The organism is Streptomyces sp. A0958 (assembly GCF_004795035.1).
Lineage (GTDB): Bacteria > Actinomycetota > Actinomycetes > Streptomycetales > Streptomycetaceae > Streptomyces.
Genome location: NZ_SSBK01000041.1, coordinates 1 through 53842, shown reverse-complemented (window position 1 = coordinate 53842; position 53842 = coordinate 1). Strand labels below are relative to the sequence as shown.

Below are 53842 nucleotides of genomic sequence, written 5' to 3'. Positions count from 1 at the left end.
CTGATCCACCTCGGCCTCACCCGAACCGACAACACCTGGCACCTCATCCCCGCCACCGCATAGCGAAAAGGGGCCGTCCGGCCTGCGGCCGGACAGCCCCCCAACAAGATTTTCAGCGGCCTTCTAGTCGACCCCGCCCGTATCCCGGCCTTCGCGCAAAGCCTTCCGGAGTCCGTCCGGCCCGCCTTGAGCACACCGGCTGCCGTTGAACAATTCCTCACTGGGAGGAAGGCGAGGGACGTCCTTGACGCGGACCAGTACGCGCTGCTGCGGGCCTGCCGAGTGCCCCCGGCCGACGACGAACGCCTCGCCGCTGCCCACGTCGACGCACAGTGGGCCGCACGCTGGGTCCTCGCCCGCGTCGCCAGCCTGGGCTGGACGCCTGAACTGTTCGCCAAATTCGATAACATGCGTTCCCGCCACTCTGACTCCCGCCAGTCACACAAGGGCGAACGGATCGGCAAGAAGTACCAGTGGATGGCCCTCCACGAGCTCGTGGAACGCCTGGCGAACCACCGGCACCCCCACCGGCAGACCGAGCACGACGCCGCCGAATACCCGGGAGCGGCACGACTGTCGCTGCTCGACATCGACCCTTCCCTTCCTCCGGCCCGACACCCCTTCTCCGACACCGACGACAACAGTCCAGACGAAGCCGACCACGCCACCTTCCCGACCGCCGACCCCGCACACCCGCTGGCACCACCTGTCCCCGACCTGCCCGACGACGAGCGCGTCGACGAATGGATCAGCCGTCCGGACAACCTGCCCGACCTCGACGAACTGGGCATCCGCACCGACAGCGACGGCAGGCAGTGGATCGTCCTTTACGAACAGGCCGTGGACGATCACGACGGTCGAGGATGGAACGTCACCCGTGGCCAGGCGGAGCATTGGCACCGCATCCACAGCTGGCTCGTACCCGCCCCCCAACTCACCAGCCTGCTCACATGGCTTGAAGGCCGAACACTCACAAACCGGCTGATGCCCGAAGGAGCCGATCGCCACAGCCTTCTGCTGGCCGACTTCCCCACCGTCCCCGGTCCCTGGACCGATCCGGAACCCGACTCCTGGCATGTGAGTACCTTTCAGTACGACGAAACCGATCACGGTGAGGACGACTCCCCTGTCCCAGGGGACGACGATCTCTCCTCCCCGGAGCCAGCCCCTGGACCACCGGCTTCGGAGGAGAGAGTCGCAATCCCCGCCATCTGGCGGGAGCGGAGGAAGAAACGCCAGGAAGAGCTGCTCCTGGAGCTCGCAGAGCTGTGGACGGACGGTCCGATCGAAGATGACGAGGACGACTGGCTGGAGCGCACCCTCGCCGCACAGCCGCAGGGCCGGATGGTCCTCGCCACAGACCCTGACGGGAAACCCGTCACCGCCATTCCGACCGACCAAACCTACAACTGGAGCGGCCAGAGCCTGGACTGCTCCCTCGACGCGTCCGTCTCCGCGACGCTGCCCAGTGACCCACTCCTGAGAGACAGCGGGCTGCGGCGCGACCCGGACCGCCCCTTCTGGTACGACACCGACGGCCAACTGCAGGTGCAGTACCTGACGTGGGACCGCCCGAGCGGCAGGGCCTACAGTCTCCTCGCGTCCAGGGAGTGGCTTGAGTACCACCTCGAGCGCGGCGGCCATTGCCTGGTCCAGGGCATGACCGGTGAACGGCAGCCTGTGACCGCCGAGCACCCGCGTGTCTGGAGAGAGTTCAGCCAGAGCGCCGGCCGCACGGCCGAAGGACAATGCAACCCTGGGACCATCGTTACCGAAGTCAAGAGAAGCTTCCGGTAGCAGGCCGTCGCCGGACTTGGCCCGGGCCCGGGCACGACCGCAGAGTACGACCGGCGCGGCGACCCGTGCGTCGAGCGGGTCCGGCTTTCCCGAACTCTGATGTGGGTGGCGGCAGGTGAGACCGCCACCCACATCTTGTCCTGATCGCCGAAGCGGCCCCCTGCCCCTGGTCAGGAGCAGGGGGCGTTCCTACTACGACGGACGCAGTTGTCACCGGGGATGCGATCGTGGCAGAGGGCCAGGACCTCCGCCCGAGCTTCTGGGCCGCGATGCTGAGCATGCTGATCCGTGGGGGCCTCTCGCTGGAGAACACCAGCAGAATGGCCACCGGAGGCGGCCCCACCGGCCTCACCGGAATAGGCGCACGCCGCCCTGCGGGACACGACCCGACCGCAACAGCCAGTCGCGGCTTCGATGAATCAGCCGCGTTCGATCGAGTCCGGGTTGATCACGATGAAGCCGTCTTCCGCCAGACAGTCGGAGGAGATCTCGATACCTCGGGCTCGTTCATCGGAAGATTCCCAGTAGGAGCCGGCAGCCTTGAATCGGTCGCCAACGGCCAGGCGCCCGTATCCGGGAACGCTCACGCCGATCGCAGCATCGGACCGCACGACCTTCGTTCCCTTAGGCCAGATCGGCGTGGCGACGAAATCCTCTTCGGCTCGCACGCCACGCACCGTGAGGCACTTTCCATCGTCACTGCTCACAAGGGTGCCCCCGATGGTCATCCCCGGGAGTACAGAGAGACTGTGGACAATGATCGGTGGCTCGGTGTCTGTCACCGAAACCTCGGGGGACGTCGGGCTCTTCCGCCCCTCCTTCTTGGAGTCGCCTCCGGCATCGGATCCACTGCACGCGGCGAGTGTGACGACCAACAGAGCCAGTGTGACGCCGATGGCGCTGCGGATCTGAGCCATGGTTCCTCCGGGAGAGTGTGAGTGGGCAGACCGGCAGTCCCGGTCTGCCCACGTACGTCGCCTATCGCTTATCGAGTCCACACGTCGTAGCTGCGGTTCTGGAAGAGGTAGGCGGGCGCGAAGACACAACGATTGTTGCCGTCACCATAGTTGGTGAGCCCGGTATGAATGCCATAGGCGGTTCCCCCGCTGTACCAGGGCCCACCGCTATCACCGCCCTTGCAGGTGGCGCCACTCATCACGACCATGTGCTGCAGACTTCCGATAGAGACGTTTCGGTACTTGACCGTGCCGCAACTTTTGCCAGAGGTACGGCCGTAGTGACAGATGGACGTGCCCGTCGACGGCATGGCCCCTCTCGCGTCGGCGTACCTGGTGGCATTCGTGTCGTGGTAGAAGGTGCGAGTCGCGGCCTTGCTCCCTGTGGAGTTGTAGCCGATGTCGCCCCATGAGCCCTGATGGCTCCAGATTTTCGAGACCGTTGTCGACCCACCCGCGGTGCTGTGGTTCGAATAGGTCTGACTGGAGACCTTGGTGCAGTGTCCAGCAGTTCCTGAGCGCTTTGTGTCGGACGTGAGGTACTTCAAATTGAAGCCTGTAGTACAGCCAACCGACAGCAGCCCACCACCGCGGATGTATCCGTCCTGCTGCTCGATACCTACCTGGTCGGAAATCACGATGTTGATCGGGAAGCGATCCGTCCCGAGAGCGTCCTCTACACGGGCCGCGAGTTCAGGTGTTGCGGCTGTGGCTACAGAGGAACGAGCGCTGAACTCCGAAGCGGGAAGCGGTTTGACCCAGGCCTCGATGGTTCCCAAGCGCACGTCGTAGGCCGTGATCGCGGTGTCGACGCCGGACTGAGCCAGCAGTGTGGAGTGAGACTCGTCCGCCGCAGCGGCGAGTTCGGCCTCCGAAAACCCTCGGTTACCGACAATTTCGACCGGTACGGGAAGGGACGAGGCAAGATCGATCGCTTCAGTGACGGGACAGCGGCCTCCGTGCCCGTGCTGTGGCGGCCGGTGCCCAGTGGCGTGCACGAACCTCGCGTAGTCCTCATTGGTCGTCGGGTAGACGTCGATGAGGTACGAGTCCAGCCACACCGAACGGTTGTCCGGGCCGGACAGGTAGATGCCCTCCTCAACGAGGGTCATCACCTCTGGCGTGGGTTCACGCCGACCAGCTCGGCGAACACCTTGCCCGTCTTTCGCATGGCCGTGCGCAGCAGCCGAGCCTCATGGCCGGCCCACCTGGTCACCCCCGTCATGGGCTTGCCCTACAGGTTCTCGCCAGGGATGGACAGGTACGTCTCTTGCAGCTGGCTCAGCACCCGGTGCTCGACGGGGAACTCAGCGTCATCAATCGCGGACAGGGGACGGACGCCGATGCTGGTGTTCGTGGCGAAGGCTGCGGCCATGCCCTTGGCCTGCGCCAGGGTGACGGTGGCGACGCGGTGCCCCGCGCGCTGCTGAAGCAGGGCCATGGTGACGCCGGGCAATACCGGAGCCTCCGGCCACACCACGGTGCCCTCCTGGTCGACGAACCCGATGTTCCAGGTGCCACCCTCGGAAACGAGTCCGTCTCTGCCGATGAACAAGGCGTCGCCGAAACCTGTCCGCTGCGCCGCCCCGCGGGCGTGCAGAGCGCCGAAGAGACCGGCGTGCTTCACCTCGGGAAGGTCACGTTCGTACACCACGCTCTTGGCCCGCAGCGGCTCCGGAGGCAGAGCGCCGGCACCGCGCACGGACACCAGGATGTGCGGCTCGTTGGCGTCCCCCGGGCGCCCCATCTCGACCTTGGGGTCGTAGATCGTGACGCGGACGATGCATGGGCGGCTCTGCCCTTCGAGGCCCTGGCGGACGCACTCGCGAACACGCTCGGGGTCCAAGTCCGCGCTCCACACGGTCTTGCAGTCCCGCACGAGGCGTTCCATGTGCAGCGCCAGGCCGCGGATGCTGCCGTCGGCGGCGACGCGCATGGACGTGAAGTGCCCGATGTTCGTCAAGGCCAGGGGGAGCATGTCGTTTACGGATACGGGCTTTCCATCGAGAGTCACCATGCGCCCAGCATGTCGGAGCGTCCGCACCCGCGGCACCTCAATTGAGGTTACTGACGGGTCAACGTCGTCTGAAAGTCATTCCGAGCCCTTGCCGCACGGTGTTCGCTGGCACCACGCGAACACGTCGAGCCGCCCTGGAGGCCCTCGACCATCTCGCGGGCGTAGGCGTGCACGATCTCGGGGTCCACGGAGTACCCCTCGTAGCAGCGGCCCCAGCGCAGGTCCCTGGGGGTGGCGACGGTCGGGGCGAATGTCCAGTCCATGCCGGTGGCCGCGATCTCGCGGGCGGCCGCGGCGCCGATCCGGCGGATGAGTCCGGGGTCGCGCGCCGCGCCGAGCCCGATGTTGTGCGGGAAGACGGTGGCCCCGTGCACGTTGTTGTGGCCGTGGACCGCGTCGCTCGCCCACATGAACGGGATGTGGAAGGGCCGGTCGCGGTAGGCGTCCCGGGCCGCCTCCCAGAAGGTGCCGACGGTCTCGGCCCACCGGGCGGGGCCGGACCTGCGGTCCCCGTCCGGCCATCGGCCGGCGCCGTTGAGCGCCGAGCCGATCCGGTAGGTCCGCACGTCGTCGGCGGTCAGCTCGACAGGTCGGGCTGGATCATCTGCCCGATCTTCTCCTCGCCCGTCATCCGGCCGAGGATCTCCCTCGCACGGTCTCCTCCAGCACCGGGTCGACCGCGAGTCCGACCGCAGCGACGGCCACTGCGCGAGGTACTCCAGCCGGTTCACACACTGCTCCTGATGTGCGGACGGGGTGGGGCGCGCGGAGTCCGGCCCCGGGGCCCGTGAGCCGGGGCCGGGCCGGGCGGGCGGCGCGCCGACGGGGCAGCGCAGTGCCTCGGCGCCGGCGGCCCGTGGTGCGCCGGCCGATTTGAGAGAGCCCTCTCCGGCGCGGAGCCCAAATCCAGACAGCTGCGTGACGCGTGACGCCCTGTCACTGCCCTTGCTCAGTACGCGGTTTGGGATTCCACGGCCACGGCTGGGGCGGCCGCCCGGCGGCGAGGGTGCCGTCGTCCGGCACCCTCGTCACCGTGCGTCATTTGACCGCCCCGGCCGTCAGGCCGGCGACCAGGTACCGCTGGAGCAGCAGGAATCCGGCGACCACGGGGATGCTCACGACGAGTGAGGCGGCCATGATCTGGTTCCAGTACACGTCGTTCTGTGTGGAGTAGCCCTGCAGCCCGACTGCGAGCGTGCGGGTGTTCTCCGTGGTCATGACGGAGGCGAACAGCACCTCACCCCAGGCCGTCATGAACGCGTAGACGGCGACCGCGACGATGCCCGGGGTCGCGGCCGGCACCACCACCCTGATCAGGGCCTTGAGCGGCCCGCACCCGTCCACCATGGCGGCCTCGTCCAGCTCCCTGGGCACGGACTCGAAGTAGCCGATGAGCATCCAGATGGAGAACGGCAGCGAGAACGTGAGATAGGTGAGGATCAGCCCGCCGCGCGAACCGAACAGCGCGATGCCGGTGGCGTCGCCGATGTTCACGTAGATGAGGAACAGCGGCAGCAGGAAGAGGATGCCGGGGAACATCTGCGTGGACAGCACCGTGACGGTGAAGACACGCTTGCCCCGGAAGGTGTAGCGGCTGACCGCGTAGGCCGCGAACACCGCGATGATCACGGACAGTACGGTCGCGGAGCCCGCCACGATCAGGGAGTTGACGAAGTACTTCCGCAGCGGCACCGTCTCCCAGATGTCGAAGTACGGCCGGATCGTCAGCCCGGTGGGGAGCCACTCGAACTTTCCGGACACGTCCTCCAGCGGTTTCAGGGAGCTGGAGACCATGACGTACACGGGCAGCAGGACGAAGCCCGCCAGCAGGGTCAGAAAGACCCGCCGGAACCAGACGAAGGAGCGCGGGGAGGCCATCGGCGAGCGCGAGGCACGGCCCCTGGGGACGGTGTGGCTAGCCACGTGAGGTCTTCCTCCCACGAGAGGTGAACAGCAGGTAGACCGCCGTCACCAGCAGCAGGAACAGCAGCAGCAGGACCGACATCGCCGCTCCGGTGCCGAAGTTCCAGGTCGCGAACGACGATTGGTAGATGTGCACGGAGATGAGGTCCGCGGACTCCGGGGCCGCCTTGCCGAACAGCACGAACGGTGTGTTGAAGTCGTTGAACGTCCACAGGAACAGCACGAGGACCAGCACCTGGTTGACCGGACGCAGCGACGGCAGGGTGATGCGGCGGATCTGCTGCCACATGCCGGCGCCGTCCAGCGCGGCCGCCTCGTAGAGCTCCTTGGGGATGTTCTGCAGGCCCGCCATCACGATCAGGAAGGCGAAGGGCCAGCCCTTCCAGACCGAGACGATCAGCAGGGTGTAGAAGGCATTGTCACCGATCAGCCAGAAGGGCAGCCCGTCGGTGAGGCCGAGCTGGTCGTGCAGGACGTGGTTCACCAGACCGTTGTCCCGCTGGAACATGAAGGCCCAGGTGATGACCGCCGCGTAGACGGGCAGGGCGTACGGCACGAGGAACAGCGTCCGCAGGAATCCCCGGCCGGCGAAGGCCTCCTGCATGAAGATGCTCGCCGCGACGCCCAGCAGCCAGCTGAGGGCGACCGCCAGCACGGTGAACAGACAGGTGACCCAGAACGAGTGCAGCAGCGCCTTGCCGACGGGTGCGTCGAAGTCGACGGCGATGCGGAAGTTCTCCAGGCCGCGCCAGGGCGCACCGGACCAGTCCCGCAGATAGAACTGCGTGAGCTCCTTGAACGCCATGATGAAGCCGAAGCCGATCGGCACCAGGTGGACGAGGAGTTCCAGCACGACTGCGGGGAGCAGGAGCAGGTAGGGCAGACCGAGACGGCGCAGGCGCCCCGGGCGGCGCTGCTTGCGCGGCGCCTCCCCGGGGGTGTCCTTGCGCACCGTCGGTTCCCCCTGCGCGAGGTTCACGGTGGTGGTCATGGACGCATCACTCACTGACTGGCCATCTGCTGCTCAGCCTTGGTGAGCTCGGCCTTGACGTCCGCCGTGGTGATCGCGGCACCGCCGGCGGCCTTGGCGAAGAGGGACTTGACCGCGGTGCCGACCGCCGTCTCGAACTGCGACTCGTTGGTGACCTGCGGCAGCGCGGCAGCGCTGGTGGCGAGGGTGTTCTTCAGCACCTCCAGCTCGGGCCGCTTGAACGCCTCGTCGTCCTGGGCGGCCTTGACCGGCGGGATCGAGCCGTACGTCTTGCAGAGGAGCCTCTGCTCCTCGTCGCTCGTCATGAACTTGACGAACTGGGTGGCGCCGTCGAGGTTCTTGCTGTTCTTGAAGACGGCGATGTTGATGCCGGCCACCATCGAGTTGAGCTGCTGGCCCTGGCCCGGCGTCCCGGACTGGACCGGCACCGGGGCGACGCCCCAGTCGGAGTCCTTCATGCCCTGGGACTTGAACGTGGTGGCCGCGGCCTGCCACAGCACCATGGCCGTCTTGCCCTTGGAGAAGTCGCTGAGCGACTGGTTCTGCGAGTACTCGGCGTTGCCGGGGGCGACGATCTTGTCCTTGGCCATCATGTCGACGTACTGCTTGACGGCCGCGACGACCTTGTCGTCGGTGAACTTCGGCTTGCCGGAGGAGTCGAAGAAGTCCGCACCGTGCTGCTTGGCCAGGACGAACACCTGGTGGATGTTGTTGGAGAGGTTCGAGCCCTCGGCGCCCAGGCCCCACTTGCCGTTCTTCGACAGCTTCTTGCCGATCTCGGCCATCTCGTCCCAGGTGGCCGGCGGCTTCTCGATGCCGGCCTCCTTGAACATCGCCTTGTTGTAGTAGAGGGCGTACGCCATGGAGTAGAGCGGCAGCGCGGCGGGGTCCTTGCCCTCGGCGCCGGCCGAACCGAGCGCCGACTCCACGAAGCGGTCACGGCCGCCGACCTTGGCGAAGTTCGCGTCGTCCCACGGCAGCAGCGCGCCGGTCGCCTGGAGCGAGGACGACCAGGTGTTGCCGATGTTCAGCACATCGGGGCCCTGGCCGGAGGTCGTGGCGGTGAGGATTCGGGTGAGCAGGTCCGACCAGGGGACGACTTCCAGCTTGACCTTGATACCGGTCTGCTTCTCGAACTTCTTCAGCTCGGGCGTGAGGATCTTCTTGTCGGCCTCGAGGCTCGGGCCCTGGTTGGAGGCCCAGTAGGTCAGGGTCTTCGGCGAGCTGGACCCACCGCCCGTGGACTCTCCGCCACCACACGCGGTCGCACCGGCGAGCAGGGAGACTACGGCCGCGCCGCTCGCGACTATACGGATTTTTCGCATGGCTCCAGGTGTCCCTTTCTGAGGAGCGTGCAAGCCGGACGTGCTGAGCCCCCGGCCCAACCCGGCGTGCGGCCCAACTGTCTCATGGCTTAATTTATGACGCGAGTTAAGCCTCAGGGAAAGGTCGCGTCAAGAGTCGGGGGCGGGGTAGCGTGCCTCGCGAGCGAGCGAAGGAGCAGCCCGGATGGCCCAGCAGAGCAGACGTACGGTGCGTGACCTGCGCAGGAACAGCCGTGCGGCCGTATTGCAACGTTTGTATTTCGATGGGCCGTTGAGTCGCCAGGAACTGAGCCCCGCGACCGGCCTCAGCTCGGGCTCCGTCAGCAACGTCGTCACCGAACTGGCCGCCGAGGGGCTGGTCGAGGAGGCCGGCAGCGTGGAGTCCGACGGCGGACGCCCCCGCATGCTGCTGCGGGTCAACCCGCACCGCGGCCATCTGATCGGCATCGACGTCGGCGAGACCCGGGTCCGCATCGAGGCCTTCGACTTCACGCTGTCCGAACTCGCCCGTACCGAACGCCCGCTGGCCGAGAACCTCTACGAGGTCGACATGATCGTGGAGCACATCCGCAACGGTGTCGACGAGGTGCTGGCCGCCGCCGGGCTCGGCACGGACGGCCTGATCGGCGTCGGCATCGGCGTCCCCGGCGTCGTGGAGCACGATCCGGTGCGGGGCGCGGTCGTGCACGGCCAGACCATCGGCTGGGACGCGGTCCCCCTGGAGACGCTGCTGCGCGAGTCCAGCGGACTGCCGGACTCCGTGCCGTACGTCATCGACAACGGGGCCAAGACGCTCGGCCAGGCCGAGATGTGGTTCGGGGCCGGCCGGGGCGCGCGCAGCGCCGTGGTGGTCCTGTTCGGCTCCGGCGTCAGCGCCTGCCTCTTCGCGGAGGACACCCCGCTGGGGCAGGCCCTCGAATGGGGCCATCTGACCGTGCACGTCGGCGGCCGGCGGTGCCGCTGCGGTTCACCGGGCTGCCTGGAGGCGTACGCGGGCGCGGAGGCGATCCTGCAGCGCTGGCAGGAGGCCGGCGGGCGCCCCCCGGAAGGCGTCGACGAGGAGACCCGGCTCACCGCGGTACTCGCCGCGGCCGGTCCGCACGACGGCGCCGGCCCCGATCCCGCCGCGCGCACGGTGGTGCGGGAGACCGCCGAGTACCTGGGCGCCGGGCTGGCCGGCCTCATCAACCTCCTCCAGCCCGAACGCATCCTGGTCGGCGGCTGGGCAGGGCTGCAGTTCGGGGCCCGCCACCTCGACGAGGTCCGGGCCCACGCCGCGGCCTACTCGCTGTCCCACCCGGCCGCCAAGGTCACCGTGGAGCTGAGCAGCCTGGGCCCCGACGCCGTCACCGTGGGCGCCGCGACCCTGCCGCTGGCGGACTTCCTGGCCCGGGGCGGACGTGGCTCGGTGCCGGCCCAGGAGGCCGCCGCACCGGCCTGGCGCGCCGCGCTGGAGGACCGGATTCTGAACCGGCCGGTGCGCGGGACGACCCCGGTCCGGGCGCCGGACGCGGGACCGGAGGCTGCGGACTGAACGCCGGAGCGGTGCCTCCGGCCTATGGGACCGCCCGCAGGGCCGACAGGGAGCGTGTGAAGTGAGCGAACAGCCCACGGGCGAACCGCAGGGTCGCCGCCTCGTCCATGCGGTGGGCCGCCGCCTTGATCAGGATGTGCACGTCCGGGCTGCCGATCACGGCGTGGACGGCGAGCTCGTGGCCGAGCACCCGGGGCACGCGCAGGGGCTCCTCTGCGGTGAACACCGGAACGTCACCCGCCGGAGGGCCCGGCCGCTCGCCCTTGGCGTACGCGACGTTGGTCGACACGCTCTGCCCGGAACGGTACGGGCCGGGGAAGTTGGCCGACCTGCGCACCGCGTCCCAGTCGTACATCCCGCTCCGGTAGGCCGCGAGCAGCTCCCCGTGGAAGCGGCGGTGCCACTCGGGCCGGCCGGAGTGCTCCGTGCCGCGCGCCACCCAGACCTCCCCGGCCAGACAGGCCAGCGCGGGGCGCAGCACGGGCCGGAAGCGGTTCGAGCAGATCGTCTTGAGCGTGACCTCCCGCAGCCCGAACAGCTCGCCCACGTATCCGCAGACCAGCGAGTTGACGAGGGAGGGCGCGCTGACCCCCAGCTCGGCAGCGGTCCGCGGCAGCGCCCGCGCGAGCCCGCCGCCGAGGGCGAAGGTGACCCGGTACTCCGTGTCGAGCCCGCCGGCAGGCCGGTCGACGGGAGCGGCTTCGGCGGGTGCGCCGGGCCAGACGAGGGCGCGCGGGGTCTCGTGGAAGCCGAGCCATCTGCGGGTGGACCGGACCCCGCGCGCGTCCGTCTCGAAGGCGCGGACCTGCCGCGGCTGGGCCGGCTCACCGCCGGTCCCATCGGCACCGTCGACTCCGTCGGGGCGGCTCCCGTCCAGGATCTCCGGGTCCGCGGCCGCCCGCAGGATCAGCGCGCCGAGCAGCCCGCTCGCCACACCGTCGAAGAAGGAATGGTGCACCGCGTAGTAGACGACGGCGCCGCCCGGGGCGTCGGCCACCAGGAAGAAGGCCGAGCCGGTGAAGGCGTCGAGGCGTTGCGGACACCGCGTCAGAACGTCCTGCGGCCGCGCGGCGACCGCGTAGTCGAAGCTGTGGGCGAAGAAGTGATCCAATTCCGTGATCTCCTGTCGGAAAACCCCGTCGGGAGCCTGCACGATCCGGCTGTGGACCGCCTCGCTGTACCGGCATATATGGGCGAAGAGATTACGCGCCTGCCGTTCGGTCAGCCGTCCCGGCAGGTGCACGCTTTCCCGGATCGCCACCCAGCTGTTCCCGGGGTACTCGATTTCGTCGAACAGGAAGTTCAACTGCGCCGAAGCCAGCGGGTACCGGCCCGGGAACACGCCGTCGGCAGCGGTCTCACTCATACGACCTCCTGGATCTGAAGACCTTGACATAACCTCCGGCATACGCCAGATTCTCTCTCAGAGAGCGCTCTCCCCGCACCGGCACCTTCTTCGGATTTCTGCCGAGGTCCTGCGGCCGTGCGGAACAGGGGAAGCACGGCAATGGGGGCTGCACCACTCATGCAGGACGGAATACCGCACAGACAAACAGCCGGTGAATCCCATTCGGACAGCACCTTGCTGACCGCTCCGGAAGAAGATCTGAGCCGTGATGCCTTAACCACGTCATGGCCCATGGATTCACTGGTGGATCTTCTCCCGACCGGCCCGGAAACCGTTCCGGAGCGAGACATTCCGTGGCGGGACGGTGCCGCCTTCGCCGCATTCATCACGCGTCGGCGCGGACAGCTCAACTGGACGCAGGAAGAACTCGCGGAACGGTCGGGCGTGAGCGTGCGCACGATACGCAACATCGAGACCGGCCGGGTCGGCAGTCCCCGGCGTTCCTCATCGACCATGCTGATGGCCGCCCTCGGCGAGCACGACGTGTGGCCACCGGGCCCCGGCTCCGTGGAGGCGTTGCGGGGGCACGATGTCGACACGCTCGTGCAGGCGCTGGGCTCGCGCCGTCTGGTGGTCGTCACCGGGCCCGGCGGGGTCGGCAAGAGCCGGCTGGCCCTGGAAGCGGCGTACCGGGCCGCGCCCCTGCCGGACAGCCGGGCCGTGGTCGACCTGGGCCATCTGCCGCCGGAGGACTCCCCCGACGCCCGGTCCTTCCAGGAGATCGTGGACGCCGTGGGCAGCCGGCTGCCCGATCCGGCGTACGGGTCCCGCCCGGAGCTGCTGCTCCTGGACAACGCGGAGCATCTGCCGGTCACCGTGACCCGGCTGAGCGCGCGGCTCCTGAACCGGCGCCCCCTGCTGCGCGTCGTCGTCACCACCCGGCGCCGGCTGACCATCGGCGGTGCCTGGACCTGGGAGGTCCAGCCGCTGCCGGCCGACGGGCCCGGAGGCGCCGCCGCCTTCTTCGTCGACCGGGTGCGCGAGGTCTGCCCCGGGCTCTCGCTCGACCCGGACGGGCCGGACGTACGGACCCTGTGCCGCATGCTCGACGGAATCCCCCGCTATCTCGAACTCGCCGCCGAGCGGCTGCGGTCGCTGCCGCTGGCCGCGCTCGTGGCCGACGGTGCGGAGCCGGCCGGGCTGACCGGCTCCGATCTCTCCCGGCCACCGCACCAGCGGGGCGTCCTGCCCAGCGTGCGGTGGAGCCTGGACCTGCTGAACCCGGCCCAGCGCGCCCTGCTGGACGATCTGGTGCGGCTGCCGTCCCGCTTCACGCTCCAGGACGTCCGGCGCGCCACGGCGCCTCTGAACGCACCTCCGGAACCCCATCTCCTGGACCTCCTGGGCCGGTTGGTGGACTGCTCGCTCGTCCAGGTGGTGCGTGACGGGGACCGCTACCAGTACGGGCTGCTGTCCACGGTCCGCGCGGTGCTCGCCGCGGAGAGGTGTCCGGCAGCGGCCCACTGACCTTCGGGTACGTATCCACATGTCATCCGGCCACCGGCTGCTCGCCGGTGGCCGCCCGGGTGAGGGCCGGGCGGTCGACCTTCCCGTTGGCGTTCAGCGGGAAGGCGGCCAGCCGCTCGATGCGACGGGGGATCAGCTCCCTCGGGAGGATCGATCCGAGTTCCTCGCGCAGGGCGGCGGGGTTCGCGGCAGCGCCCGTGACATAGGCGCGCAGGACTCCGCCGGCCACCAGCGTGACCGCCTCATCCACCCCGGCGCACCGTCGCAGCGCCTGGTCGATCTCGCGCAGCTCCATGCGGACCCCACCCACGTTGACCTGGTGGTCCAGCCGTCCGATATAGGCCAGTTGGCCGTCGGGGAGCGTACGGACCAGGTCTCCGGTGCGGTACCAGCGCTCGCCCCCGTGGCTCAGGTAGCGTCCGCGGTCGTCCGCCGGGTCCAGATAGCCGGTGACCATCTGCGGCCCGCTCACGCACAGTTCGCCCGTGCCGGCCGCCTCCCCGCCGTCCCGGTGCAGATGCACCCGCAGACCGGGGTGCGGGCGGCCGATGGGCACCACGTCGTTCACGCAGAGCGCGGGTGACAAAGCCGGGTCCCAGCGGTGCAGGGTGCACGAGATGGTCAGCTCGGTGGGCCCGTAGAGGTTGTGCACGGCCGAGCCGTCCGCCGCCGCCTGCCAGGACGCGGCGTCCTCGCGCAGCAACGCCTCCCCGCAGAAGAGGCTGTGCCGCAGCGTGGGCATCGCACCGGCGGTCAGCGCGCCCGACCGGCGCAGCAGCGGCACCACGGCGGGGACGGAGAACCAGACGGTGATCCGGTGCCTGGTCAGGAACGCGGGCAGCCGAGTGTAGGCGCCCGGCGGAACGACGACGAGCGACGCCCCGCACCCCCAGGCGGCGAACATGTCGAACACCGCGAGATCGAAGGTCAGGTTGAAGGTCTGCGAGAACACGTCGTCCGTGCCGAAGCCGAAGTGGTCCTGCACGCACCGCAGATAGTGCAGGACGTTGCCGTGCGACACCGGGACGCCCTTGGGCACGCCCGTCGATCCGGAGGTGAACATGATGTACGCCGGGTCCTCGGGCCGCACGGGCACCGGCCGCGTCAGCGGCTCACCGGTCTCACGGCCGACGACCGTCACCCCGTCGAGGGCGTCGCCGAGTGCGGGCAGGCAGGCCTCCCCCGCGTCGTCCACCACCAGGACCGTCACCCGGGCCGCCTCGATCATGGCGCGGGTGCGTTCGGCGGGGTAGTCGGGGTTCAGGGGCACCACGGCGGCGCCCGCGTAGAGGCCGGCGAGGAAGCCCGCGTAGGCGCGCTCCCCCCGGTGGGCGAGCACACCGACCCGGTCGGCGCCGGGGCTGCGGGCGAGGAGCGTGCCGGCCAGCGTCCGTGCGGCGAGGTCGAGTGCGCGGTAGGTGTGCTCGCGGCCGCCCGCCTTCAGCGCCGTGCCGTCGGGCGAGAGGCCCAGGCCCTGGAGGAACCGGCCGAGCAGACCGGGTTCGGGCGCGGGGGAGTTGGGTGTCATCGGTCCGCTCCGGGGGTCGGTTCGGGGTGCGCCTGCTGGGGAGCCCCTTCGTGCGGGGCGGCGCCTTCGTACGCGGCCGGGGCGGCGGGGGCCGCGGCGTGCGGGGTGAAGGCCATCGCCGCCAGTGCGCCGTCGGGGTCGGCGGCCAGCACCAGCGCGGGGCCGGCCGCGCCGTCCGGGTGTCCTGGGCGCCCGCGCTCCACCAAGGGGCTGAGCTGCAGGACGCTGTGGGCGCTGTAGCAGTCGCCCAGGGTGCCCCGGTCGTGGCCGGGCTCCGTGCCGAACAGCGCGGTGAGCGCCTCGTGCTGGGCCTCGTCCACCGCCGGGTCCCCGGTCGCCCTGACCAGGACGGTCCGCACCGCGTGCGGGTCCAGGCCCGCGCGGTCCAGGGCCGCCCGGACGACGGCGGTCACCGCGGCGGGCCGGCGGGGGTCGGCCGCCCGGACCACGACGCCGCCCAGGGTCCCGAGCACCGTGCGGCCCTCGGCGGCTGCGACCTCCGGCCGCTCCACGACGAACATCGCGGCGCCCTCCCCCTGCGGACCGGTCCGCCGCGCCACGTGCGCCCACCAGGCGGCGGGAACGCTCAACTCCTCGGCGGCGCCCACCAGCACGGTGTCCGTGTGCCCCTGCCGCAGGGTCATCTCCGCGTGCCGGAACGCCTGCAGCCCGGCCAGCGGGCCGCCGGCGACGGTGGAGTTGGCGCCCCGCAGTCCCGTACGGATGGCGAGGGCCCCGGCCATGGTGTTGAGCACCGACTGCGGGAAGTGCGCGGCCTTCACCAGGTAGGGCCGCTCACGGTCGAAGGAGTCCGTGCCGTAGGTGACGACGCCCGCGAAGCTGCCCACGGTCGTGCCGACGGCGATCCCGGTGCGGTCGCGGTTGGCGTCGGTGACGGTGAGGCCCGCATCGGCCATCGCCGTCTCGCAGGCGTGCATCGCCATCAGGGTGCCGCGGTCGTTGTAGCGCGCGGCCTTGCGGCCGAGGACCGCCTGCGGGTCGAACCCGGACACCCGGTGCACGGCACCGTCCGGCACCGGACCGGCCACCGGACCGGCGGGCGGGTCGGCCGGCGGGCCGGCGGGTTCGGGGCGCATCGTCCCCACCCCGGTGATCACCATGCCGTTCATCAGAGCCTCCCCAGCATCGTGATCGCGTTGTTGCCGCCGAAGGCGAAGCCGTTGTTCTGGGCGATCCGCACGTCCTTGTCGATCCCCGGGCCCGGCACGGGGTCGATGCCGCCGAGTTCCGGATCGGCGGTACGGTGGTGCGCGGTGGGCGGCAGGAAGCCCTCGTGGATGCTGAGCGCGCAGGCGACGGCCCCGAATCCGCTGGCCGCCCCCATCGCGTGGCCGAGCATCGACTTGATCGAACTCATCGGCGGCGGGCGCTCCCCGAAGACCGCGCGCACCGCCTGGCTCTCCACCAGGTCGTTGGTCCGGGTCCCGGTGCCGTGCGCACAGATGTAGTCGACCTCGTCCGCGTCGACTCCCGCCCGTGCGTGTGCGGTGCGGATGCAGCGCGCGATGCTGTCGGCGTCGGGCGCGACCGGGTGGGCCGCGTCGCAGGTCATGCCGTAACCCAGCAGCTCGGCGTAGACCCGGGCGCCGCGGGCCCGCGCCGAGTCCAGGGTCTCCAGGACGAGCGCGACGCCCCCTTCGGCCGGCAGCATGCCGTCCCGGTGCAGGTCGAAGGGGCGGCACTCCTCGGCGGCGAGGGCGCCCAGCCGGTGGAAGCCGGCATGGGTGAACCGGGTGACCGAGTCCGCGCCGCCGGAGACGACCACCTCGGCCTCGCCCGCCGTCAGCAGGTCGTAGGCGTACCCCAGGGCGTAGTTGCCGGCCGAGCAGGCCGTGCCCAGGGTGAGGACCTCCCCGGTCGCGCCGATCTCCTGCGCGGCGGCCAGGGCCAGTTTCGAGGCGGGCAGCCGGGCGGCCGCCGCGGCGTCGGGCGGGCCGTAGCCACCGGTGTGCCACGCCTCGATCATGTCGACCATGACGCGCAGTTCACCGGAGGTGGTGCCCATGACGACGGCCGTCTCGTCGCCCCGGACCCGGATCCCGGCGTCCTCGACCGCGAGGCGCGCGGCGGACGCGGCGAAGAGCGCGGAGCGCCCCCAGGCGCCGGTGTCGAGCCGGCTCAGGAGGTCGTCGGGGCGGAAGTCCTTGACCTCACCGCCGTTGGTGTGTTCGAAGCCGGTGGTGTCGAAGCTGGTGACGGGCCCGGTGCCCGAGACGCCCGCTCGCAGTGCCTTGCCGAACGCGGCGATGCCGGTGCCGATGTTGGACACCGGACCCATGCCGGTGATGACGACGCGTGGTGACATCGTTCACCAGCCCGCGTTCCGGGCGACGACCTCGTACGTCGCCTTGAGGGTGACCATCTCCACGATCTCGGCCTCGGGGATCGTGACGCCGTACCGCTTCTCCAGATGGGTCAGCAGCTCGATCGCGAGCAGCGAGTCGGCGTCCAGGTCGTTGACGAAGGACCCGGCGGCCTCGACCTCGTCCGGTTCGGCCGAGAACAGGTCGGCGATGATGTCGCGGATCTCGGCCGTGCGCCGCGCGGTGAGGTCGCTGTTCGTTTCCGGCATGGTGTCGCTCCTTGGTTCGATGAGGTGTGCGGTGGGTGGCGCCGTACGGCGTCCGGGGGCTGCCGGTCCGTTCAGACGGTCAGTCCGCCGTCGACCCGCAGCACCGTTCCGGTGATGTAGGAGGCCCGGTCCGACACCAGGAAGGAGACGGAGTCGGCCACCTGCTCGGGCAAGCCGAAGCCGCCGAGCGCGACGGCGTCCGCCGCCTGCTTCCTGACCCGCGGCGGCAGGTCCGCGACCATGTCGGACTCGATGTATCCGGGGGCCACGACGTTGGCCCGCACCCCGTAGCGGCCGGCCTCCTTGGCGAGGCTGCCGCACAGGCCGTGCAGTCCGGCCTTGGACGCCGCGTAGTTGGCCTGGCCGGCGGTGCCGCCGATGCCGGCCACGGAGGAGATCAGGACGAGCGAGCCCGCCCGGCGGCGGAACATGCCCATCAGCACGGACCGGCTCAGGTGGAACGCCCCGTCGAGGTTGGTGCGCACGACGTCGGACCAGTCCTCGTCGCTCATCAGCGCGGCCGCCCGGTCGCGGTGGATGCCCGCGCAGGAGACCGCGGCGTGCACCGGCCCCAGCCAGTCCTGGGCCAGTGCGGTGAACTCCCGTACGGCGTCGGGGTCGGCGACGTCCACCGCCCGGTGCACCGCTTTGCGGCCCTGTTCCTCGACGAGGGCGGCCGTCCGCGCGGCCGCTTCGTGGTCCCCCCGGTAGCAGAAGGCGATGTCGAAGCCGTCCTGCGCGAGCCGTACGGCGATGGCGCGCCCGATCCCCCGTGAGCCGCCGCTGACCAGCGCGGTCCGCGGGCCGCCGGTGTGCTGCTCGGTCATGTCTCTCTCCTCCGGTTGTGCGAGCGCCCGAACGCCCCGTGGGCCACGGCGACACAGACCGCCAGGCCGTCTTGATGACTCAGTGACAGCACGACGCCGGTCACGCCCTGCAGGTCGGCGAGGTGCTGCGCCCGTCCGTGCAGGCGGGCGCCCGGCGCGCCGAGGCCGTCGCGCGTGATCTCGATGTCCCGCCAGCCGAGGCCTTGGCCCAGCCCGTGGCCCAGGGCCTTGGCGACGGCCTCCTTGGCGCAGAACCGGCCGGCCAGGTGCTCGGCCCTGCGCTCCTCGCCGAGGCTCTCGGCGTAGACGAGTTCGTCGGGCCGGAAGACCATGCGCCGTCCGCCCGGGTGGCGGGCGATCCGTTCGAACCGGGTGACCGACAGCAGGTCCAGCCCGACGCGCACCGGGACGGGCCCGGCGCCCGGCCCCACCCGCACCGGGACAGGCCCGGCCCCGCGGCCGCCGCCCCGCAGGGCCGCCCAGGCCCCGGCCAGACGTTCCGGGATGCTCACGACTCCCCTCCCCGCACCGCGTCCGGGGCCGCCGGCCGCGGCTCGGGGCCGCGCGGGGATGATCCGGCGGCCGGGATGTCCGGGGCGGCCTGGCTGTCCTGGCTGTCTTCGGCGCGGTAGACCAGCCGCCAGGCCACCGGCCAGGAGAACAGGGCGCCGATCACCGCGCCGACGGCGAGGACGGCGTACAGGCCGTCGGTGGAGCCCTCGTGCCGGGCCGCCCACGCTCCGATGCCGAGCACACAGCCGAAGTGCAGGGTGTTCATGGCGATGGCGACCGGGCCGCGCCCGGTCTGTTCCATGACCCCGAGGGCGACGAGGGCAAGGCCCGTGCAGCCGAAGGTGGGGCCGACCAGGGTCATGAACCGTACGGCTTCCGCCTCGGTCGCCCCGTCCAGCGGCAGCGCGCCGACCGCGCCGGGGCCCGCCACGGTCAGGAGCAGGGTGAGGCCCCCGTAACAGGCCCCTATCAGGCCGGCACCGCGGCGCATCACCGCCCGCGCCTGCGCGGGGTGTCCGGCCGCCCGGCGCTGGTTGACCAGGATCGCGACGGACGAGGCGTAGCTCATGGCGGGGACGATGAACACCGCCTGCACCGTGTAGGCGAGGGAGAAGCCCGCCACCGCGGCCTCGCCGAAGGGCGCGACGACCCGCAGGAGGAGGAACTCCACGACGAAGAGCAGTGCGACCGACGCGGCGACCGGCATCCCGATGCCCATCACCGGGCGCAGGGTGCCCGGCTCCCGGCGGGCGATGTCCCGGAGCGGGAACGGGCCGCGGCGCCGCAGCAGGAGCAGGGCCGCCGCGGTCTCCACCGCGCCGCCGAGCGCGAGCGACCAGGGCAGGGCGTGGACGGAGGCGTACGGCCCCTGCGTGAGCGCGGTCAGGCAGGTGAGGGTGACGGCCGCCGAGGCCGCGGTGATCAGCAGGCTCCGGCCGGTCGCGCCCACTCCGCGCAGCACCGCGGCGCCGAGTTCGCCGGTCATGCCCAGCGGGCTGACGAGCGTCATCACCGTGAGGAAGCCGGTGAACGCCGGGCGCTGCGCCTCCGGCACCGCCATCAGCGCGGCCAGCGGGCCGGCGCCGAGCACGACGGCGGCGCCCAGGACCACGTACACGAGCAGTCCGATACGGGCGACGGAGCCGAGCAGCGCGGGGACCGCCCCGGGCTGTGCGGCGCCGGTCCGGCGCGCCGTGAGCACCTGGAGCGTGATGCCGAGGCCGGTGTTGACGGCGAGGAAGAGGAACGCCACGGGGACGTACACGGCACGCAGATAGAGCGCCGAGCCGCCCAGCGAACCCAGCACCGTCACCACCAGGAACTGCACGCCCTGGCCGACGAGGCTGCCGGTCACGAGCGGCGCGGCGAACCGCGCGATCGCCCGGGTACCGGGGGCCCCGGACGGCGCCCCGCGTTCGGCGCTCACCGGCCGCCCCCGGTCCGCAGGGATGATCCGGCCCCGGGGGCCGGCTCCAGCAACAGCCAGGGCCCGTCGGCCGTCCGCTCCGCTTCGGCCAGTAGCAGCGGTCCGTACGATGCGGGGGCCTGCGCGGCGAACGGCGCGACGGCCTGCATTGCATCCGGCGACGCGTCCGGCGCGACGGCCGGCGACGCCGGGGCGTCGGCCTGGGCGGCGTCCGGCGAAGCCAGGGCGGCATCCCGCGCGACGGCCGGCGAAGCCGGGGCAGCGTCCAGCCCGGCATCCGGCGCGGCATCCGACGACGCCGGCGCGGCGCCCTGCGACGCCAAGGCATGTTCCGGGCGTCCCGTCTGCCCAGCTACGCCTGGCGCGGCCGGGCGTCCCGCCTGCCCCGCGATGCCTGGCACGCCCGCTCCCGGCGTGGTCGGGTCCGCCCTCAGGGCGGACGACGCCTCGCGATCGCACGCACCGGACGCCACCAGGCCCGCCCTCGGGGCGGACGGTGCTGCTTCCGCGATGCTCCCCAGCAGCCGGAGCACCTGTGGCCAGCCGCCCGTCCCGGTCCACCGGGCCGGGACGGCGGACGGCAGCGCGCCACGGCCGGACGTCAGCCGCCACGGGCCCGGGCCGTGGACCACCCGGACGGCGACGACGACGCCGCTGGGCAGCGCCGGGGCGAAGCCGTACTCGGAGTGGTCGGCGATCAGCACGGTGGCCCGGCCGCCCGGCGGCAGCACCTCGGCGAGCAGACCGAACACATCGGCGCAGCCGCCGAGTCCGGTGGCGTGGCTGACGCCGAACTCCTCGGTGAACTCCCACGGGGTCTCGTGCGAGATCCGGGGTAGCGGCACGGTGTGGTGCTCCTGGTCGTACCCGGACTGGAGCAGGACGAGCGTCTCCGCGCCGCCGGGCGGCGGGCCGAGCCGCCCGAGCGCCGTCACGGCGAGATCTGCCGTGCTGGTCAGCGGGTCGGCGACCATGCACAGTCCTTCCGCCGGGACGCCCAGGCTTCGCACATGGCGGGCCACGTCGACGAGCGGCCCCCGAACCGCCGCGCCGACGTCCTGGTAGCGCGGCGGGCCGAGGGGGTCCTCCGCGAGGGCCGTCGCCTCCACGGCGAGGCGGGCGCCGCTCATGCCGCGCTCCGCGTTCTCAGCCGGCTCCTGGCGATGTGCTCCCGCTGGATGTTGGTGGTCCCCTCCATGAACTCGAGACCGCACACGTCGCGCCGCCACTTTTCCAGCAGCGGGTGCTCCACGAGCGCGGCGGGGCCGAGCGACCGCACCGCCCACCGGCTCACCTCGATGGCCTGCCGGGTCGCGCCGAGCTTGGCCAGTGAGGGCATCCGGGCCGAGTCCGGTGCCCGGTCGACGGCGTCGCCCGCCGCGTACACCAGCTGTCTGCACGCCTCCAGCCGGTCGAGGACCTCGTCGGCGCCGGGGGCGCCCGGGCGGTGGGTGACGACCAGTTCGTGCAGGGCGAGGCCGGTGCCCACGGCCATCGCGGCCACCTGGGCCCGCATGTGGTGGAAGGTGCGGACGGCCCCCCACAGCCCCCTGCGCGTGGGGGGCTTGTGTGCGCCGAGCAGCATGTCCCGCTCCACGGGCAGCCCGTCGAGCGTGATCTCGCTCAGCCTGGCGCCGCGCAGTCCGACCATGTCCAGGCTCTCGCCCCGGTAGCCGGGCGCCGGCGGCTCGACGAGGGCGGCCCGGATGGACAGCGGGCCGCGTCCGGTCCGGGCGAAGACGACACCGACACCGCCGCGCGAGCCGTTGCCGACGTACCGCTTGGTGCCGTGCAGCCGGTGGAGGTCCGTGCCGTCCGGCACCAGACGGGTCTCCAGGGCGCTCGCGTCGTTGCCCCTGGCCGGCTCCGTCATGGCGAAGAAGGACCAGGTCGCACCGTCGGACAGCCGCTCGTGGAACCGGCGTTGCTGCTCCTCGTCGCCCAGCTCGTCCAGGAGGATGCCCGCCAGCGCGGGCCCCGGGCAGGAGAGCAGCATGCCGGCGTCCCCGCGGGCCAGCTCCACGGTCGAGACGACCCGCTCCAGGCAGCTGCGCTGGTCGTAGACATGGCCATCCAGCCGGAGCGGTCCGGGGCCGAAGCGGTCCGGGGTGGTCGCCCGGCGGATCAGGTCGAAGGCCTCCAGCCGCAGATACGGCTCCATCCGCGCCGGGTCCGCGTCCACGGCCAGGGCGTGGGAGCGCAGCTGCGCGGCGATCTCCGCGGTGGCGCCCCGCAGGGCGCGCAGCCGGTCGTCCAGGGTGATCAGCACGGCGCCTCCTGCGGGACGGACAGGGCGGAGGGGGTGGGCGAGACGGACGGGGTGGGCGAGACGGGGTGGCCGTCGGAGGCCTGGGCCACGCACACATTGGCCACGACGGCGGCCACATGGACGCTGCGGGCCGGATGGTCGGTGATGTAGCCCTCGGCGCCGAAGAACATCGCGACGCGCCAGCCCAGCGCGTCCAGCCGCTCGTGCCAGGCCACGCTCACCGCGGGCGGCACCCCGTCGTCCGCCCGTTCCAGGGCCGCCGCCAGCTCCTCGGCCTCGGTGACCAGGTCGGCGATCTCCCCCGTGACCAGCTGCCGTTCGATGATCGGGGTCCCGCCGAACTCGCGGTGTCTGAGGCGCTCGACGGCCAGGTCCAGCAGCTGGTCCAGTACGCCGAGGCGCACTGCGGCCAGCGCCGCGGCGCGCGTCCCGGTCAGGCCGGGGCCGGCCGGCCCGTCGATCCGCAGCACCTCGACGCCCTCGCCGTGGACGAGGGGCAGGGGCACCGGTACGGCGTCCGCGGGGCCGGTCCAGCGGGGGACGGCGACCAGTCCGCGCGGCGCCGCCTCCTGCAGGGGCAGGCCGTCGAGTACGGCCGCGAGGCCCGCGGCCAGCCCCTTGCGGTGGCCCAGTTCGCGGCACGCTGACACGTCGGGCACGTTCACTCCTTGCGTTCGATGACGGCGGCCCTGAAGTACGCGCCCTGGCCCAGGGCGACGAGCACCCCGCGGCCGCCCGTCGGCAGGCGGCCCGAGCGGTCGAGGTGTTCCAGCGCGAGCAGCCCGTCGATCCCGAAGACATGGCCGTACTCCGCCAGCAGGTCCAGCGCGATCCGGTCCCGGGGGAAGCCGGTGGTCCGCGCGAAACCCCGCCAGAACATGGCGTTGTTGTGGTGCGGCAGGATCCAGTCGATGTCCGCGAGCGCGAGACCGGCGGCCGCCACCGCCGCGCCCACCACGTCGACGGCGCCCGCCTCGGTGGCCGGGCCGAAGAACCGGCGCTCCTCGGCCTCCATCGCCATGTTGCGGTGGAAGCGGGTGTCCTTGGCGCGGGCGCCGCCCAGGTAGGCGTAGCGGTCCGTGCCCCGGTGCACGACGACGGCCGCCGCACCGTCCCCGGCGACGGTGACCCCGGGGATGATCCGTATCGCGTCGGACACCGACCCCTGGTCGCCGCCGAGCACGAGGACCCGCTGCCCGGCCCGGCCGGGCCCGCGCAGCCAGCGCGACGCCAGGTCGATGCCGTGCAGCACCGAGGTGCAGGCGGTCTGGGTGATCCCGAGGACGGGCACGCCGGGTGCGCCGAGGCGTTCGCCGAGCCGCCGGGCGAACCCGGGCCGGTAGGCCATGCTCTGGGTCAGCACGGTGTGGCCGTACAGCACCAGATCGGGCCGGTGGCCGTGCAGCGCTTCGGTACCGGCGCCGGCGAGCAGGTCCTCGAAGGTCTCGTCCCCGGCCAGCACGCGGGTGTCGCGCAGCCCGTACACCCGCTGGTGCATGCGCTGTTCGGCGGCCGAGCGGCCGGCCCTGGCCAGGATGTCGCCGACCGGCTCCCGGACGGGCGGCACCCGCATGGCCACCGCGGAGATCGCGGTCGTCACCGGCCCGGTCCGTCCCCGGCACCGAACCCGGCCGCGTACAGCCGGCCGGACACGGGGTCCGTCTGCGCGAGCAGCAGCGGCCCTGGGTGGTCCCAGTACCGGGCGGCGGCGTGCCACAGCCCGGTGCACGGCAGGAGGTCCGCCACCGGGTGGACCTCGCCGGTCCCGGCGCGGGACGCGTCCGCCGCATGGGCCAGTCCGGGCCCGGGCCGGTACCCACCCGCCGCAACAGCCACTCCGGTCCCGGTCCGGGACCCGTCCACCGCAGCGGCCAGTCCGGGCCCGAGGAACAGGTGGTCGGCCGGGAAGGAGCGGGCCACCCCGGCCAGCGCGGCCGCCGGGTCCGGGGCCGGGGCGTCGTGCAGGAAGCGCAGCGGACGTCCGCCCGCCGTGGTGGTGTGCAGCAGGACGACGGAGTCGGCCCCGGCGACGGCGCCGGGCCACAGCCGGGTGAGCGGCCCGGTGCGCTGGTCGAAGACCAGGCAGCCGCCGTCGGCCGGCACGCCCTCGTCGTGCCCGGCGGCGAGGATGCGCAGCGCGGTGAAGGGCGCGCCCGCCCCCTGCCCGGACACGGAGAACACGTCGGGGTCGCCGGCGCACAGGTCGGCGATGCCGCACCCGGCGAGTTCCCGGACCGCGGGATCGGGCAGTGCGTAGGCGAGCACCATGCGGTCCAGCGGCGGCAGGGGCTCCGCCAGGTCGCCGAGCAGCTCGGCGGTCATCCGGGTGTACGTGTTGTCGTTGGACCGGGCGCCGGCGAGGGCGGCGGCTCCGGGGCCCTCACCGGCCGCGTCGAGCAGGTCGCTCAGGTACCGGTGCTCGACGGGGCCGGGGTCGCGGCGCCGTTCCGCGAAGAGCCGCCCGGCGGGGCGGCGCACCCGCATCGCCGCGCCGGGGTGGCCGCGGTCCGGCCGGCGGGCCGCGGTGGAGGTGAGGGGCACGGGTCAGCTCGTCGCGGGGGCGGCCGACATGGACAGCACGTAGTCGGTGATGCTGCCGACGGTGGCGAACACCTCCGGCTCCAGCTCCTCCGGGTCGATTTCCAGGCCCATGGTGTCCTCCATGACCATCAGCATCTCGATGACGCTGGTGGAGTCCAGGGCGAGGTCCTCGAACAGCCGCGTCTCCTCGGTGAGTACGGGGATCTCCTTGTCCAGGACTTCGGCGAGCGTGTCCCGGAGTCGGGCGATGGTCTGCGAGCGGTCCATGGGTCGGGCTCCTCGTGGCGCGATGACGTCGGTCGGATTTCAAGTGCGGGTGCGGGTGCTTGTGCGGCCGGTGCGGTCACGGCCGGTATTTGGCGAGCAGGTCGTCCGTGGTGTCGCGTTCCCTGATGAGGCGGGCCTCGCCGCCCGTCACGAGGACCTCGGCCGGATAGCCGTGGCTGAGGAAGAGCACCGGGGACGCGGAGGGTCCGTAGGCCCCCGACCGCCGCACCCCGAGCAGGTCCCCGGGGTTCAGGGCGGGCAGTGCGACCTTCTTGCCGATGGTGTCATTGGGGGTGCACAGCGGTCCGGTGACCGTCCAGCGTCCGGTGCCGGCCTCCGGCTCCGCCACGCCGCCGGAGTCCCCGTGGCTATCCCCGCGCCCGCGCCCGTCCCCGTCCCCGTGCGCGAGCAGCTCGATCGGGAAGTTGCGTTTGACGAAGGAGCCGATGCCGACGGCCGCCATGTGGTGGTGCGTTCCGCCGTCGGTGACGGCGAACCGCTCCCCCATGGACTCCTTGGTGTACCGGACCCCCACCACATAAGTGCCGGCGTCCGCGGTGAGGTAGCGGCCCGACTCCATGATCAGCCGGGTCCCGGGGTGGGCGGCACGGAAGGTGTCGAGCAGCGGGTTCAGCTCGGCCTGGAGGGCCTTGAGGTCGAACTCCTCCTCGCCGTCGAAGTAGGGCACCCCGAGGCCGCCGCCCACGTCGACCACGTCGAGGCGGATGCCGAGCGCCGCGCTGACGCGTTCGCTCAGGTCGAGGATGTACGTGGTGTTGCCCACCACCACGTCCGCGTCCAGAATCCGGGTGCCCAGGTAGGCCTGGATGCCGGCGAGGTCGACGTTCGGGTGCCGTGCGACGAGGTCGCCGGCCTCGAGCACGGCGGCCTCGTCGATGCCGAACTGCCGGGGCTTGCCGCCCATCGTCAACCGTGAACCGGAGGCCGAGTAGGCGGGGTTGACGCGCAGCATGACGCGCTGGCGTACGTCACGTTCGGCGGCGAGGCGGTCGATGTCGGCCAGTTCCTGGAAGGACTCGCAGACGATCGCGTAGAGCCCGTTGTCGATGCAGGCGGCGAGTTCGCGTTCGCTCTTGCCGGGCCCGAGGAAGAGGATGTCCCGGGGTGCGGTGCCCGCCGCGAGCACCGTGGTCAGCTCGGCCAGCGAGGAGACCTCGGCCCGCGCGCCGTGCGCGTGCAGGATGCCGTAGACGGCCGGGTTGGGGTTGGACTTCAGCGAGAAGAAGATCTCCAGGTCCGGGTGGAGCGCCTCGCGCAGGCCGGTGATCTGCCGGGCCAGTGCGTCGCCGTCGTACACATAGGCGGGGGTCCCGAAACGTCGGGCCAGGTCGGGCCAGTCGAAGTCGTCCATCATGCCTTCCGCGTCATCTCTGCGAGCCGGTCTTCCGCCGCCACCTGGATGTCCCGCGCCCCTGCGGCGCTGTCCGACACGGCGATGCCGTACAGCCGGCCCTGGCTGCGGCGGCCCTGGTCGACGGCGGCATTGAGGGTGGAGAAGTTGTTGACGAGCAGCCCGGTCCGGGAGCGCTCGTCGTACAGCAGTCCGTCCAGCGCCGCGCGCACCTCGTCGAAGGAGTGCCGGCGTACGGGCTTGAGGTCGATCACCCCGGCCAGGGCGTGCTGCCCCGGCGCGACGAACCGTTCGGCGAACCGGTTCTGGTACGTCGCCATGTTGAACCGGGCGTTGATCTCCAGGCACGGGTGCAGCAGCCCGTCGGTGCCCATCAGCGCGTCGACGCCGACCAGCCCGAAGTAGCCCTCCGCGTGCAGCCGGCCCCCGATCACCTCGGCGCTCTCCCGCAGCCGGTCCTCGGCGCCGCCGGGCAGTTCGGGCGGGAAGGCGTGGCCGCGGTGCACCCCGTTCTCGGTGAGGGCCCGCTTGACCGTCTCGAAGCCCACCGTGCCGTCCCGGGCCACGATGAACTGGTAGTTGAGGTCGTAGGCCTTGTCGATCCACTCCTCCACCACCAGCCGCACCGGTGCGTCCTGGCCGCGCCGGCCCATCATCCGGACCAGGCGTGCCGCGCGGCCGGGCGAGTCGAGGACGACCATGCCGCGCCCGGAGACGCCCATGGACTCCTTGACCACGACGCGCGGGGAGCGGGCCAGGTGGAAGTCGAGTGCGCGGGACAGCTCCGCCACGGTGCGGCAGGCGGTGCCGGGGATGGTCACCAGCCCGGCGCTCTCGGTGAGTTCGCGGCTGAAGATCTTGCCGTTGACGCGCCGGCACACCTCGGCCGAAGGCCCGGCCAGCGGGAGGCCGGTGGCCTGGGACAGCCGCTCCTCGCGGTCGGAGATCCCCAGCGGCGCGAGGTGGGTCCGGCCGTCGTCGAGGGCCTTGAGCGTGGCCAGCAGGTCCGGGGACTCCAGCGCGTCCTCGGTGACCGAGCGCTCGGGGTCGTTGCCGTCCACCATCAGCAGGGCGCCGTGCACGGCGTCCAGATCCTCCAGGTAGCCGAGGTAGTCTGGGTCGACGCGCTCCTTGAGGATCACGGCGTCCTGCCGGTCGGCGAGGAGGACGCCGACCTCCTCCATGCGGTTGACGGTCACCGCCGAGAAGGACAGGCCGCTGCCGGGGAGTTTGGGCTCGTCCGCACCCCAGACGCGCTCGACCTCGAAGTTGCTGAGATAGACGAAGCTCGCGCCGGGGTCCCCGGTGACCGCTTCCTTGAGCCGTTCGCTGAACGTCATGTGCCCGGTACCTCGCCCACGCTCGTCCCCACTTCCTCGCCCACGCGAATGACAGCCGCCGAAAACGTTGCTCCCAGCCCTGCGGAGACCAGGAGAGCCAGATCGCCCGTGCGGAGCAGGCCCGCGGTCAGAGCGCTGGAGAGATTGATGAACGGGTCGGCACAGAAGCAGTGGCCGAGCTCGGAGACGTTGTCCGTGAAGACCCGCTCGCCGGGCACGCCCAGAGCTCTGCCGAACTGCTGGAGGAACAGCCGGTTGACGTTGTGCGGAAGGATCAGCCCGACCTGCCCGGGGCTGGTTCCGGCCGCTTCGGCCGCCTCCCGCGCCACCTCGGCGATGGTGGGTATGTAGGCCCTCTCGTACCGCCGTCGCGCCTCGTCCGTCATGCCGAAGACCTCGTGGAAGCCGCTGAGCACCCGGTACGCCACCGACAGCACCTCGTGCCCGGGCCTCTCCCCGCCGACGAGCCAGCCGGCCGCCGCCTCACCGAGCAGGGTGAGTCCGGCGTTCTGCTGGACCAGCGGGGAGAGGACCTTCTCGCCACCCAGGAGCAGCGCGGTGCTCGCAGTGCGCTCCGTCCTCAGCAGTGAGGCTGCAAGGCGCAGGGTGTACAGCCCGGCCGCGCAGTTCTGGTGCGAGAGCGCGAAGCTGCGGGTGTGCTCCAGGCCGAGCTTCTCGCGCAGCCGGGCCAGCAGTTCGGCGGAGTCCGGCACGGCGTGCTGCATCGTGTGGGCATGGATGAGGTAGCGCACCCCGGCCCGGTCGGCTCCGGCCAGGGCGGCCTCACCGGTGGCGGTCAGCATCTCCAGGACGGAGTGCTCCGGGGCGACGGCGATCCGCCGCATGCCGAGGAACCGCCGATAGAGCTGGACCTGTACATCCGTCAGTTCCAGTGGATCGCGCAACTCCTCGACGTTCAGGCGGCTTTGAGGCACGAAGACGGCCACGCGTCTGACGTACAGCATTCCTGCCTCCCCCGCTCGTCCCGTCCGTCCGCCGACGCCTTCGGCTGTCCCGGCCCGCCGACAAGACTGCGATCACCCGTCGGTGCCGTCCAGGCAACTGACCGGCAACTGCGCGCCGCCCAGTTGCCGGTCGATCTACCTGTCCGTGCCGGTGCTCCCGTGCTGTCCTGAGGCCCGCACGACGCGCCCCCGCATGCGCCGCCCCGGTGAGGAGCTCCCCGCATGCGCGCCCCGGTGAGGAGAAGAGGAACCTTGCTCGACGTCTACGCCACCTGCCCGCCCTCGTCCCGGGCCCGGCCGGAGGAGTTCCGCCGCGATCTCGCCCGCTCGGCACGCTGGACGGACGACGCCGGCCTGCGGGGGCTGCTGATCTTCACCGACCACGATGTCGTGGACCCGTGGGCGGTGGCCCAGATGCTGATCCAGCGGAGCGAGCGCCTGGTGCCCCTGGTGGCGGCGCAGCCGCCGTACATGCATCCCTACAGCGTGGCCCGCATGGTCAGCTCGATGGCGTTCCTGCACGGCCGGCGGGTCGACCTCAACCTGATCACCGGGGGCAGCCCGTACCGCATGCGGACGATCGGCGACGCCCTGGAGCACGACGCCCGCTACGAGCGGCTCATCGAGTACGGCGAGGTGATCGGCCGGCTGCTGACCTCGCCGGAGCCGGTGAGTTACGAGGGCGAGCACTACCGCGTCCGGCGGCTCGACCTGTTCCCGCCCGCCGACCCGGAGCTGCTCCCCCGGATGTTCGTGGCCGGCTCCTCGGACGCCTGCCTGGAGGCGGAGCGGCGGCTCGGGGTGGTGCGGCTGCGCTATCCGCGCGCCCTGCAGGACTACGGGCCCGGATCGGCCGAACTGCGCGGCGGCGGGCTGCGGATCGGCATCATCGCCCGCGACGACCCCGAAGATGCCTGGCGCACGGCGCACGACCGCTTCCCCGACGACCCCGACGGCGAACGGCAGTACCGGATCGCGAACCGGTTCTCGGACTCCGCCTGGATGGGGCGGCTCTCCGAGGACGCGGCAACGCCGGTGGCGGAGCCGTCGCCGTACTGGATGCACCCGCTGCGCACGTACAAGGAGTACTGCCCCTACCTGGTGGGTTCCTACGAGGAGGTGGGCGCGTATCTCGCCCGCTATCTGGCCATGGGCATCACCACGATCATCCTGAACGTCCCCCACGAGGAGGCCGATCTGCACCACGCGGCCGTCGCGCTGCGCCACGCCGAGAAGCTGACGGCCGCGGCGGAAGTGCGCCCGTGACGGACGACGAGGCGTGGGACGCGATCGTCGTCGGCTCGGGAATGGGCGGACTCGTCTGCGCCGCCTATCTCGCGGCAGGCGGGCTGCGGGTGCTCGTGGTCGAGCAGCACGACGTCGCGGGCGGCAACAGCCATGTGTTCCGGCGCCGCCGGGCGTACGAGTTCGACGTGGGCGTCCACTACCTGGGCGACTGCGCCCCCGGCGGCCTGCTGCCGACGATCTTCGGCGGGCTCGGGCTCGGCGGGCGGGTCTCGTTCCTGGAGATGGACCAGGACGGCTTCGACGAGATCGTCCTCCCGGATGTGTCGATGCACGTGCCGGCCGGCTGGCCGCGTTACCGGCAGCGGCTGAAGGAGACGCTGCCCGGGGACGCGTCGGGCTTCGACCTCTTCGTCGACGTGTGCTCCGCGCTGGGTGCGGAGTCGTACGCGATGTCACTGGCCGACCGGGACCTGACGGCCGCCGAGCAGATGCGGGCGGCTCCCACGACGCTCGCCTGGGGGCGCCGGACGCTGACCGCGCTGTTCGACCACTGCGGGCTGTCGCCGGCCGCCAGGACGCTGCTGGCGGCGCAGTCCCTGAACTACGGGATGAGCCCGTCCCAGGTGACCGTCTCCCTGCACGCGAACGTCACCGACCACTACATGCGCGGCGCCTACTACCCGCGGGGCGGCGGGCAGACGCTCGCCGCCGCCCTGGTCGAGGTGCTGGAGGCGCACGGCGGCCGGCTCCTGACCCGGACCACGGTGGAGCGCGTCCTCGTCGAGGGAAGCAGGGCCGCAGGTGTGGGCCTCACGGACGGGCGGCGCTTCAGCGCACCGCTCGTCGTCTCGAACGCCGACTACCGCAGGACCGTCCTCGACCTGGTGGGCGAGGCGCACCTCCCCGGACCGCTGGTCAAGCGGGCCCGGCAGGCGACGATGGCGCTGCCCCTGGCCTGCCTGTACGTCGCACTCGACCGGCCGCTGCCGGAGCGCCGCAACGCCAACGTGTGGTGGTACGCGGACGGCGACATCGACGCGGCGTACCGCAGGGTGGCCGAGGGGGACCTCGACCCGGTGCCCCTGCTGTTCATGTCGTTCGCCTCGCAGCGCGACCCGGGCTCGCCGCGAGTGTGCCCGCCGGGACACAGCAACTTCCAGGTGATGACGCTGTGTCCGCCCGGATACGGGCACTGGGGACTGGACGCCGGACCGGCGGACGGCCAGCGCTACCGCCGCAACGACACCTACCGCAAGGCCAAGGCCCGCCTCACCGAGGCCATGCTGACCGCCGCCGAGGGCATCGTCGGCCCCTTCCGGGACGACATGGTCCATCTGGAGGCCGCGACCCCCCTCACCCAGGAGCGCTACACCCGCTCCACCGGCGGCACCCCGTACGGCCTGGCCTCATGGGGCCGCGCCGGCGGCCGTCCCGACACCCGCACCCAGGTCGCGGGCCTCCACGTCGTCGGCGCCAGCACCCGCTACGGAACCGGCGTGACCGGCTCCGCCCTGAGCGGCATCATCTGCGCCGGCCAGGTCCTGGGACGCCGCCTCCTGCCGGAGATCCAGGCCGGCCACGTCCTGAGCGACCCGGACCTCCTCCCCGAACGCGGCCCGGACTGGGACGCCCTCACCGTCTCCCGGGGCGCCGGCCGCCGTACCGCCCGTCAGCGGACCCGCCCCACCCCCACGTAGAAACCGCTGCGCTCGACGGCCGGCGCGGGCTCCTCGCGGTACCGCTCGGTCGCGGGGTCGAGCCCGGGCTCGACGAGGTCCAGCCCCTCGAAGAACGGCTCGACCTCGGCCCGCGTACGCATCCGCAGCGCGATGGCGCCCTTCTTGTACGCCGTCCTGGTCTCCTGCCCCAGCTCCGGGTGCTGGTCGGCGGTGCCGTGCGAGAGGACGAGACAGATGCCGGCGGGCAGCGCGTCGACCAGGGTGCGGGTGATGCCGTACGGGTCCTGGTCGTCCGGCAGGAAGTGCATCAGCGCGATCAGCGACAGAGCGACGGGCCGGTCGAAGTCCATGAGTCCACGGGCCCGTTCGAGGGTCGCCTCCGGCTCCCGCACATCGGCGTGGAGGTAGTCGGTGGCACCCTCGGGCGCACTGACGAGCAGGGCCTCCGCGTGGCGCAGGACGATCGGGTCGTTGTCCGCGTGGACGATCCTGGCGCTCGGCTCGTATGGACCTGGCGCTCCGACGTCGCCAACACCCCAGCCCCGCAGCCAGAAAAGGTGAGCGCCCATGAGTGATCCAGCACCCGGAACATCCAGCTCGCGGGGGGAACTCCGCTTCTTCGTCGTCTTCACGTCCGTGTGCGCGGCCCACTTGGCGAGTAGGTGATCTGGCACGCCGTTGTCGGCGAGGTACGTCAGGCAAGACGCCCGAGCATCGTAGAGACGAACCCTACGGAGGCCGTTTGCGCCCATAATCCTGTGAGCCCGTACCTGGCCCGTACCCGAAACCGCCGACCGTTCAGCGCGTCCCCGGTTTCATTCGCGAGCACGTACCTGCCGCCCCCGTACCCTTCGCCCGCCGCCAGGCGTTCCGGTGCCTGCCTGGCGCGACACGTCTTCAACGCCTGCTGTACGAGGCTCGGAAGCGGCGGCACCCGCTCCCCCGCCATGCTCTTTGTGTCTTTCTCCACCACCGTGCGGTTGCCCGTCATGGTCCGGGGTGTTGGCGATGGCGGGCGTGGCCACATCCAGGTCGACGTCAGAACCTCGTTCCTCACGAGGCCGGGATCGAGGCAGCCGTCATACCTCGCTGCGGCATCCGGCGAGGAGGAGGGCGACCATGCCCTTGGCGTCGGCCTGGCCGTAGTCGGGGCCGGTGATGCAGAGGTTTCCGATGGCGCGCAGGAGCGTGTAGGCGGCGACACCGGGGCGCAGTTCCTCGGTGGCGGCGCAGGCGTCCAGCAATGACGCGCAGGCCGGCACCAGGGTGTCGAGCATGAGGGCGTGGAGGTTCTCCAGTCCTGGGTCACCGGACCCCAGCGCCGCGCCGAGGCCGTGCTTGGTCACCAGGAAGTCCACGAACGCGTCCGTCCACAGGGCGAGAGCGGTGAACGGCGAGGCGGATTCCTCAAGAAGCCGGGGGGCGAGGGCGGCGCAGGCGTCGATCTGGTGCCGGTAGACGGCGGTGACGAGATCCGCGCGGGTCGGGAAGTTTCGGTAGACCGTGCCGACACCGACGCCGGCGCGTTCGGCGATGTCGCGGACGGGCGCCTGGATGCCCCGGTCCACGAAGACTGCCGCAGCGGCCTCCAGCACGCCACTGCGGGTGCGCTGAGCCTGTGCTTGGCGTACTGAGACCGACTCCTGCACGGAAGCCTCCTGTTGCTCGCGGAACAATGTTCCGCTAGTTTGGCGGAACGGCGCTCCGCCAAATTATGGCATCGCGGTACTCATAGAAAGTGCAGGACCCCCATGTCCTCGTCCCACTCGCTCAGCCAGCAGATCGTCTCGGTCAAGCCGATCGTCGTCCCCTCGCCCGGGCGCGGCATCGACCTTCAGGTAAAGGTCACCGCACCCCGGTCGGGCCGGAACCTGCCTGTGATCGTTTTCTCCCACGGGAACGCGTGGTCACTGGACGGGTACGAGCCCCTCGTCGACCGGTGGGCCGCCGCCGGATTCGTCGTGGTGCAGCCCACCCACCTGGACTCCCGGCGCAACGCCATCGCCTGGGACGACCCGCGCTTCGCCACCATCTGGCGCGTGCGGATCACCGACCTGCACGCGATCCTCGACCACCTCGCAGACGTCCTGGCCCAGGCCGGCCTGGAGACCCGCGCCGACCGTGAGCGCACTGCCGTGGTCGGCCACTCCTGGGGCGCCCAGACCGCGGGCGCCCTCCTCGGTGCACGCGTGCTGGACGCCGAGGGTGTAGCGGGAGAGGACTTCTCCCACTCCGCGGTTTCGGCCGGCGCGCTGATCGGGGCGACGGGAACCGGCGACACCCTCACCCCGTTCGCCGCCGAGAACCTTCCGTTCATGAAGCCGGACTTCTCCACCATGACCACCCCGGCCCTGGTCGTCGCGGGCGGCAAGGACGACTCGCAGCTCTCCACCCGCGGGCCGGAGTGGTTCACCGACGCCTACCACCTCAGCCCGGCGCCCAAGAGCCTGCTCAGCATCACTGAGGCCGAGCACACCATGGGCGGAATCGCCGGCGAGAAGGTCGCCGAGACCACCGACGAGGACCCTGCCCGTGTCGCCCTCACAGCCGACGTGATCTCCGCCTACCTCCGCGCGGCCCTCAACCTCGACGACGCCGAGTGGACCGCCCTCAACAACACCGCCGAAGGCAGCGACGGTACGTGGAGCCTCGCCGGCAAGTGAGCTCAGCCTGACCGCCGGGGCACACCCGGCGGTCAGCAGCGAGCGGGGCGGAGTTCGGCACCGAGGCGGCGCCGACGCGCACGCTGGGCGGCTCCGAGGCGCGCGTTGACGCCGCCCGGCCCGCCGCACGCCGCGCGGCCCGCCGGGTCCGCGCGGCGTGCGACGCCCACGACGGTGGGCGTGCAGAGGCTCTCCAGGACGTCGAGCCAACGCTCCCGGCCGTCGAGCAACGGACTCCGGTGGTGGTTACACACGTACTGGCCGGGCAGCGGGACGGAGATCGTAGTGTTCGGGCCGCCGTGCCGGGTCTCCTTCGTCGCGCACCTCGACGGGATCGAGGTACGCGACGTCGGCCGCTGAGCTGACACGTGCCCGAGGGCGGCCGGCGCGCCGGCGCTTCACCGTACGGTCATGACGCGATGTCCTGATGCCCGGGCTCTTCGCGATGGATCACACCGTCCTCGTCGAGGCGGGGGTGGATGACCGAGGGTTCCACGGTGCTGATGTCAGAGGGGCGCGGGGTTTCCGGGCCGTCGGAACCCCAGCGCAGCAGGCGCCGGATGCGGGCGATCCGGTAGGTGGTGCCGTCGGCCTCGACCTGGTTGAGCCGGCCCTCGCGGAGCCGGTCCGATGCTGCGGCGAGCTCCGCCAGTTCCGCGGCTGCGGGGCTGGGGCCCTGCGCGACGATGGTGTGCGCGTCGACGTCGGCGGGGGTGCCGAGGGGGATCAGGCCGCGCATGCGCGGCTCCCAGACGGTCAGGGAGGAGTTCAGCATGCGGCGGGCGTCGTGCGCGGTGGCCTGCAGGCGACCGCCGACCGTCCATCTCCCCTCGCCGGAGCGCTCCACGACCATGAATCCCGTCGGCATGAGCAGAACGTCGGGGTGGGTCTCCACAGCGTGCGCGGAATCGCGCAGCACAGCCTCGGGGTACCTGGTCCCGGTGTAGGCCAGGGACCGCAGCGACAGCCGTTCCGCGGCCTGAACCGGGGTCAAAGGTGCGTCGGGGTCCAGGACCAGGCCGTCATCGACCCGCGGCCCGGTGCTGTGGTCCCAGTCGGGCGTAAGGGGCTCCGGGTCGGTGGGGCGAGGCAGTTCGAGGGCCCCGCCGGCATCCATGCCCGCGTACTCCTCGGCCCGCACCACGCGGTAGCGGGTATCGAGCACGGCAAGCTCGTTGACCTCCTCCGTCTCCAGCCGGCCGACCGCGGCCAGCAGGGCACGCCGCTCCTGCCTGTCCTGCGCCTCGTCCTTCGCCTTGAACCAGAGCAGGGAGTTCAGCTCGTCGCGGGCCTGCTGCGGGCAGCCGTGCGTCACCTCGACGACCACCCGCCACCGCCGCCCATCCCGCTCGCCTTGCGAGACCACCCCGAACACCGGCCCGCGCACCGCCAGCGAGCTTTTCCGTGCCGCGTCACGGGCGTCGGCCTCGATCGCGGCCTCAACCGGCTCCACCGGAATCCTCACCAGCACAGGCCGCTCGACCTCATCCTCTTCGTTCATGCCCCCATCCTGGCAACAGCCGCCACTCTTCTCATGGTTTCGGCGGATTCTCCCCGCCATACCCCGGGCTGGAACAAGGGGACGACGAACTGAGCAGCGGGCAAGGCAGGCGGTGGAAGCCCGACGGCACGAAGTCCTCCAGGCCGATGACCACGTCCGTGGACGCGTCCTCGGGGGATGTGAGGCTTCCCCGGGCTGACGATCCTGACGCTGGTCGCGATGGGCGCCGTGCTCGTGCTCCCGGTCGTCGGCGACGCGTCCCGGCCCCAGGTTGACCGGGACCGGTGTGCTGACCGCGGCGGTCCTCGCCATCGGCGTACTGAGGCAGCGGCGGCGGGGCTGAGGGCCGGGTCTCACGCCTGCGGGGCCCGGTCGGCGCCGTCCTCGTCGGACAGCTCCCGCAGGGTCTCCTCCAGCCAGGTGCGCTCGGTCCGCCGCGCGGCCCTGGCCATGATCAGCATGCCCTTGCGGAAGCGGTCGTCCACGTCCTTGATCCGCGAGGGAGCACCCGAGTGGCTGAAGAAGCTGGCCGGCTCGGAGAGGAAGTCCAGCCGCCGTTGGAGCACGGCCCGCTGCTGCTCCCGGTCGGGCAGCCGGCTGAGGAACGCCAGCAGGGTGAAGAACGAGCCGCCGTCGGTGATCTCGGCGGTCCGGGGATCGGAGAGCCGCCGCAGAAGCTCCTCCCTGCCGCTCCCGGTGATGTGGAGCACTTGCCGCACCTGCGCCCCGCTGCCCGGTTCGGCCTGCCGCTCGACGTGTCCGGCCTGCCTGAGCCGGTTGAGCGCGGGGTAGAGGGCACCGTCGCTCACCGGCCGGTTGTGCCCGATCAGGTCGGACAGGTGTTGCCGGAGTTCGTAGGCGTGCATGGGCCGTTCGGCCAGGAACCCGAGGATGGAAAGTGTCAGCACGGCCCTCCTGTCAGCGTCTGTTTCCAGACTATCTCTTCTCGACACACTCGATTAGAGGTAGTGTTTCCGCACCGAACGGTGGCCGGCTCCTACGGAAGGCGGGGTGGACATGCGTGCGATGACGCTGGAGCGCCCGGGTGGGCCGGAGGCCCTGTGCCTTCGTGACGTCTGGACCACCCCGGGGGCGCTCCCCGAATCCCGGCTGACCGCCTGGGGCACCCTCGGCCCACGGGACCTGCGGCCCGGACACCGTCCGGTGATCCGTGCCGCCACCTCGTCCGTGTGGAGCGACGGCGCCGACCGGATCGGCGGCCTCGTCGGGGGCACGGCCGTGCTCGACAGCATCGTCCGCCGGGTCGAGTCGGGTGCCAGCCGGGTCGTGACCGACCGGGTCTTGCCGCTGGGGGAACCGGTGGCGGCACACCGCCGTATGGAAGCCAGCCGCGCCACGGGAAAGGTTATGCCCGTTGTCCACCACACCTGACGTCCGGACCGCCGCCGCGAAGTCCGCCGTCCTCTCCCCCGCCGCGACCCGCTGGTCGCTGCTGGGCCTCGGAATCCCGGTCTACCTCGAACTGCTCTCCGGCGTGGTGGCCGGAGTCATCGACACGGTCTGGGTGTCCCGGCTCGGCGAGGCCGCCGTGGGCGCGGTGGCGGTCGCCACGACCCTGGAGAACGTGCTCCTCGGCGTCATCCTCATGGCCAACGTCGGGGCCACCGTGATGATCGCCGACGCGATCGGGGGGAGGAGGCGCGCCGAAATCCCCGTGGTCATGAGCGCGGTGCGGGTGCTGTGGCTCGTCATCACCCCCGTCGTCGCCCTGGGCGGCTTCCTCCTCCGCGACCCCATCGCGCGCCTGCTCGTCGGCGGCGAGGGCGATGTTCTCCGGCTCACCGTGCAGTTCTTCGCCATCTCCTTCCCCGGGATCGCCGTCTTCTTCGCGCAGAACGCCGTCGACGGCATCTTCAAGGGCACCGGCGACACCAGGACCCCCATGCGGACGGCGATCCTGGCCAACGCGCTCATCCTCGTCCTCGACCCCCTGCTGATCTACGGCGTGGGGCCGCTGCCGCGCCTGGGCGTGCGGGGTGCCGCGCTCGGCATGCTCATCGGCCGCACCGCCGCCCTGTGCGTCAGCCTGACGATCCTGCGGCGCAGGCGGGTCGCGGACGTCGGGGAGGCGGAACCGACGGACCTCCGGCTGTGGAGCGCTCTGCGGCGGCTGCTGAACATCGGGCTGCCCGCCTCCGGGGACTTCGTCCTGCGGATGGGGATCAGCATGACCCTGGTCGGCATCGTGGCCCGGTTCGGCGAGGACCCGTTGGCGGCGTACGGCATCGGTTTCAAGGTGCTGTTCTTCGTCACCATGGCCTTCTACGCCGTGCGCCAGGCGGGCAGTATTCTCACCGCCCGCACCCGGGGAGCGGGCGAGTCCGCCGAATTCACGATCGGGCGGCAGAGCGCCGTGCTCGCCACGCTCGTCGGCGCCGGGGCGGGGCTCCCGCTCGCTCTCGGTGGGCGCTTCCTCATGGGACTCTTCAGTGATGCTCCGGGAGTCGTCGACTCGGGTGGAGTACTTTTCCGGTACCTGTTCCCCTACCTGCTGCTCCTGGCCGGAGTGGTGGGCCTCGGCGGAGTCTTCACAGGTGGCGGGCGCTCGCGGGCGCTGTTCTGGGTCACGCTGCTGGGGGCGGTGGTGCAGATTCCGCTCGCTTTCGCCCTGAGCTCGTGGTCCGTGCTCGGGGTGGAGGGCGTCTGGCTGTCGATGATCATCGGAACCGGGGCGCAGTACGCCATGTCCTATGCACTGTTCCGGCGGCACTTCGCCGGAACTGAGAACGACCCCATGGGAAGCGGGCCACGCGCACGGTGAACCGGCACCCCCCGCGGTGGCCGAATACGTGCGGGGCCCGGACGCCTCCGCGTGCGGCGCGTCACCGCTACTCGACGGATGCCTGCCGGGCAAGGAACTCCTCGAACGCCGCCTTCTGCTTCGGGTCCATGAAGCCTTGGCGAACATCGCGTGCCTTCTCCCGGAGCCATCGCGCCTCTCCGGGGGCCAGTAGCTCGGCGACCACCACGCCGTTGCGGGCGACCGCCGTACGCCCTCCTGCGCGGCGACGGTAGAGGGTGAACTCGCCGAACTCCGTGGGGTGGGCCAGTTCCGGCTGCTCCCTCGCGGCCCGGTCCTCGCCCTCGCCCTCGCCCTCGTCCTTGTCCTCGTCCTCGCCCTCGGTGTCACTCGACGGGTAGGCGGTGGGGGCCCAGTGCTCCCAGCGTGCCAGCGTGGCGGCGGGCACCAGCACCGCGTCTTCCGGCGTTTCGCCCGCCTCCCACCGGAACGTGACGCTGACGGGCTCGCCGACCGCCTCGGCCAGCCCGAGCACCCTCTCCATCTCATCGCCGTCCGGGTAAGCCACCGTCACATGGATATGCATGCTCATGGCGCGGGAGGCTACCGCCGGAGAGACCCGGCCGTCCGTCACGGTCCGACGCCCTGCCCTACCGGCTCCGTGTGGTAGTAGCGCGTGCAGGACTCCACCATGCCGTCGTCGGCGATGCGGAAGAAGTCCACGAAGCGCAGGCAGGTGTCCTCGGTGCCCGAGGTGATGCGGCGGCCGACGGTGACGATGCTCCGGTCGTGGGCGACGACGCGGTCGATCTCGTGGCGGGTGTGGGGCCCGGTGTGGTCGCGGTGGGCACGCGGGACGGCGGTGCGGCCACGGGCGGTGGGGACGCCGGGCAGTTCCAGTTCGACGCGGTCGTGGAGCAGCGATGCGCACGCGTCGAGGTCGTCGGCGTCGAGGTAGTCGTAGACGAGGCGGACGTGGTCGGTGCCGGCGGCGGTGACCAGGTCGCTCACCGTGTTCGGGCCTGTGGTGCTCGTCCAGGCGTCGGTGTGCATGGGACGCCTCCTTTCTCCTTCGCGGCGCACTCTTCCGCAGTGCGCCAACCCCCGCTTATCGCGCCGCTATTCGCTGTGCCGTCACGCTGGGGCAGGCAGGATGGACAGATCCGTGGGGGTTGTGAAAACTTTGGGGAAGTTGATCCCGGAGTATCAACGCGCTTACGAGCTGGGGGTCTCGGTGGCCGAGGGTACGACGCACACGGTCCAGGATGCCCCCGGCGCGCCACGGCCCCCTTTCCAGTTGCTGGGCCCGCTCCAGGTGCGGGGCAAGGACGGGCCTCTGCGGGTGCCGCCGGGGCGCCAGGAAGTGATCCTGGCCGCTCTGCTGCTGGAGGCAAACCGGGTGGTCAGTACGAACTACCTGGTGGACCTCATCTGGGAGGACAACCCTCCGGAGACCGCGCGCACCCAGGTGCAGATATGTGTCTCCCGGCTGCGGAAGCTGCTGGCCGGTGCGGACAGTACGGTCTCGATAACGACCCGGCCACCGGGTTACGTACTCCACATCGACACCGGGGACGTCGACTCGCTGCTGTTCACCGGTCTGGTCGCGATGGCGCGGCGGCAGCGTGACGAGGGCGAGGCGGAGAAGGCGGTGGCGCTGCTGAAGTCGGCGGTGGCCCTGTGGCAGGGCGATTCGCTGACCGGTCTTGTGAGCGGTCCGCTCGCCAACAAGGCCCGCCAACTGGACGAGGAGCGGCTGAGCGCCGTCGAGTTGCGGATGCAGCTGGAACTGGAGCTGGGGCGGCACGACCGGCTCGTGGGTGAGCTCCAACTCCTCACCCATGAGAATCCGTTGCGTGAGCGGCTGCGCGGGCAGCTGATGTGCGCCCTGTACTGGTCGGGGCGTCAGGCGGAGGCGCTGGAGGCGTTCCGCACCGGGCGCAGGATTCTCGACCAGGAACTGGGGCTGGCACCGGGCAGGGAGCTGCGCCGGCTGGAGGCGGCCATCCTCACGGGTGAACTGCCCCCGCCGGTCCGCGCACCCCGGCCCCGTACCGAGAAGGCCGAAACCGCCCCGGCCGCCGCCTCGGCCCCCGCGCCGGCCATCGCAGCCGGCCACGCGGCAGGCGGAGGCCAGGTGCCGTCCGGCGGCCCCGGCCCCGCACCGCACGACGGCGCCGAGCGCACCGCGGACCGGGACGACACCGGCGAGCCGGCCCAAAAGCCGTCCTCCTCCCCCGCATCCGGGCGGGACGCCCCCGGCCGGTCCGAAGGGCAGCCGCACGATGCCCGGCCCCAGCAACTCCCCGCCGCTACCTCCGACTTCGTCGCGGACGAGGCCCAGCTCGTCGCGTTGGAGCAGGCGTTGACCAGCGGGCGGGACCGCAAGGCGGTGGGGCTCGCCGTGATCACCGGCAAGCCGGGCACCGGCAAGTCCACGCTCGCCGTCAACATCGCGCACCGGCTCGCCGAGACGGGGTTCCCCGACGGTCAGCTCTACTGCGACCTGCGCGGCACCGGCACCCCCGCCACCACCCTGGAGGTACTGGGCCGCTTCCTGCGGGCCCTGGGCATCCCGGGCCAGCTGATCCCGGACTCGCTGGACGAGCGGGCGGAGATGTACCGGACTCGGCTCGCCTCGCGCCGCCTCCTGGTCGTCCTGGACGACGCCGCCACCGAGAGCCAGGTGCAGCCGCTGCTCCCGGGCAGCCGCGACTGCGCCGTGCTGGTGACCAGTCGGGCCAGGCTGACCGCGCTGCCGGGTGCGCACCGCGTCGAGCTGGACGTCCTGGACGAGGAGCGGGCGCTGGAGCTGCTGTCCAGGATCATCGGGCAGGAGAGGGTCGAGGGCGAGGCGGCGTCCGCCGCGGCTCTGGTGCGTACGGTCGGGCGGCTGCCGCTGGCCCTGCGCATCGTGGCCGCCCGGCTCGCCGCCCGCCCGCACTGGACGCTCGCGTCGATGGTGCACAGGCTGGCCAACGAACGGCACCGTCTGGACGAGTTGGCGCATGGCGAGATGACGATGCGGGCCAGCCTCTCGCTCACGTACAACGGTCTGGCGGCGGAGGACCGCGGGCTGCTGCGGTTGCTGAGCATGTCCCGGACGCCGACGCTGCCCGGCTGGCTGGCCGGCGCCCTGCTGGACGACGACCGCCCGGTGCCGTCGGACCTGATGGAGCCGCTGGTCGACATGCAGATGCTCGACGTCGTCGGGGTGGAGCGCGCCGGCGGCTACCGGTACCAGTTCCACGAGATCATCCGGGTCTACGCCCGCGAGCAACTGGCCGCGCACGACGCCCCGGAGCTGCGGCGGTCCGCGCTCACGCGCATGGCGGGCGGCTGGATGTACCTCGCGCAGGAGGCCCATCGCAAGGTGTACGGCGGCGACTTCACCGTGCTGCACGGCGATGCCCCGCGCTGGGCGCCGCCCCCGTCCTGCACCGGGGAGCTGCTCGCCGATCCGCTGGCCTGGTTCGACGCGGAGCAGGCCGCGCTGTGCGGGATGGTGGAGCACGCCGCCGACGAGGGCCTGCACGACGTCAGCTGGGACCTGGCGACGACCCTGGTCACCCTGTTCGAGGTGCGGGGCCACTACGACCTGTGGGAACAGACCCATGTTCGGGCGCTGGCCGCCGTGCGCAAGGCCGGCAACCTGCGGGGCACCGCCGCTGTACGCGCCTCGCTCGGCTCGTTGTACATGAGCCGCAACGAGTTCGACATGGCCCGCCAGGCGCTGAGTTCGGCGCTCGACGTCTTCCAGGCGCTGGACGAGCCGCAGGGCGAGGCGCTGTGTCGCCGCGACATGGCGCTGATCGCCCGGACGAACGGTGAGGACGACACCGCTCTCGAACTGTACGAACGGTCCCTGGCCGACTTCGACCGGGCCGGTGACGTGGTGGGCCGGGCGATCGTGCTCACGCAGAGCGCCCACATCCGGATGCGCCGGGGCGAGACGGACGCGGCGCAGGTCCAGTTGGACGAGGCGCTGGAGATATACGACGGGGTCGGCTACCTGGGAGGCAGGGCGCGGACCCTGCGCAGGGTGGGGCAGTTGCTGCTGGAGCGGGCCGAGCTCGATCTCGCGGTGCTGACGTTCACGGAGGTCCTGGAGCTGTGCCGGGACTCGGGCGATGTGATCGGCGAGGGGCATCTGCTGCGCGACCTGGGCCATGCGTTCGCGTTGATGGGGCGGCCCGACCGGGCCAGGTACTTCTTCGACCGGGCCGTCGCTGCCCGGGAGCAGATCATGGATTTCGGCGGTGGCGCTCTGGCCCGCCTGGATCTGGCGCGTCTGCTGGAGGACGAACCGGGGCGTTCCCGGGAACTGCTGGCCCCCGCGCTGGAAGTGTTCAGGGACCGGGGCATGAAGCGTGAACTGGCGGAGACGCGGCGGCTGCTCGGCACCGGCTGAGACGAGCGGGCGCGGGGTGGCCGGGAGATTCGGCCGGCTCGGCGGGGGCTGAAGTCAGCGGGCGCGGTGGCGGCTGAGGTCAGCGTGCGCGGGGCGTGCTCCGGGGCCGTGGCCCTTTGGGCGGCATGCCCGGGCGGTCAGTCCCAGGGGTTGTTCTCGGTGGGGCCGGTGGCGCCGGGGGTGGGGGTGCTGGTGGTCGTGGTCGGCTGGGTGCCGGTGCCCGACGCGTCGTCGGCCCAGCCGGCCTGGACACCGATTCCGGTCACGATCACGACCGCGGCGGTGGCGAAGGCGGCGCGCAGGGCGTTGCGGGCGGTGGTGTTCTTCGTCATCGGACTGTCCTTTCGTCGGTGTTCCGTCTCCTTGTGGACACCACGTTAGGAAGGGCCGGATTCACCGCACCGGTCCCGGCCTTATCCCCCCGCTATCACGGGCCCGCGCCCCTATCGCCTGTGGCGCGCGCCCGGCCCGGCCAGGGCGTCCGCCGCCTCTCGTCCGCGCCCCGCCGCTATCCCGGGGCGGGCCGGGGCGCCCCGGGCGGCGTTGGTCCGGCGATGCCCCCCGGATAGGCCGCGTGGGGAGGATGCGCGGCAGAAGCAAGGCACGACAGCCGTCCCTCCCCAGCGCCCCGGCCCGCAGCCGCTTCCGGGGTCGCCCCTCCCCGACGAGCAGGAGTCCTTCCATGACGCTCAGCCTCCCCCCGCAGGGCACCCCGGCGACCCCCGCCCCGCTCGGTTCCCTGATACGCGGCCACCGGCTCCGTATCGGTCTGACCCAGCGGGAGCTGGCGGACCTCTCGACCATCAGCGTGCGCGCCATCCGGGACCTGGAGAAGGGGAAGGCCCAGCGGCCGAGAACGGACACGGTGCGTCTGATCGCCGACGCGCTGAGACTCGGCCCCCGGTCGCGTACCGCGCTGGAGGAGGCGGCCGGACGAGGGCCGCGGGCGGGCGGTGACGTCCGGCGCCTGTCCGTGGAGCGGGCCGCGCCGCCCGTGCCGCTGTATCCGCTGGTGGGCCGGGAGGCGGAGACCGGTGTGGTCGTGGAGGAGCTGGGGTCGGGCGCCGAGCGGCTGATCACCGTCGTCGGGCTGAGCGGCGTCGGCAAAACCCGGCTCGCCCTGGAGGCTGCCGCCCGCCTGCACGACGCCGGGCTGCCCGTGCTGTGGCACTCCGGCGACGGGGCCACCGCCGACTGCCTGCGCGCCGACGACGACCCGCTGCCCCGGCTGGCCGAGGGGTGCGCGCGTTTCCTGCGCGGCGAGGGTCACGCCGGGGAGCTGCTGCCCGAACTGGCGGAGGTCCTGGGAATCATCGGCGGACCCGGCACCGTACTCGTCCTCGACGGCGTCGACACGTGCGGGCTCGACTTCGGCCGGCTGAGCGGTCTGCTGCGCGCGTTCCCGGGCCTGCGCCTGCTGATCACCGGGGAACGGCCGTGGAACGTACCCGGGGAACGCCTCTTCCTGCTCTCCCCGTTGGAGGCGCCCGCACCGGCCGCCGGGCACACGGACGCCGCCGCCGTCCGGTTCTTCCTCAGCCAGCTGCGCCGGGTCCGCCCCGACATCGTGCCCGACGAGCAGGCGCTCGCCGATGTCGCCTGGATCTGCCACCGCCTCGACGGCCACCCGGCCGCGCTCGCCGCCGCCGCCTCCTGGCTCACCGTCTGCGATCTGTCCACCCTGCGCGACATCGTCGACTCCGACCCGGCCCCGCTGCTCGACCACCTCGCCGGGGGCCCGGACGGCTCCCGCCTCCAGGAGCGGGTCGGCCGCACCCTCGCGGCGCTGCCTCCCGCGTACCGGACGCTCGTCGGCGACCTGTGCCGTGCGGGCGACGGGGAGTTCCTGCTCCAGGACGTCGTCCGGCTGACCGGGCGCACGCTGCCGGAGTGCGGCCGGCTGATCCGGGAGCTGCTGGTCAGCGGGGTGGTCCGGTCCAGTGCGGACAGCGGCCGCTCGGGTTTCCGCGTCCTGTGCGTGGTGCGCGCGTCGGCGGGCGCCGCGGCTGCCGTCTGACTGCCGCAGCCGCGCCGAACTGCTGGCCCTACCGCCGGAACAACTGCCGCTCGGCACGCGGCTCCGGCGGTTGTATGGCACTGCCGGCCCGCACCGACGACCGGGCGAGGCCGGCCGGTCCGGCCCCTCCCGCCCGGTCCGCCGGCCCCGTACCGCCCGCACCCCTCGGCTCCGCGCCCTCAGGACCCGCCCATCCCCGCCGCGACCCACACAGGAGACCCCATGCCGTCCGACGCGACCGTCGCACCCGCTCCGGCCGCCTTCCGGTTGCCGCTCTCGGAGGCTCAGCGCGACATCTGGACGGCCCACACCCTGGACCCCACCGGCCTGAAGTACAACGTCGCCGAGTGCCGGGACATCCTCGGCCCGGTCGACCCGGCGCTGATGGCGGCCGCCTGGCACCGCCTCGTCGCGGAGGCGGACGTCATGCGCACCCGCTGCTTCGAGGACGACGGCGAGACCGTGTGGCAGCTGATCGACGCCGAACCGGGCGCCCGTACCCTCCCGTTCACCGATGTGAGCGCCGAGGACGACCCGGAGCGCGCGGCGTGGGATCTGGTGGACGCGGCGGTCGGCACCGCCTTCGACCTGACCTGCGAAACCCCGGTCCGCTGCGCGCTGATCAAGCTGGCCGATGACCGGTACTTCTACTTCTACGGTTTCCACCACCTGCTGGTCGACGGCGTGAGCGTGTCGATGCTGCTGAAGCGGCTGGTCGAGCTGTACGAGAAGGCGGTCGCCGGCGAGCCGTGGGGCGATACGCCGTTCGGCCGGCTGACCGACCTCCAGGCCGAGGACGCGGCCTGGCGGGGCTCCGAGGATGCCGCCGCCGAACGGGCCGCCTGGCGCGAGCACTTGGCCGGGGCGCCGGAGACTCCGCACAGCCTGGTCCGGGGAGCCGGCCGGGCGGCCCCGTCCCGGGGCGCCCTGCCGTTCTCCCGGCGCACGGTCCTGGTGCCGGCGGCGGACGCGGACCGGCTGCGTGCCGTCGCGCGTTCCGAGCGGGTCTCCTGGCCGGTGCTGGTGGTCGCCCTGTTCACGGTGTACCTGCACCGCGTCACGGCACAGGACGAGCTGATGCTCGCACTGCCGGTGACGGGCCGGACCACGAAGGCCGCCCGCAGCACACCCGGCATGACGTCGAACGTCGTACCGCTGCGGCTGCGGGTGGGCGCCGGGGAAACCCTCCATACCCTGGTACGGGCGGTATCCGCCGAGGTCAAGCACGGTCTGCGCCATCAGCTGACGCGTTACGAGGACCTGCGGCGGGACGCCGGCACCCTCACCGGCGCCCGCAGGCTGACCGGGCCGGTGCTCAACATCATGGGCTTCAACGCCGACATGACGGTGTGCGGCCACCCCACGATCAACCACAACGTGAGCAACGGCCCGGTGGACGACCTCAGCGTCGCGGTGTACGACCTGGGCGCGGCGGACGGCCTGCGGATCGACTTCGACACCCCCGTCGAGGGGGTCGACGTCGACGCCGTCGCCGCCCACCACGACCGCTTCACCGCCTTCCTCAGGGCTGCCCTCGCCCCGGCCGGGGAGCGGGGAGAGCCGGCCGATCGCAGGGTCGCGGAGCTGGAGGTGCTGTCGGCGGACGAACGGGAGCTGCTGCTCGGGGCGTGGGCGGGGACCGTGGTCGACCGGGACGACGTCTCGCTGGTGGAGCGGTTCGAGGCGCAGGTTGCCCGGTCCCCGGAGGCGGTCGCGCTGATCGACGGCGAGCGACGGGTTACGTACGCGGAGCTGAACGCCACCGCCAACCAGTGGGCCCAGCACCTGCGTTCACGCGGGCTCGGGCGGGGCGACCTCGCGGGAATTCTGCTGGAGCGCAATGTCACATTTGCCACGGCACTGATCGCCGTCCTCAAGACCGGCGCCGGACACGTACTCCTGGACCCGGACTTCCCCGACGAACGGCTCCGGTCTGCGGCCACCGAGGCCGGAATCAGCCACCTCGTCACCCACACAGAACTCGCCGGCCGCCTTGAGGGCCCGTGGACGACGTGCGCGGAAGGGCCGGACGAGGTCTCGGCGTACAGCTCGGCCAACCTCAATGTGCCGATCCAGGGTGACGACCTCGCCTGCGTGATGTTCACCTCCGGCTCCACCGGACGGCCCAAGGGCATCGTCTCCTCACACCGCAACCTCGTATCCACCCTGGTCGGACAGACCTACCTCCCGACCAGCCCCGACGAGGTGTTCCTCCAGTCCTCGCCCGTCTCCTGGGACGCCTTCAGCCTCGAATTCTGGGGGCCGTTGCTGCACGGCGGCCGGGTCGTGCTCCAGCCCGGACAGAAGCCGGAGCCGGCGCTGATCGCAGAGCTCGCGCGTCGGCACCGAGTGACGACTCTGTTGCTGTCGGCCAGCCTCTTCAACTACCTCACCGACGAACACCCCGAGACGTTCGCGTCCGTCACGACCGCCTACACGGTCGGTGAAGCGGCATCCCCCGCCCACGTACACAAGCTCCTGAACACCCGGCCCGGAACCAGGGTGATCAACGGATACGGCCCCGCCGAGGCCATGATCTACGCCACCACCCACACCATCGAACCCACCGACCAACCCCACACCGCCATCCCCATCGGCTCACCACTGACCAACAAGCCCCTCTACGTCCTCGACCCCACGCTCCGACTCTGCGCACCCGGTGCCACCGGTGAGCTGTACGTAGCCGGCGACGGCCTCGCCCACGGCTACCTCAACCGCTCCGACCTCACCGCCACCCACTTCATCCCCAACCCCTACGGACCCCCCGGAACCCGCCTCTACCGCACCGGAGACCTCGCCCACTTCGACCAGCACGGCCACCTCCACTACGAAGGCCGCGCGGACGACCAGGTGAAGATCCGTGGTTTCCGGATCGAGCCCAGTGAGGTCGAGACCGCGCTCCTCACCCACCCGCAGATAACTCAGGCCGTCGTCACCACCCACCGTGACCAGCTCTCCGCGTATGTGGTCGGCAGTGCCGTGGCCATGGAGGACGTCCGTCGCCACCTCGCCGCCCGGCTGCCCGAACACCTGGTCCCCGCCTACCTCACCCCGCTCGACCGGCTCCCCCTCATGCCCAACGGGAAGATCGACAAGCGGGCTCTGCCCGAGCCGGTCGCGGTCTCGTCGGGCGGACGCGCCCCGCGCACCCTGTTGGAAGAGACCCTGACCAGCCTCTTCACCAGCACGCTCAGCTCGCCCACGGACCTGTCGATCGACGACGACTTCTTCCACCACGGCGGGCACTCCATCCTCGCCGCCCGTCTCACCAACCGGATCGCGCAGGCCCTGGGCGTCCGGCTGACGATCCGGGACGTCTTCCAGAACCCGACCGTGGTGCAGCTCGCGGCGAAGGTCAGCACGGAGAAGGGCCTGCCCGCGCTGCCTCCGCTGACCGCCGGTGAGGGGCCCGACGAAGGGCCGGCCCCGGTGTCGTTCGCCCAGCGGCGGTTGTGGCTGCTGGCGGACCTGGAGGGCGGCAGCACCGCCTACAACGTGCCGATGGCGGTACGTCTGGAGGGCGAGCTGAACGTCGACGCCCTTGAGGCGGCGCTCAACGACGTGGTCGAGCGGCACGCGCCCCTGCGGACCCTGTTCGAGACGGTCGACGGCGAACCGCGACAGCGCGTCCTCCCCGCCTCGCAGGCCCGGGTGGTGGTCGAGCGCTGTGAGGTGGCCCCGGACGCGCTGGGCCGGGCGATGGCCGAGGCCGGTCGCCACGTCTTCGACCTCCGGACCGAACTCCCTCTCACCGTCCAGCTGTTCCGCGTGGACGAGGCGACGCATCACCTCGTGATCGTGCTGCATCACATCGCCACGGACGGTGAGTCCGGCAACGTGTACTTCGCGGACCTCGCCCACGCCTACGAGGCACGGGTTGCGGGTGCCGAAGGCCAGGTGTTGGAGCCGCTGCCGGTGCGGTACGCGGACTACGCGGCTTGGCAGCAGCGGGTGTTGGGCTCGGCCGACGACGCGGACAGTGTGCTGTCGCAGGAGCTGGCCTTCTGGCGCAAGAACCTGGATGGGCTGCCGGAGGAGCACGGGCTCAATCCGGACCGCCCCCGGCCGGCACGTGCCTCACATCGTGGCGGAGCCGTCGAAGTCGCCCTGCGCGGCGACCTGTTCGAGCGTGTCGGCGAGCTGGCTCGCGCCGAAGGGTGCACGCCGTTCATGGTCGTGCACGCCGCGCTCGCCGCCGCCCTCACCCGCCTCGGGGCCGGTACGGATCTGGCCATCGGCTCCCCCGTCGTCGGCCGCACCGACGAAGCACTGCGCGACCTCGTCGGCTTCTTCGTCAACACCCTGGTCCTGCGCACAAATACGGAGGGCGACCCGACCTTCCGCGAACTCCTCGAACGCGTCCGCACCACCGACCTCGACGCCTTCGCCCACCAGGACGCACCCTTCGACCTCGTCCTCGACGCCGCCAACCCTCCCCGCACGCTGTCCCGCCACCCCCTCTTCCAGATCTGTCTCACCCTGGAGACCGGCACCCCCGTGCTCGGTCTGCCGGGGGTGCGGCCGGGTCGCGTCCAGACCTTCGCCAACGGGTCGGCCAAGTTCGACCTGGAGTTCCTGCTCCGCTCGGACGACGGCCAGGGCTTGCACGGCATGGTCGTCTTCGCGGAGGACCTGTTCGACCCCTCCACCGTCCAGCGCATGGTGACCGTCCTCGGTGAGGTGCTGCGGCAGGCGGTGGCCGACCCGGAGGTACACCTCGCGGAGCTGGAGGTGCTGTCGGCGGACGAACGGGAGCTGCTGCTCGGGGCGTGGGCGGGGACCGTGGCCGACCGGGACGACGTCTCGTTGGTGGAGCGGTTCGAGGCGCAGGTTGCCCGGTCCCCGGAGGCGGTCGCGCTGATCGACGGCGAGCGACGGGTTACGTACGCGGAGCTGAACGCCACCGCCAACCGCTGGGCCCAGCACCTGCGTTCACGCGGGCTCGGGCGGGGCGACCTCGCGGGGATTCTGCTGGAGCGCAATGTCACATTTGCCACGGCACTGATCGCCGTCCTCAAGACCGGCGCCGGACACGTACTCCTGGACCCGGACTTCCCCGACGAACGGCTCCGCTCTGCGGCCACCGAGGCCGGAATCAGCCACCTCGTCACCCACACAGAACTCGCCGGCCGCCTTGAGGGCCCGTGGACGACGTGCGCGGAAGGGCCGGACGAGGTCTCGGACTACGACTCGGCCAACCTCGGGATACCGGTCCAGGGTGACGACCTCGCCTGCGTGATGTTCACCTCCGGCTCCACCGGACGGCCCAAGGGCATCGTCTCCTCACACCGCAACCTCGTATCCACCCTGGTCGGACAGACCTACCTCCCGACCAGCCCCGACGAGGTGTTCCTCCAGTCCTCGCCCGTCTCCTGGGACGCCTTCAGCCTCGAATTCTGGGGGCCGTTGCTGCACGGCGGGACCGCCGTACTCCAGCCCGGACAGAAGCCCGAGCCCGCGCTCATCGCGGAACTCGCGCCCCGCCACAAGGTCACCACCCTGCTGCTGTCGGCCAGCCTCTTCAACTACCTCACCGACGAACACCCCGAGACGTTCGCGTCCGTCACAACCGCCTACACGGTCGGTGAAGCGGCATCCCCCGCCCACGTACACAAGCTCCTGCACTCCCGGCCCGGGATCAGGGTGATCAACGGATACGGCCCCGCCGAGGCGATGATCTACGCCACCACCCACACCATCGAACCCACCGACCAACCCCACACCGTCATCCCCATCGGCTCACCACTGACCAACAAGCCTCTCTACGTCCTCGACACCACGCTCCGACTCTGCGCACCCGGTGCCACCGGTGAGCTGTACGTAGCCGGCGACGGCCTCGCCCACGGCTACCTCAACCGCTCCGACCTCACCGCCACCCACTTCATCCCCAACCCCTACGGACCCCCCGGAACCCGCCTCTACCGCACCGGAGACCTCGCCCACTTCGACCAGCACGGCCACCTCCACTACGAAGGCCGCGCCGACAGTCAGATCAAGATCCGGGGCTTCCGCATCGAGCCCGCCGAGGTGGAGGCGGCCCTCCTCACCCACCCCCACATCACCCAGGCCACCGTCACCACCCACCACAAGCAGCTGTCCGCCTACGTGGTCACGAGCACCGACACGGTGACCATGCAGGATGTCCGTCGCCACCTCGTGGACCGCCTCCCGGAACATCTCGTCCCCGCCTACCTCACCCCGCTCGACCGGCTCCCCCTCATGCCCAACGGGAAGATCGACAAGCGGGCTCTGCCCGAGCCGGTCGCGGCCGTGGTGTCGGAGCGTGCGCCGCAGAGCCAGCTCGAAGAGGTCGCGGTCGCACTCTTCAGCCGGGTGCTGGGCACCTCGGGCCCGGTGGGCGTCGAGGACAGTTTCTTCGCCCATGGCGGTCACTCGCTGCTGGCGGCCCGCCTCACCAACCACATCGCCGAGGTGCTGGGCGTCCGGCTGACCATCCGGGACGTGTTCCAGCACCCGACCCCGGCGCGCCTCGCCCAGTACATCGCCTCGCTGAAGGGGCGGCCGGCGCTCCCGCCGCTCACCGCCGGCGCATGGGCCGGTGACAACGACGCGCCCGTGTCGTTCGCTCAGCGCCGCCTGTGGCTGCTGGCCGAACTCGACGGCGGCAGCACCGCGTACAACGTGCCGATGGCCGTACGCCTGACAGGCCCGCTGGACGTGGACGCCTTGGAGTCCGCGCTCAACGACGTGGCGGAGCGCCATACTCCCCTGCGGACCGTGTTCGCGACGGTCGACGGCGAACCGCGCCAACATGTCCGGCCGGCCGCGCAGGCCCGCGTGGTCATCGAGCGCCGGGGGTCCACGCCGGAGACGCTGGACGGCGACCTGGACGTGGCTGCCCGGCACCGGTTCGACCTCAAGACGGAGAACCCCCTGCGGGTCACCCTCTTCGAGCTCGGTGACGGACACCTCGTCCTCCACCTGCTGGTACACCACATCGCGACGGACGGCCGGTCCGCCGGCGTCTTCTTCGACGACCTGTCCCGGGCCTACGAGGCGCGGGTTGCGGGCGCCGAGGGCCAGGTGCTGGAGCCGCTGCCGGTGAGGTACGCCGACTACGCCGTCTGGCAGCAGCGGGTGTTGGGGTCGGGTGACGACGCGGAGAGCGTCCTGGCGCAGGAGCTGGCCTTCTGGCACAAGACCCTGGAAGGCCTGCCCGAGGAACACGCCCTGAACCTCGACCGCCCACGCCCCGCGGAGGCCTCGCACCGTGGAGGGGAGGTCGAAGTCGCCCTGGGAGACGAGCTGTTCGAGCGCGTCGGGGAACTGGCCCGTGCCGAAGGGTGCACGCCGTTCATGGTCGTGCACGCCGCGCTCGCCGCCACCCTCACCCGCCTCGGGGCCGGTACGGACCTGGCCATCGGCTCCCCCGTCGCCGGCCGCACCGACGAAGCACTGCGCGACCTCGTCGGCTTCTTCGTCAACACCCTCGTCCTGCGCACCCACACCGACGGCAACCCGACCTTCCGCGAACTCCTCGAACGCGTCCGCACCACCGACCTCGACGCCTTCGCCCACCAGGACGCACCCTTCGACCTCGTCCTCGACACCCTCAACCCCACCCGCACCCTCTCCCGCCACCCCCTCTTCCAGATCTGCCTCACCCTGGAGGCGGGAGAGACACCGGCGCTGAGCCTGGGTGGTGACCGGTCGGCCGAGGTGCTGGGCCTGACCAACGGGTCGGCCAAGTTCGACCTGGAGTTCCTGCTCCGCTCGGACGACAGCCGAAGCCTGCACGGCGCGGTCGTCTTCGCGGAGGACCTGTTCGACCCCTCCACCGTCCAGCGCATGGTGACCGTCCTCGGTGAGGTGCTGCGGCAGGTGGTGGCCGACCCGGAGGTACACCTCGCGGAGCTGGAGGTGCTGTCGCGGGACGAGCGCGAGCTGCTGCTCGGGCCCTGGGCCGGGGCCGTGGTCGACGTGGACGACGCCTCGCTCGTGGAGCGGTTCGAGGCGCAGGCCGCCCGCTCGCCGGAGGCGGTCGCGCTGATCGACGGCGACCAGCGGGTTACGTACGCGGAGCTGAACGCCACCGCCAACCAGTGGGCTCGGCACCTGCGTTCACGAGGTTTGGGCCGGGGTGACCTGGCGGGCGTCCTCCTGGAACGTAACGCCTCGTTCGCCGCTGCGGTGATCGCGGTGGTCAAGGCCGGTGCCGGCTACACGCTGCTCGACCCGGACTTCCCCGACGAGCGTCTGCGGGCCGCCGCCGACGACGCGGGGATCGTTCTGCTCCTCACCGATGACACCCTCGGCCGGCGTGTGGAGGGGCCCTGGACCGTGGTCTCCTGCTCCTCGGGGGCTCCGGCCGACGAGTCGGACGTGAACCTGAACCTGCCGCTGGTGGGTGGCGATGTGGCGTGCGTGATGTTCACCTCGGGGTCCACCGGGCGGCCCAAGGGCATCCTGTCCTCGCACCGCAACCTCGTATCCACCGTCACCGCACAGAACTACGGACACTTCGGTCCCGGCGAAGTCTTCC

At 71.7% G+C, this 53842-nt stretch carries 41 protein-coding genes and 1 pseudogene; 11 read left to right on the top strand and 31 right to left on the bottom strand.

Translation table 11 applies throughout. The features are described 5' to 3' along the window. Positions 1 to 282: 282 nt before the first annotated feature. Positions 283 to 1797 carry a hypothetical protein gene (locus tag E6P78_RS28375; protein ID WP_168712728.1) on the top strand — a complete coding sequence of 505 codons (1515 nt, stop codon included), beginning with the start codon at positions 283 to 285 and terminating at the stop codon, positions 1795 to 1797. Positions 1798 to 2216: 419 nt separating this feature from the next. Here E6P78_RS28375 and E6P78_RS28370 read toward each other — a convergent pair whose 3' ends face one another. The 7 genes from E6P78_RS28370 to E6P78_RS28340 form a co-directional block, all read right to left on the bottom strand. Next, entirely contained in the window at positions 2217 to 2714 is a 498-nt protein-coding gene (locus E6P78_RS28370; RefSeq protein ID WP_136206495.1) for a hypothetical protein, read from the bottom strand. 68 nt (positions 2715 to 2782) lie between these two features. Then, positions 2783 to 3865 carry a S1 family peptidase gene (locus tag E6P78_RS33085; RefSeq protein ID WP_206307938.1) on the bottom strand — a complete coding sequence of 361 codons (1083 nt, stop codon included), beginning with the start codon at positions 3863 to 3865 and terminating at the stop codon, positions 2783 to 2785. Between the two features lie 122 nt (positions 3866 to 3987). Further along, on the bottom strand, positions 3988 to 4770 hold the full coding sequence (locus tag E6P78_RS28360; protein WP_136206494.1) for an aminotransferase class IV family protein: 783 nt from the start codon (positions 4768 to 4770) through the stop codon (positions 3988 to 3990). A gap of 47 nt (positions 4771 to 4817) precedes the next feature. Beyond that, a complete protein-coding gene (locus E6P78_RS28355; protein WP_276607235.1) occupies positions 4818 to 5501 on the bottom strand; it encodes a glycoside hydrolase family 3 N-terminal domain-containing protein in 684 nt (227 codons plus the stop codon). 307 nt (positions 5502 to 5808) lie between these two features. Then, positions 5809 to 6648 (bottom strand): carbohydrate ABC transporter permease, encoded by an 840-nt coding sequence (locus E6P78_RS28350; protein ID WP_136206503.1) that lies wholly within the window; start codon positions 6646 to 6648, stop codon positions 5809 to 5811. A gap of 37 nt (positions 6649 to 6685) precedes the next feature. Further along, positions 6686 to 7684 (bottom strand): sugar ABC transporter permease, encoded by a 999-nt coding sequence (locus E6P78_RS28345; protein ID WP_136206493.1) that lies wholly within the window; start codon positions 7682 to 7684, stop codon positions 6686 to 6688. Positions 7685 to 7695: 11 nt separating this feature from the next. Further along, on the bottom strand, positions 7696 to 9009 hold the full coding sequence (locus E6P78_RS28340) for a sugar ABC transporter substrate-binding protein (RefSeq protein ID WP_136206492.1): 1314 nt from the start codon (positions 9007 to 9009) through the stop codon (positions 7696 to 7698). Between the two features lie 184 nt (positions 9010 to 9193). Between E6P78_RS28340 and E6P78_RS28335 the strand changes: the two genes are divergently transcribed. Next, entirely contained in the window at positions 9194 to 10543 is a 1350-nt protein-coding gene (locus E6P78_RS28335; protein WP_136206491.1) for an ROK family transcriptional regulator, read from the top strand. 22 nt (positions 10544 to 10565) lie between these two features. Here the strand turns inward: E6P78_RS28335 and E6P78_RS28330 are convergent, their stop codons facing one another. Further along, on the bottom strand, positions 10566 to 11909 hold the full coding sequence (locus E6P78_RS28330) for a hypothetical protein (protein ID WP_136206490.1): 1344 nt from the start codon (positions 11907 to 11909) through the stop codon (positions 10566 to 10568). Between the two features lie 141 nt (positions 11910 to 12050). Here E6P78_RS28330 and E6P78_RS28325 point away from each other — a divergent pair, with 141 nt between their 5' ends. Further along, positions 12051 to 13418 (top strand): helix-turn-helix domain-containing protein, encoded by a 1368-nt coding sequence (locus E6P78_RS28325; RefSeq protein ID WP_136206489.1) that lies wholly within the window; start codon positions 12051 to 12053, stop codon positions 13416 to 13418. Positions 13419 to 13440: 22 nt separating this feature from the next. Here E6P78_RS28325 and E6P78_RS28320 read toward each other — a convergent pair whose 3' ends face one another. The 16 genes from E6P78_RS28320 to E6P78_RS28250 all read right to left on the bottom strand — a co-directional run bounded on the left by E6P78_RS28320 (position 13441) and on the right by E6P78_RS28250 (position 29059). Next, positions 13441 to 14946 (bottom strand): amino acid adenylation domain-containing protein, encoded by a 1506-nt coding sequence (locus E6P78_RS28320; protein WP_136206488.1) that lies wholly within the window; start codon positions 14944 to 14946, stop codon positions 13441 to 13443. After that, positions 14943 to 16076, bottom strand: a complete 1134-nt coding sequence (locus tag E6P78_RS28315) for a beta-ketoacyl synthase N-terminal-like domain-containing protein (protein ID WP_136206487.1) — start codon at positions 16074 to 16076, stop codon at positions 14943 to 14945. Before E6P78_RS28315 ends, E6P78_RS28320 begins: the two co-directional genes overlap by 4 nt. Beyond that, positions 16076 to 17272, bottom strand: coding sequence for a beta-ketoacyl-[acyl-carrier-protein] synthase family protein (locus tag E6P78_RS28310; protein WP_136206486.1), 1197 nt, complete (start codon positions 17270 to 17272; stop codon positions 16076 to 16078). The genes E6P78_RS28315 and E6P78_RS28310 overlap by 1 nt, the downstream gene beginning before the upstream one ends. A gap of 3 nt (positions 17273 to 17275) precedes the next feature. Next, entirely contained in the window at positions 17276 to 17539 is a 264-nt protein-coding gene (locus E6P78_RS28305; RefSeq protein ID WP_136206485.1) for an acyl carrier protein, read from the bottom strand. Positions 17540 to 17610: 71 nt separating this feature from the next. Beyond that, positions 17611 to 18366 carry a 3-oxoacyl-ACP reductase FabG gene (gene fabG, locus E6P78_RS28300; RefSeq protein ID WP_136206484.1) on the bottom strand — a complete coding sequence of 252 codons (756 nt, stop codon included), beginning with the start codon at positions 18364 to 18366 and terminating at the stop codon, positions 17611 to 17613. Then, a complete protein-coding gene (gene acpS, locus E6P78_RS28295) occupies positions 18363 to 18878 on the bottom strand; it encodes a holo-ACP synthase (protein ID WP_240799402.1) in 516 nt (171 codons plus the stop codon). The genes fabG and acpS overlap by 4 nt, the downstream gene beginning before the upstream one ends. Then, positions 18875 to 20305 carry an MATE family efflux transporter gene (locus tag E6P78_RS28290; RefSeq protein ID WP_168712726.1) on the bottom strand — a complete coding sequence of 477 codons (1431 nt, stop codon included), beginning with the start codon at positions 20303 to 20305 and terminating at the stop codon, positions 18875 to 18877. The genes acpS and E6P78_RS28290 overlap by 4 nt, the downstream gene beginning before the upstream one ends. Then, complete coding sequence (locus E6P78_RS32930) at positions 20302 to 21435, bottom strand: hypothetical protein (RefSeq protein WP_168712725.1); 1134 nt, start codon at positions 21433 to 21435, stop codon at positions 20302 to 20304. Before E6P78_RS32930 ends, E6P78_RS28290 begins: the two co-directional genes overlap by 4 nt. Then, positions 21432 to 22574 carry an acyl-CoA dehydrogenase family protein gene (locus E6P78_RS28285; RefSeq protein ID WP_240799401.1) on the bottom strand — a complete coding sequence of 381 codons (1143 nt, stop codon included), beginning with the start codon at positions 22572 to 22574 and terminating at the stop codon, positions 21432 to 21434. The genes E6P78_RS32930 and E6P78_RS28285 overlap by 4 nt, the downstream gene beginning before the upstream one ends. Beyond that, positions 22568 to 23233 (bottom strand): acyl-CoA dehydrogenase family protein, encoded by a 666-nt coding sequence (locus E6P78_RS28280; RefSeq protein ID WP_136206482.1) that lies wholly within the window; start codon positions 23231 to 23233, stop codon positions 22568 to 22570. The genes E6P78_RS28285 and E6P78_RS28280 overlap by 7 nt, the downstream gene beginning before the upstream one ends. Before the next feature lie 2 nt (positions 23234 to 23235). Further along, complete coding sequence (locus E6P78_RS28275) at positions 23236 to 24174, bottom strand: 3-oxoacyl-[acyl-carrier-protein] synthase III C-terminal domain-containing protein (RefSeq protein WP_240799400.1); 939 nt, start codon at positions 24172 to 24174, stop codon at positions 23236 to 23238. Next, on the bottom strand, positions 24171 to 25115 hold the full coding sequence (locus E6P78_RS28270; protein WP_136206481.1) for a hypothetical protein: 945 nt from the start codon (positions 25113 to 25115) through the stop codon (positions 24171 to 24173). The genes E6P78_RS28275 and E6P78_RS28270 overlap by 4 nt, the downstream gene beginning before the upstream one ends. Before the next feature lie 3 nt (positions 25116 to 25118). Then, positions 25119 to 25382 (bottom strand): acyl carrier protein, encoded by a 264-nt coding sequence (locus tag E6P78_RS28265; protein ID WP_136206480.1) that lies wholly within the window; start codon positions 25380 to 25382, stop codon positions 25119 to 25121. A gap of 76 nt (positions 25383 to 25458) precedes the next feature. After that, positions 25459 to 26757, bottom strand: coding sequence for an alanine racemase (locus E6P78_RS28260; protein WP_206307936.1), 1299 nt, complete (start codon positions 26755 to 26757; stop codon positions 25459 to 25461). After that, the gene (locus tag E6P78_RS28255; protein WP_136206479.1) at positions 26754 to 28094 is read right to left on the bottom strand and encodes an ATP-grasp domain-containing protein; all 1341 of its coding nucleotides are present in this window, start codon (positions 28092 to 28094) and stop codon (positions 26754 to 26756) included. Before E6P78_RS28255 ends, E6P78_RS28260 begins: the two co-directional genes overlap by 4 nt. Further along, positions 28091 to 29059, bottom strand: a complete 969-nt coding sequence (locus E6P78_RS28250; RefSeq protein WP_136206478.1) for a 3-oxoacyl-[acyl-carrier-protein] synthase III C-terminal domain-containing protein — start codon at positions 29057 to 29059, stop codon at positions 28091 to 28093. The genes E6P78_RS28255 and E6P78_RS28250 overlap by 4 nt, the downstream gene beginning before the upstream one ends. Positions 29060 to 29311: 252 nt before the next feature. Between E6P78_RS28250 and E6P78_RS28245 the strand changes: the two genes are divergently transcribed. Both E6P78_RS28245 and E6P78_RS28240 read left to right on the top strand, forming a co-directional pair. Continuing rightward, positions 29312 to 30325 carry an LLM class flavin-dependent oxidoreductase gene (locus E6P78_RS28245; RefSeq protein WP_168712724.1) on the top strand — a complete coding sequence of 338 codons (1014 nt, stop codon included), beginning with the start codon at positions 29312 to 29314 and terminating at the stop codon, positions 30323 to 30325. Continuing rightward, complete coding sequence (locus E6P78_RS28240) at positions 30322 to 32004, top strand: NAD(P)/FAD-dependent oxidoreductase (protein WP_240799399.1); 1683 nt, start codon at positions 30322 to 30324, stop codon at positions 32002 to 32004. Before E6P78_RS28245 ends, E6P78_RS28240 begins: the two co-directional genes overlap by 4 nt. On the opposite strand, the pseudogene E6P78_RS28235 reads toward E6P78_RS28240, so the two are convergent. Then, positions 31977 to 32480, bottom strand: a pseudogene (locus E6P78_RS28235) (SAM-dependent methyltransferase); the annotation flags it as partial. The gene E6P78_RS28240 and the pseudogene E6P78_RS28235 sit on opposite strands and share 28 nt — an antisense overlap. A 585-nt stretch (positions 32481 to 33065) precedes the next feature. After that, positions 33066 to 33635 carry a TetR/AcrR family transcriptional regulator gene (locus tag E6P78_RS28230; RefSeq protein ID WP_136206476.1) on the bottom strand — a complete coding sequence of 190 codons (570 nt, stop codon included), beginning with the start codon at positions 33633 to 33635 and terminating at the stop codon, positions 33066 to 33068. Positions 33636 to 33737: 102 nt separating this feature from the next. Between E6P78_RS28230 and E6P78_RS28225 the strand changes: the two genes are divergently transcribed. Beyond that, positions 33738 to 34649, top strand: coding sequence for an alpha/beta fold hydrolase (locus tag E6P78_RS28225; RefSeq protein ID WP_136206475.1), 912 nt, complete (start codon positions 33738 to 33740; stop codon positions 34647 to 34649). A gap of 409 nt (positions 34650 to 35058) precedes the next feature. Here the strand turns inward: E6P78_RS28225 and E6P78_RS28220 are convergent, their stop codons facing one another. Together E6P78_RS28220 and E6P78_RS28215 are read right to left on the bottom strand one after the other, a co-directional pair. Then, positions 35059 to 36150 carry a DUF5954 family protein gene (locus E6P78_RS28220; protein WP_206307935.1) on the bottom strand — a complete coding sequence of 364 codons (1092 nt, stop codon included), beginning with the start codon at positions 36148 to 36150 and terminating at the stop codon, positions 35059 to 35061. A 353-nt stretch (positions 36151 to 36503) separates the two neighbouring features. Then, positions 36504 to 37058, bottom strand: a complete 555-nt coding sequence (locus tag E6P78_RS28215; RefSeq protein WP_136206474.1) for a PadR family transcriptional regulator — start codon at positions 37056 to 37058, stop codon at positions 36504 to 36506. A 109-nt stretch (positions 37059 to 37167) separates the two neighbouring features. Here E6P78_RS28215 and E6P78_RS28210 point away from each other — a divergent pair, with 109 nt between their 5' ends. Next, the gene (locus E6P78_RS28210; protein WP_240799398.1) at positions 37168 to 37542 is read left to right on the top strand and encodes a zinc-binding dehydrogenase; all 375 of its coding nucleotides are present in this window, start codon (positions 37168 to 37170) and stop codon (positions 37540 to 37542) included. Beyond that, the gene (locus E6P78_RS28205) at positions 37526 to 38932 is read left to right on the top strand and encodes an MATE family efflux transporter (protein WP_136206473.1); all 1407 of its coding nucleotides are present in this window, start codon (positions 37526 to 37528) and stop codon (positions 38930 to 38932) included. Before E6P78_RS28210 ends, E6P78_RS28205 begins: the two co-directional genes overlap by 17 nt. 67 nt (positions 38933 to 38999) lie before the next feature. Here E6P78_RS28205 and E6P78_RS28200 read toward each other — a convergent pair whose 3' ends face one another. Both E6P78_RS28200 and E6P78_RS28195 read right to left on the bottom strand, forming a co-directional pair. Beyond that, complete coding sequence (locus E6P78_RS28200) at positions 39000 to 39503, bottom strand: hypothetical protein (protein WP_136206472.1); 504 nt, start codon at positions 39501 to 39503, stop codon at positions 39000 to 39002. A gap of 38 nt (positions 39504 to 39541) precedes the next feature. After that, on the bottom strand, positions 39542 to 39964 hold the full coding sequence (locus E6P78_RS28195) for a nuclear transport factor 2 family protein (RefSeq protein ID WP_136206471.1): 423 nt from the start codon (positions 39962 to 39964) through the stop codon (positions 39542 to 39544). A 130-nt stretch (positions 39965 to 40094) separates the two neighbouring features. On the opposite strand from E6P78_RS28195, the gene E6P78_RS28190 reads away from it, so the two are divergent. Then, positions 40095 to 43322 (top strand): AfsR/SARP family transcriptional regulator, encoded by a 3228-nt coding sequence (locus E6P78_RS28190; protein WP_240799397.1) that lies wholly within the window; start codon positions 40095 to 40097, stop codon positions 43320 to 43322. A 137-nt stretch (positions 43323 to 43459) separates the two neighbouring features. On the opposite strand, the gene E6P78_RS28185 is transcribed toward E6P78_RS28190, so the two are convergent. After that, the gene (locus E6P78_RS28185; protein WP_136206470.1) at positions 43460 to 43654 is read right to left on the bottom strand and encodes a hypothetical protein; all 195 of its coding nucleotides are present in this window, start codon (positions 43652 to 43654) and stop codon (positions 43460 to 43462) included. Positions 43655 to 44004: 350 nt separating this feature from the next. Here E6P78_RS28185 and E6P78_RS28180 point away from each other — a divergent pair, with 350 nt between their 5' ends. Both E6P78_RS28180 and E6P78_RS28175 read left to right on the top strand, forming a co-directional pair. Next, positions 44005 to 45339: a helix-turn-helix domain-containing protein gene (locus E6P78_RS28180; RefSeq protein WP_136206469.1), complete on the top strand. Its 1335-nt coding sequence runs from the start codon at positions 44005 to 44007 to the stop codon at positions 45337 to 45339. 222 nt (positions 45340 to 45561) lie between these two features. Beyond that, a partial coding sequence (locus tag E6P78_RS28175; RefSeq protein ID WP_136206468.1) for a non-ribosomal peptide synthetase occupies positions 45562 to 53842 on the top strand: 8281 nt, incomplete at its 3' end.

Excerpts from the sequence above, each read along its gene's own strand:
- E6P78_RS28340 (WP_136206492.1), bottom strand. The coding sequence starts at position 9,009 with ATGCGAAAAATCCGTATAGTCGCGAGCGGCGCGGCCGTAGTCTCCCTG.
- E6P78_RS28260 (WP_206307936.1), bottom strand. The coding sequence starts at position 26,757 with ATGATGGACGACTTCGACTGGCCCGACCTGGCCCGACGTTTCGGGACC.
- E6P78_RS33085 (WP_206307938.1), bottom strand. The coding sequence starts at position 3,865 with ATGACCCTCGTTGAGGAGGGCATCTACCTGTCCGGCCCGGACAACCGT.
- E6P78_RS28225 (WP_136206475.1), top strand. The coding sequence starts at position 33,738 with ATGTCCTCGTCCCACTCGCTCAGCCAGCAGATCGTCTCGGTCAAGCCG.
- E6P78_RS28265 (WP_136206480.1), bottom strand. The coding sequence starts at position 25,382 with ATGGACCGCTCGCAGACCATCGCCCGACTCCGGGACACGCTCGCCGAA.
- E6P78_RS28330 (WP_136206490.1), bottom strand. The coding sequence starts at position 11,909 with ATGAGTGAGACCGCTGCCGACGGCGTGTTCCCGGGCCGGTACCCGCTG.
- E6P78_RS28345 (WP_136206493.1), bottom strand. The coding sequence starts at position 7,684 with ATGACCACCACCGTGAACCTCGCGCAGGGGGAACCGACGGTGCGCAAG.
- E6P78_RS28200 (WP_136206472.1), bottom strand. The coding sequence starts at position 39,503 with ATGAGCATGCATATCCATGTGACGGTGGCTTACCCGGACGGCGATGAG.
- E6P78_RS28320 (WP_136206488.1), bottom strand. The coding sequence starts at position 14,946 with ATGACACCCAACTCCCCCGCGCCCGAACCCGGTCTGCTCGGCCGGTTC.
- E6P78_RS28185 (WP_136206470.1), bottom strand. The coding sequence starts at position 43,654 with ATGACGAAGAACACCACCGCCCGCAACGCCCTGCGCGCCGCCTTCGCC.
- E6P78_RS28360 (WP_136206494.1), bottom strand. The coding sequence starts at position 4,770 with ATGGTGACTCTCGATGGAAAGCCCGTATCCGTAAACGACATGCTCCCC.
- E6P78_RS32930 (WP_168712725.1), bottom strand. The coding sequence starts at position 21,435 with ATGAGCGGCGCCCGCCTCGCCGTGGAGGCGACGGCCCTCGCGGAGGAC.
- E6P78_RS28315 (WP_136206487.1), bottom strand. The coding sequence starts at position 16,076 with ATGAACGGCATGGTGATCACCGGGGTGGGGACGATGCGCCCCGAACCC.
- E6P78_RS28335 (WP_136206491.1), top strand. The coding sequence starts at position 9,194 with ATGGCCCAGCAGAGCAGACGTACGGTGCGTGACCTGCGCAGGAACAGC.
- E6P78_RS28325 (WP_136206489.1), top strand. The coding sequence starts at position 12,051 with ATGGGGGCTGCACCACTCATGCAGGACGGAATACCGCACAGACAAACA.
- E6P78_RS28195 (WP_136206471.1), bottom strand. The coding sequence starts at position 39,964 with ATGCACACCGACGCCTGGACGAGCACCACAGGCCCGAACACGGTGAGC.
- E6P78_RS28220 (WP_206307935.1), bottom strand. The coding sequence starts at position 36,150 with ATGAACGAAGAGGATGAGGTCGAGCGGCCTGTGCTGGTGAGGATTCCG.
- E6P78_RS28210 (WP_240799398.1), top strand. The coding sequence starts at position 37,168 with ATGCGTGCGATGACGCTGGAGCGCCCGGGTGGGCCGGAGGCCCTGTGC.
- E6P78_RS28310 (WP_136206486.1), bottom strand. The coding sequence starts at position 17,272 with ATGTCACCACGCGTCGTCATCACCGGCATGGGTCCGGTGTCCAACATC.
- E6P78_RS28305 (WP_136206485.1), bottom strand. The coding sequence starts at position 17,539 with ATGCCGGAAACGAACAGCGACCTCACCGCGCGGCGCACGGCCGAGATC.
- E6P78_RS28370 (WP_136206495.1), bottom strand. The coding sequence starts at position 2,714 with ATGGCTCAGATCCGCAGCGCCATCGGCGTCACACTGGCTCTGTTGGTC.
- E6P78_RS28250 (WP_136206478.1), bottom strand. The coding sequence starts at position 29,059 with ATGCTGTACGTCAGACGCGTGGCCGTCTTCGTGCCTCAAAGCCGCCTG.
- E6P78_RS28350 (WP_136206503.1), bottom strand. The coding sequence starts at position 6,648 with ATGGCCTCCCCGCGCTCCTTCGTCTGGTTCCGGCGGGTCTTTCTGACC.
- E6P78_RS28255 (WP_136206479.1), bottom strand. The coding sequence starts at position 28,094 with ATGACGTTCAGCGAACGGCTCAAGGAAGCGGTCACCGGGGACCCCGGC.
- E6P78_RS28180 (WP_136206469.1), top strand. The coding sequence starts at position 44,005 with ATGACGCTCAGCCTCCCCCCGCAGGGCACCCCGGCGACCCCCGCCCCG.
- fabG (WP_136206484.1), bottom strand. The coding sequence starts at position 18,366 with ATGACCGAGCAGCACACCGGCGGCCCGCGGACCGCGCTGGTCAGCGGC.